Source organism: Halorubrum sp. Ea1 (genome assembly GCF_002252965.1).
GTDB lineage: Archaea > Halobacteriota > Halobacteria > Halobacteriales > Haloferacaceae > Halorubrum.
The window spans coordinates 162,594-203,301 of sequence record NZ_NHPG01000022.1 but is presented as its reverse complement, the minus strand read 5'-3'; the positions used below and the strand labels follow the sequence as shown (position 1 = coordinate 203,301).

At 69.9% G+C, this 40,708-nt stretch carries 44 protein-coding genes and 1 pseudogene (1 of these 45 running past the window's edge); 31 read left to right on the top strand and 14 right to left on the bottom strand.

Going from position 1 to position 40,708, the window contains the following annotated elements; genetic code table 11:
* The first annotated feature begins 17 nt into the window (after positions 1-17).
* The 4 genes and pseudogenes from DJ73_RS03640 to DJ73_RS03625 all read left to right on the top strand — a co-directional run bounded on the left by DJ73_RS03640 (position 18) and on the right by DJ73_RS03625 (position 4,032).
* Positions 18-742 (top strand): annotated as a pseudogene (locus DJ73_RS03640) (hypothetical protein).
* A complete protein-coding gene (nosD, locus tag DJ73_RS03635) occupies positions 742-2,283 on the top strand; it encodes a nitrous oxide reductase family maturation protein NosD (protein WP_094557311.1) in 1,542 nt (513 codons plus the stop codon). Before DJ73_RS03640 ends, nosD begins: the two are co-directional and overlap by 1 nt.
* A 2-nt stretch (positions 2,284-2,285) precedes the next feature.
* The gene (locus DJ73_RS03630; RefSeq protein WP_094524028.1) at positions 2,286-3,023 is read left to right on the top strand and encodes an ABC transporter ATP-binding protein; all 738 of its coding nucleotides are present in this window, start codon (positions 2,286-2,288) and stop codon (positions 3,021-3,023) included.
* Positions 3,016-4,032 (top strand): ABC transporter permease subunit, encoded by a 1,017-nt coding sequence (locus tag DJ73_RS03625; protein WP_094557310.1) that lies wholly within the window; start codon positions 3,016-3,018, stop codon positions 4,030-4,032. The genes DJ73_RS03630 and DJ73_RS03625 overlap by 8 nt, the downstream gene beginning before the upstream one ends.
* 127 nt (positions 4,033-4,159) lie before the next feature.
* Here DJ73_RS03625 and DJ73_RS03620 read toward each other — a convergent pair whose 3' ends face one another.
* Both DJ73_RS03620 and DJ73_RS03615 read right to left on the bottom strand, forming a co-directional pair.
* Positions 4,160-4,969, bottom strand: a complete 810-nt coding sequence (locus DJ73_RS03620; RefSeq protein ID WP_094557309.1) for a hypothetical protein — start codon at positions 4,967-4,969, stop codon at positions 4,160-4,162.
* A gap of 106 nt (positions 4,970-5,075) precedes the next feature.
* On the bottom strand, positions 5,076-6,503 hold the full coding sequence (locus tag DJ73_RS03615) for a cbb3-type cytochrome c oxidase subunit I (protein WP_217900418.1): 1,428 nt from the start codon (positions 6,501-6,503) through the stop codon (positions 5,076-5,078).
* Between the two features lie 101 nt (positions 6,504-6,604).
* On the opposite strand from DJ73_RS03615, the gene DJ73_RS03610 reads away from it, so the two are divergent.
* From DJ73_RS03610 to DJ73_RS03580, 7 genes are all read left to right on the top strand, one after another.
* Positions 6,605-6,988, top strand: coding sequence for a DUF2249 domain-containing protein (locus DJ73_RS03610; RefSeq protein ID WP_094557308.1), 384 nt, complete (start codon positions 6,605-6,607; stop codon positions 6,986-6,988).
* Complete coding sequence (locus DJ73_RS03605; RefSeq protein ID WP_176451069.1) at positions 6,985-7,560, top strand: hypothetical protein; 576 nt, start codon at positions 6,985-6,987, stop codon at positions 7,558-7,560. Before DJ73_RS03610 ends, DJ73_RS03605 begins: the two co-directional genes overlap by 4 nt.
* 111 nt (positions 7,561-7,671) lie before the next feature.
* Entirely contained in the window at positions 7,672-7,893 is a 222-nt protein-coding gene (locus DJ73_RS03600) for a DUF2249 domain-containing protein (RefSeq protein ID WP_094557307.1), read from the top strand.
* Positions 7,894-8,019: 126 nt separating this feature from the next.
* The gene (locus tag DJ73_RS03595) at positions 8,020-8,571 is read left to right on the top strand and encodes a halocyanin domain-containing protein (protein ID WP_094557306.1); all 552 of its coding nucleotides are present in this window, start codon (positions 8,020-8,022) and stop codon (positions 8,569-8,571) included.
* A gap of 213 nt (positions 8,572-8,784) precedes the next feature.
* Positions 8,785-9,459, top strand: a complete 675-nt coding sequence (locus DJ73_RS03590) for a helix-turn-helix domain-containing protein (protein ID WP_094524035.1) — start codon at positions 8,785-8,787, stop codon at positions 9,457-9,459.
* Between the two features lie 138 nt (positions 9,460-9,597).
* Entirely contained in the window at positions 9,598-9,915 is a 318-nt protein-coding gene (locus DJ73_RS03585; RefSeq protein WP_094557305.1) for a CGCGG family rSAM-modified RiPP protein, read from the top strand.
* 118 nt (positions 9,916-10,033) lie between these two features.
* Positions 10,034-11,026, top strand: a complete 993-nt coding sequence (locus DJ73_RS03580) for a DUF5821 family protein (protein WP_094557304.1) — start codon at positions 10,034-10,036, stop codon at positions 11,024-11,026.
* A 44-nt stretch (positions 11,027-11,070) separates the two neighbouring features.
* Here the strand turns inward: DJ73_RS03580 and DJ73_RS03575 are convergent, their stop codons facing one another.
* Positions 11,071-12,591 (bottom strand): aldehyde dehydrogenase family protein, encoded by a 1,521-nt coding sequence (locus DJ73_RS03575; protein WP_094527754.1) that lies wholly within the window; start codon positions 12,589-12,591, stop codon positions 11,071-11,073.
* An 89-nt stretch (positions 12,592-12,680) separates the two neighbouring features.
* Between DJ73_RS03575 and DJ73_RS03570 the strand changes: the two genes are divergently transcribed.
* Entirely contained in the window at positions 12,681-13,418 is a 738-nt protein-coding gene (locus DJ73_RS03570) for a helix-turn-helix domain-containing protein (protein WP_094524039.1), read from the top strand.
* Positions 13,419-13,489: 71 nt separating this feature from the next.
* Here DJ73_RS03570 and DJ73_RS03565 read toward each other — a convergent pair whose 3' ends face one another.
* A complete protein-coding gene (locus DJ73_RS03565) occupies positions 13,490-14,380 on the bottom strand; it encodes a proline dehydrogenase family protein (RefSeq protein WP_094557303.1) in 891 nt (296 codons plus the stop codon).
* A 182-nt stretch (positions 14,381-14,562) separates the two neighbouring features.
* Between DJ73_RS03565 and DJ73_RS03560 the strand changes: the two genes are divergently transcribed.
* Genes DJ73_RS03560 through DJ73_RS03540 form a run of 5 tightly spaced genes read left to right on the top strand, consistent with a single transcriptional unit; the run spans position 14,563 to position 19,604 of the window.
* On the top strand, positions 14,563-15,897 hold the full coding sequence (locus DJ73_RS03560) for an ABC transporter substrate-binding protein (RefSeq protein WP_094557302.1): 1,335 nt from the start codon (positions 14,563-14,565) through the stop codon (positions 15,895-15,897).
* A gap of 9 nt (positions 15,898-15,906) precedes the next feature.
* On the top strand, positions 15,907-16,866 hold the full coding sequence (locus DJ73_RS03555) for a branched-chain amino acid ABC transporter permease (RefSeq protein ID WP_094524042.1): 960 nt from the start codon (positions 15,907-15,909) through the stop codon (positions 16,864-16,866).
* Entirely contained in the window at positions 16,863-18,044 is a 1,182-nt protein-coding gene (locus tag DJ73_RS03550) for a branched-chain amino acid ABC transporter permease (protein ID WP_094524043.1), read from the top strand. Before DJ73_RS03555 ends, DJ73_RS03550 begins: the two co-directional genes overlap by 4 nt.
* The gene (locus tag DJ73_RS03545) at positions 18,037-18,825 is read left to right on the top strand and encodes an ABC transporter ATP-binding protein (protein ID WP_094524044.1); all 789 of its coding nucleotides are present in this window, start codon (positions 18,037-18,039) and stop codon (positions 18,823-18,825) included. The genes DJ73_RS03550 and DJ73_RS03545 overlap by 8 nt, the downstream gene beginning before the upstream one ends.
* Positions 18,822-19,604, top strand: a complete 783-nt coding sequence (locus DJ73_RS03540; RefSeq protein ID WP_217900338.1) for an ABC transporter ATP-binding protein — start codon at positions 18,822-18,824, stop codon at positions 19,602-19,604. The genes DJ73_RS03545 and DJ73_RS03540 overlap by 4 nt, the downstream gene beginning before the upstream one ends.
* A 19-nt stretch (positions 19,605-19,623) precedes the next feature.
* Here the strand turns inward: DJ73_RS03540 and DJ73_RS03535 are convergent, their stop codons facing one another.
* On the bottom strand, positions 19,624-20,421 hold the full coding sequence (locus tag DJ73_RS03535) for an RIO1 family regulatory kinase/ATPase (protein ID WP_094527750.1): 798 nt from the start codon (positions 20,419-20,421) through the stop codon (positions 19,624-19,626).
* Positions 20,422-20,702: 281 nt separating this feature from the next.
* On the opposite strand from DJ73_RS03535, the gene DJ73_RS03525 reads away from it, so the two are divergent.
* The gene (locus DJ73_RS03525) at positions 20,703-21,851 is read left to right on the top strand and encodes an acyl-CoA dehydrogenase family protein (RefSeq protein WP_094527749.1); all 1,149 of its coding nucleotides are present in this window, start codon (positions 20,703-20,705) and stop codon (positions 21,849-21,851) included.
* 62 nt (positions 21,852-21,913) lie between these two features.
* Here the strand turns inward: DJ73_RS03525 and DJ73_RS03520 are convergent, their stop codons facing one another.
* Positions 21,914-23,023 carry a GTP-binding protein gene (locus tag DJ73_RS03520; protein ID WP_094524048.1) on the bottom strand — a complete coding sequence of 370 codons (1,110 nt, stop codon included), beginning with the start codon at positions 23,021-23,023 and terminating at the stop codon, positions 21,914-21,916.
* 162 nt (positions 23,024-23,185) lie between these two features.
* Here DJ73_RS03520 and DJ73_RS03515 point away from each other — a divergent pair, with 162 nt between their 5' ends.
* Positions 23,186-23,386, top strand: coding sequence for a hypothetical protein (locus DJ73_RS03515; protein ID WP_094524049.1), 201 nt, complete (start codon positions 23,186-23,188; stop codon positions 23,384-23,386).
* Between the two features lie 103 nt (positions 23,387-23,489).
* Here the strand turns inward: DJ73_RS03515 and DJ73_RS03510 are convergent, their stop codons facing one another.
* A complete protein-coding gene (locus DJ73_RS03510; protein WP_094524050.1) occupies positions 23,490-23,945 on the bottom strand; it encodes a hypothetical protein in 456 nt (151 codons plus the stop codon).
* A 231-nt stretch (positions 23,946-24,176) separates the two neighbouring features.
* On the opposite strand from DJ73_RS03510, the gene coxB reads away from it, so the two are divergent.
* Both coxB and DJ73_RS03500 read left to right on the top strand, forming a co-directional pair.
* Positions 24,177-25,025 carry a cytochrome c oxidase subunit II gene (coxB, locus tag DJ73_RS03505; protein WP_094557301.1) on the top strand — a complete coding sequence of 283 codons (849 nt, stop codon included), beginning with the start codon at positions 24,177-24,179 and terminating at the stop codon, positions 25,023-25,025.
* Entirely contained in the window at positions 25,022-27,520 is a 2,499-nt protein-coding gene (locus DJ73_RS03500; protein WP_094557300.1) for a cbb3-type cytochrome c oxidase subunit I, read from the top strand. The genes coxB and DJ73_RS03500 overlap by 4 nt, the downstream gene beginning before the upstream one ends.
* A 90-nt stretch (positions 27,521-27,610) precedes the next feature.
* On the opposite strand, the gene DJ73_RS03495 is transcribed toward DJ73_RS03500, so the two are convergent.
* A complete protein-coding gene (locus DJ73_RS03495) occupies positions 27,611-28,096 on the bottom strand; it encodes a zinc ribbon domain-containing protein (protein ID WP_094527746.1) in 486 nt (161 codons plus the stop codon).
* A 79-nt stretch (positions 28,097-28,175) separates the two neighbouring features.
* Between DJ73_RS03495 and DJ73_RS20120 the strand changes: the two genes are divergently transcribed.
* The gene (locus DJ73_RS20120; protein ID WP_170938263.1) at positions 28,176-28,322 is read left to right on the top strand and encodes a hypothetical protein; all 147 of its coding nucleotides are present in this window, start codon (positions 28,176-28,178) and stop codon (positions 28,320-28,322) included.
* Between the two features lie 73 nt (positions 28,323-28,395).
* The gene (locus tag DJ73_RS03490) at positions 28,396-29,388 is read left to right on the top strand and encodes an NAD-dependent epimerase/dehydratase family protein (RefSeq protein ID WP_094557299.1); all 993 of its coding nucleotides are present in this window, start codon (positions 28,396-28,398) and stop codon (positions 29,386-29,388) included.
* Between the two features lie 46 nt (positions 29,389-29,434).
* On the opposite strand, the gene DJ73_RS03485 is transcribed toward DJ73_RS03490, so the two are convergent.
* Together DJ73_RS03485 and DJ73_RS03480 are read right to left on the bottom strand one after the other, a co-directional pair.
* Complete coding sequence (locus tag DJ73_RS03485) at positions 29,435-30,184, bottom strand: GNAT family N-acetyltransferase (RefSeq protein WP_094557298.1); 750 nt, start codon at positions 30,182-30,184, stop codon at positions 29,435-29,437.
* A 159-nt stretch (positions 30,185-30,343) separates the two neighbouring features.
* Positions 30,344-30,619, bottom strand: a complete 276-nt coding sequence (locus DJ73_RS03480; RefSeq protein WP_094524056.1) for a cytochrome C oxidase subunit IV family protein — start codon at positions 30,617-30,619, stop codon at positions 30,344-30,346.
* Between the two features lie 140 nt (positions 30,620-30,759).
* Here DJ73_RS03480 and DJ73_RS03475 point away from each other — a divergent pair, with 140 nt between their 5' ends.
* A complete protein-coding gene (locus tag DJ73_RS03475) occupies positions 30,760-31,278 on the top strand; it encodes a hypothetical protein (RefSeq protein WP_094557297.1) in 519 nt (172 codons plus the stop codon).
* Positions 31,279-31,388: 110 nt separating this feature from the next.
* On the opposite strand, the gene DJ73_RS03470 is transcribed toward DJ73_RS03475, so the two are convergent.
* Positions 31,389-31,931, bottom strand: coding sequence for a halocyanin domain-containing protein (locus DJ73_RS03470; RefSeq protein ID WP_094557296.1), 543 nt, complete (start codon positions 31,929-31,931; stop codon positions 31,389-31,391).
* A 148-nt stretch (positions 31,932-32,079) separates the two neighbouring features.
* Between DJ73_RS03470 and DJ73_RS03465 the strand changes: the two genes are divergently transcribed.
* Entirely contained in the window at positions 32,080-32,670 is a 591-nt protein-coding gene (locus DJ73_RS03465; RefSeq protein ID WP_094557295.1) for a hypothetical protein, read from the top strand.
* An 86-nt stretch (positions 32,671-32,756) separates the two neighbouring features.
* Positions 32,757-33,938 carry a redox-regulated ATPase YchF gene (locus tag DJ73_RS03460; protein ID WP_094524060.1) on the top strand — a complete coding sequence of 394 codons (1,182 nt, stop codon included), beginning with the start codon at positions 32,757-32,759 and terminating at the stop codon, positions 33,936-33,938.
* Between the two features lie 42 nt (positions 33,939-33,980).
* On the opposite strand, the gene DJ73_RS03455 is transcribed toward DJ73_RS03460, so the two are convergent.
* Positions 33,981-34,430: an N-acetyltransferase gene (locus DJ73_RS03455; RefSeq protein ID WP_094557294.1), complete on the bottom strand. Its 450-nt coding sequence runs from the start codon at positions 34,428-34,430 to the stop codon at positions 33,981-33,983.
* 150 nt (positions 34,431-34,580) lie between these two features.
* Between DJ73_RS03455 and DJ73_RS03450 the strand changes: the two genes are divergently transcribed.
* Both DJ73_RS03450 and DJ73_RS03445 read left to right on the top strand, forming a co-directional pair.
* Entirely contained in the window at positions 34,581-35,411 is an 831-nt protein-coding gene (locus tag DJ73_RS03450; protein ID WP_094524062.1) for an amidohydrolase family protein, read from the top strand.
* A gap of 40 nt (positions 35,412-35,451) precedes the next feature.
* The gene (locus tag DJ73_RS03445) at positions 35,452-35,967 is read left to right on the top strand and encodes a DUF371 domain-containing protein (protein ID WP_094524063.1); all 516 of its coding nucleotides are present in this window, start codon (positions 35,452-35,454) and stop codon (positions 35,965-35,967) included.
* 102 nt (positions 35,968-36,069) lie between these two features.
* Here the strand turns inward: DJ73_RS03445 and DJ73_RS03440 are convergent, their stop codons facing one another.
* Together DJ73_RS03440 and DJ73_RS03435 are read right to left on the bottom strand one after the other, a co-directional pair.
* Entirely contained in the window at positions 36,070-36,417 is a 348-nt protein-coding gene (locus DJ73_RS03440) for a hypothetical protein (RefSeq protein WP_094557293.1), read from the bottom strand.
* Positions 36,418-36,467: 50 nt separating this feature from the next.
* Positions 36,468-37,070 (bottom strand): CoA pyrophosphatase, encoded by a 603-nt coding sequence (locus DJ73_RS03435; protein WP_094557292.1) that lies wholly within the window; start codon positions 37,068-37,070, stop codon positions 36,468-36,470.
* A gap of 173 nt (positions 37,071-37,243) precedes the next feature.
* Between DJ73_RS03435 and proS the strand changes: the two genes are divergently transcribed.
* From proS to DJ73_RS03420, 3 genes are all read left to right on the top strand, one after another.
* A complete protein-coding gene (gene proS / locus DJ73_RS03430) occupies positions 37,244-38,719 on the top strand; it encodes a proline--tRNA ligase (RefSeq protein WP_094524066.1) in 1,476 nt (491 codons plus the stop codon).
* Between the two features lie 157 nt (positions 38,720-38,876).
* Positions 38,877-39,974 carry a hypothetical protein gene (locus DJ73_RS03425; protein WP_094557291.1) on the top strand — a complete coding sequence of 366 codons (1,098 nt, stop codon included), beginning with the start codon at positions 38,877-38,879 and terminating at the stop codon, positions 39,972-39,974.
* 143 nt (positions 39,975-40,117) lie between these two features.
* Positions 40,118-40,708, top strand: partial view of a hypothetical protein gene (locus DJ73_RS03420; RefSeq protein ID WP_094522976.1) — the 5' end (the start) only. It continues 606 nt past the right edge of the window; 591 of the gene's 1,197 nt are visible here — the first part of the coding sequence; the start codon lies at positions 40,118-40,120; the stop codon falls past the right edge of the window.

Sequence of the window (40,708 nt, the reverse complement as noted above, 5' to 3'; positions counted from 1 at the left end):
CCACCACCCCCCACCCTATGACACCCGCACTCGACCGACTGACCGAACTCAGACGGGCGCTGCCGCTGACGGCGGCGGTCCTGTTCGTCGCCGCGCTCGCGGTGCCCGTCTGGGAGATCGCCTTCGAGGCGCCCCAGTACCCGGACGGGCTCCTCGTGGAGCTGTACGCCTACCCGCGGCTCGGCGGCGACTTCGCCGANNGGACCCGGTGTTCGTCGACCCGAACTACGCGGTCCACCCGGACGCGATCGCCGCGCCGGAGTGGATCCTCGGGCCGGTCCTGTTCCTCGCGGTGGCGGCCGCGGGGGTCTTCGTGGCGGTCGCGCCGACCGAGCGCAAGCTCCGCTACGGCCTCCTCGGCCAGCTCGTCGGGGCGACCGTGGCGTTCGTCGGCACGTTCGCGATCGTCCAGTACCGCCTGTACCAGGCGGGCCACGCGCTCGGGGAGGACGCGCCGGTCGTCGGCGTCGCGGAGTTCACCCCGCCGCTGTTGGGCGGCTACGAGATCGCCAACATCAGCGGGGTGGCGTGGTTCGGTCCCGGGGGGTACATGACGGGACTGGGGTTCCTCCTGCTGGTCGCGGCGTACCTGCTCCGCGACTCGCAGGTCACCGTCGGCGAGGCCGCGGAGCGGCTCCGCGACCGCCTCGGGGGCGGGAGCGACGGCGACGGCCCCGACCGAGACCGGTCGAGCGACGAGCCGCCTGCGACCACCGACGAGCCCGGCGCGGAGGTGAACTGATGACCCGACGCCCGTCGGTCGCCGGCCTCGTCTCGGCGCGCGCGGTCTTCGTGGCCGCCGCCGTCGTGCTCGCGGCCGTCCTCGGCGGCGTCGCCGCGGCGGCGGGGGGTGGCGCCGTGTCCGGCGACGCGAGCGGGACCGAGGCGGCCAACGGCACCGACGGGCTCGTCGTCGACCCGCCGACGTACGACCCGGCGCGGCCGACGGCGGCGGGGACCGCGACGGTCGTGAGCGACGGCGGAGGGAACGCGACCGACGGCGAGAACGCGACCGCCGGGACGTACGGGAGCCTGACCGCCGCGGTCGACGCCGCGGAGCCCGGAGACGCGGTCGAGCTCTCCGGCGTCTTCGAGCCGACGGAGCCGGTCGTCGTCGACGAGCCGAACGTGACGGTCCGGGCGAGCGAGACTCACGGAGCCCTGGTCGACGGGGGCGGCGAGGACAGCGTCGTCGTGTTGGAGGCGCCGAACGCCGCGATCGAGGGCGTCTGGATCCACGACACCGGCGAGGACCTCGAGTCGCAGGACGCCGGGGTGTACGTCGCCGGGAACGCCTCCGGGGCGACGCTCTCGGAGCTCTACCTCACCGACGCCGCCTTCGGCGTCTGGGTGAACGGCGCGGACGAGGTGACGGTCGCCGACTCGCGGATCGAGGGCACCGAGGCGCCGCGGTTCGCGAACCGCGGCAACGGGATCAACCTCTGGGAGACCGAGGGGAGCGAGATCCGCGACACCGAGATCACCGACGTGCGCGACGGGATCTACTACTCGTGGGCCTCCGACGTCGAGGCGACCGGGAACACGCTGTGGGACCTGCGCTACGGCGTCCACTACATGTACTCAGACGACAACCGGATCGCGGACAACGTCGCCTTCGAGAACGACGTGGGGTACGCGCTGATGGTCAGCGACTCCATCGAGGTCGTGAACAACACCGCGGTTGCGAACCGCGGGCAGAGCGGCCACGGGATCCTGCTCAAGGAGATCGACCGCAGCGTCGTCCGCGACAACCGCCTCGTCGCCAACGACGACGGGATCTTCCTCTACAACGCCCAGCACAACGAGGTCCGGGGGAACCTCCTGTACGCCAACGGGGTCGGGGTCCACCACTCCGCCGGGACCTCGGAGACGACCGTCGCCGGCAACGGGTTCGTCGAGAACGAGGAGCCGGTGTTGACGACGACCCGCGACCTCGTCGCCTGGAACGGCTCCGACCGGGGCAACTACTGGTCGGACGCCCGCGTCGCCGACGCCGACGGCGACGGCATAAGCGACACGCGGCATCGGCCGGCCGGCGCGGCCCAGCGGCTCGTGCAGGAGCACCCCGCCGCAGCGGTCTTCGCGGACGGCCCGGCGTTCGACGCGATCCGGCTGGTCGAGAGCCGGTTCCCAGCGGTCGAGACCGCCGGGGTCGTCGACCACCGCCCGCTCGCCGACCCCGTCCACGACGTCGAGCCGTATCGCCCGTACGCGGCGGCCGTCGACGCGACCGTCGAGTACGACTCGGACCCGGGAGACGACCACCACCAGCGGCACCAGTAACCATGCGCATCGATATTAAGCACGTTCACAAGCGGTACGGCGACGTCGAGGCCCTCGCCGGGCTCGACCTCACGGTCGAATCGGGCGACGCGTACGGCCTCGTGGGAACCAACGGCGCCGGCAAGTCCACGCTGTTCGGGCTGATCGCCGGCCGCGAGCGCCCCGACGCGGGGACCGTCTCGGTCGGCGGCCGCGAGGTCGGCGAGATCGGGTGGCGGATCCGCGAGGCGATCGGAATCTTACCCGAGGAGCCCGGTTTCCCGCCGGGCGAGACGGGGCGCGAGACCCTGCGCTTCCACGCCGACGTCCGCGGAGTCGGGTCGGGCCCGGAGGACGCCGCCGAGCGCATCGCCGGCGCGGCCGCGACGGTCGGGCTCGCCGAGGCGATCGACCGCCCCATCGACGGCTACTCGAAGGGGATGCGCCGCCGGCTCGGGCTGGCGGCCGCGCTCCTCGCGAATCCGGCGGTGCTCCTGCTCGACGAGCCGACCGCGGGGCTCGACCCGAACGGCGTCGCCGCGCTCCGCGAGGTCCTGACCCGCGTGCGCGACGAGACGGGTGTGACACTGCTCATGGCGACCCACGCGCTGCGGGAGGCCGAGCGCGTCTGCGACCGCGTCGGCGTCCTCGACGACGGGCGGCTGGTCGCGGAGGGGACGCCCGACGGGCTCGCCGCCGACCACGAGGCCGGTCTCGAAGGCGCCTTCGTCTCGCTCACCGGGGGTGGTCGAGATGCCTGAGCGCGGGCGCGGAGCCGCGCCCGAGGACGGCGAGGCGCCCGACGCCGACACGGCGTCTGACTCGGACCCGGCCCCGGACGGCGGCGTCGTCGTCGACGGCTCGACCGCCGCCTCGCGGACGGACGCTTCCGCGGAGGCGACGGAGAGGGAGACGGAGACCGCGGACGAGACCGCGACCGACGCCGAGGGGATCTCCGTTCCCCTCCCGCGTCCCGGGATCGTCCTCCGGATCGCTCGCCGCGAGACCCGGCTGACCGCCCGCCGGGGGTGGGCCGTCGCGCTGACGGTCGTGTTCGCCGCGTTCGGGCTCCTGCTGGCGACGTTCAGCGGGTCGAGCGTGGCGCCGACCGGCTACGAGCCGGTCGTCGCGAGCTACGTCGAACTGGCGACGTACCTCGTCCCGCTGGCCGCGCTGGCGTTCGGTCACGGCGCGATCGTCGGCGCGGCGGAGCGCGGGCGCCTCGGGGTCGTGTTGACGCTGCCCGTTTCGCGGGTCGAAACCGCGATCGGCGTGTACGCCGGGCGGGCCGCGGTGCTCTCGGCGTCGGTCGTCGTCGGCTTCGGCGTCCCCGGGATGCTCCTCTTGCGGGGGTTCGGGCTCGCCGGCTGGCCGACGTTCGCGTGGTTCCTGTTCGCGACGGTCGCCGTCGCCGTCGCGCTCCTCGGGCTGGGGGTGGCGATCTCCGCGGTCGCGCCGACCTCGACGGTCGCGCTCGCGGGCGCCCTGCTCGTCTGGGCGTGGTTCGCCCTGGTCCACGACCTGCTCGCGCTCGGCGTGCTGGCCGCGCTCGACGGCGCGGGGCGGTTCGTCGCCGTCGCGGTGGCCGCGAACCCGGTCTCGACGTACCGGCTCCTCGCGCTCGCCCCGACCGACGCCGGCGGCGCGGGGCTCGCGGCCGCGCTCGACGGCAGCGGTCTCTCGGTCGGCGTGCTCGTGGCCGTCCTGCTCGGGTGGGTCGCGGTCGCGACGGGCGTCGCCGCGGTGGCGCTCCGCTCGAAGCGGAAATAAAACGCCCCGCGTGTCTTTTGAACCCATCCGTCTCGTCGAGCCGCCGCTACGTGACTAAGTTCCAGGCCGCGTCGGTCACGCGCTGTCGTTAGCGCCGTCGGTCACGCGCTGTCGTTGGCGCCGTCGGTCACGCGCTGTCGTTGGCGCCGTCGGCCGAAACGCTGATCCTCCGGGCCGTCTCGACCCACTCGTGGTCCGGGAACGGCTCCGGACGGACGGCGTAGGTGTACCGGGGTTCGCCCTCGGCGTCGAGCGCGAGGTCGAACGCGTAGATGATCCCGTCCTCGACGCCGAGCTCGAGGGAGCCCTCGACGGCCGGGGTGGCCCGCGAGTCCTCGGGCTCCGCGTCCGAGAGCCGGTACGCGACGACGGGGACGCCGTGGTGCGTCGCCGTGCCGACCGCCTCCCAGCCGTACGGCTCGACCATCTCCGTGTGTCGGCCGATGTTCGTGGGAGCGATCTGACCGTACTGCGGGTCGTACCGGTAGTACGCGTCGGTCGCGTCGTGATACGTGAACTGCGGGTCCGACTCCCACTCGTCGCGCGGCTGGTGGTCCGGCAGTCCGTCGGCGGGCTGGACGTACGCGTACGCGTCGCCGTTTCGGTAGTCCTTCGCGCCGTACCACAGCTCGGAGATCACCTCTCCGGTGGACGAGTTCACGTAGTAGTCGCCTTCGACGCGGCGACGGTCGGGCGGCTCGTCGAAGACGATCGCGTACGAGTCCCAGTGGTCCCTCGGCGCGTGCAACGGCGTCTCGTCGTCCGACTCGAGCGTCGTGAAGTCGATACCGTCCGGTCCCGCACCGTCGGGGTACTCCTCCGGGAGCTCCGACTGCCCGTTCGATCCCGACTCGTCGGCTCCCCGTAACGCGTCGGTACAGCCGGCGAGGCACGGGACTCCGACTCCGAGTGCTGAGAGGAGGGCACGGCGTTCCATGCCGGAGATATTGTCGTATCAATGAAGTATCTTCCGGACCGCGGCCGCCGGCTGGCGGGCGAACCGGCCGGCCCCCGGCGCGGTCATCGATCCACTCCCGGCCCGATCATCGGTCGTCGGCGTCTGTCGCCTCCGAGGGCGTCGTCGCCGCCGATCCGACTCCGCCGAATATCGCGGTCCCGCCGTGCCGGACGACGGTCGCGACCATGTTGCCGGCGAACAGCAGCGCGCCGGCGACGACGAGCGCGCCGCCGAGGGGTCGGACGAGGCCCTCGGCGGACCCGCCGACCGCTCCGAGCGACGCGACGGCGGGCGAGACCGCGGCCGCGAGCAGGAGGCCGGCGCCGAGGACGGTCGCGGCGAGGTCGACCGCGGCGACGCGGGCGTGGTAGAGGTCGTCGATGGCGGGGACCCGTTCCAGCCCGACGCGGTCGGCGTATCGGTCGAGCCAGACGATGAAGGGGACGACGTGGTAGAGGCTCCCGACGACGACGAAGCCGACGAGCGCGCCGAGCAGGACGGGACCGAGTGCGGGGTGCCCGAACCGGACGGCGGGCCCGAGGGGGTCGACGGTCCACGTCGCGGCCGCGGTCGCGCTCCACGCGAGCGTCGCGACGGCGACGACGGCGTATCGCGAGAGCATCGGCGTCGCCGTCGCCGTCGCGTCGCGGAGCCGCCGGAGGAGTATCCCCCCGGCGACCGCCGCGCCGCCCGCGGCGAGCAACCCGCCGGCGGTCGCGAGGGTCGCGAACGAGAGCAGCCGCCCGGCGGCGAGCAGGGTCACGCCGGCCGGGTACGCCGCGGTCTCGACGCGCGCGAGCCGGTCCTCGACCGGGAGCGCGTCGGTTTGAGTGAACATCGGGCCGAGCTGGTACAGGGCGCCGAAGACGGTCGTGACGACGACGCCGAGGACGGCGAGCGTGACGTGCGCGTCGACGACCGCGGTCCGCGAGAGGCCGAGCGGGGCGAGCACGCCCCAGCGGTAGTCGGCCGCGAGGCTCCCCCCGAGGACCGCCGCGAGCGCGAGGAAGCCGAGCGCGAGCGCGAAGTGCCCCTCCGTGACGTCGAGGGGACGGGCGCGCCAAAGGGTCCTCGCGAGGTTATAAACGAACGCGGCGAATCCGAGGAGGATGAGCCCGGCGAACAGCGCCGCGTCGGCCGGCCGGCCGATCCACAGCCCGCCGGCGAACCCGCTCACGCCGACCGCGACGGCGACGAGCTGGAGCGTCGCCAGCCGGTCCGAGTGGAGCTCGACCCCCGACCAGACCGGGACGAACTGGGTCATCGCGCCGAGGACCGTGAGACACACCCACCCGACGAGCAGCAGGTGGGCCGCGGCGATTCGGCCGAGGCCCGCTCCGGCTCCTTCGATCCCGACGACTCGCGTGAGCGCGAGCGCTCCCCCGGCGGCGAGGAACGCCAGCGCGACGAGGAAGTGTCGGAGGGGAATCGTGGTCGGCGGGCGCGTCGAGGTCGTGAGATCGCCGGGGACGCCTCGCATGTCCCCGCGTACGGTCCGCGCGTCCGTGGTCACGTCCCCGAACGCGTTCGGGGGTCCGGCCGCCCATCGACGAACGACGGCCCCCGAACAGGTTCGGGGTAAACGACGGGCGCGCGGAGAACGAACTCAGGTCCATGTCACGGGAGACAGCGGCCCTCGAGGAGACCGACGCGCCGACGGACCGGCCGGTCGAGACGCTCGACGTCGCCGACCTCGGCCCGCCGGAGCCGCTTCGGCGGACGCTCGAACTGCTCGCCGACCTGCCGGCCGAGACCGTTCTCGTCCAGCGCAACGACCGAGTTCCGCAGTTCCTGTTCCCGAAGCTCGACGACCGCGGCTACGCGCACGACGCGGTCGAGACGGACGACGGCGTCGTCACGGCGATTTGGGTCGCGAACGGCGAGGCGGCGACAGACGGCGAGGCGGCGACAGACGGCGGAGCGACGACGGACGGCGGAGCGACGACGGACGGGGAGACGACGACGGACACTCAGAGCGCCGCGGGGGCCGGCCGATGAGCTTCCTCGGCGGCTCCGAGCCCGAGTTCGACGACGAGAACGAGTTCGTGTCGGAGCACGTCCCGAAGCCGGGCGCCTTCCTCGCGGACCGCGACGTCCTCGCGGGCGAGGACCACGTCGCCGTGCACCGTCACGCCGCGGACGCCTTCGAGGAACACGGCGTGTACGACGCCACGTTCGGCTACAACCTCGCTCGGCTCAACCTCGACCCGCGGCATCCGGACGCCGGATTCCGCTACGCCGAGGAGGCCGACGACCCGACGACGCTCCGCGCCGAGTTCACGCCGACGACGGCGTTCTGTCCGCAGGCGGAGCCGCTGGCGGTGGGCGCCTTCCGCGCGTTCGACGCCGTCGCGGACCACGGCTACGACCTGGTCCGGGTGCGCGTCGACCCCTCGCTCAACGGGAGCGAGGCGGTCAACGACCGGCTCGAACGGCTCGAGTCCGGCGACGGCGAGGTGGGTGACGGCGGGGCGAGTGACGACGACCGGGCCGACGCCGACCCGGCAGGCGTCGATCGAACGGGCGCTCAGGACGACGACGGCGCGGGCGGTCCGACGATTCCCTTCTGAACGCCGCTGGCGGTTTCCGTCGCGGAGTCGAGCGAGACGCGCCGCCGCGCGCCGCGTCGGTCGAACATGTTCCCGCGAACGTGCATGTCGGACCGCCGCGTGCGATCGGATATGAACGACGCCGAATCGGTGCTCGACGTCCGCGAGCGCGACGATCCGCCGTTTCCGGTCATCAGCGACGCGCTCGACGAGCTCGGGCCGGACGAGCGGTTGCGGCTCGTGAACGACTTCGAACCGGCCCCGCTGTACGACGTGCTGGCGGACCGCGGCTTCGAACACGAGACCGAGCGGGTCGCCGCCGACGAGTGGCACGTCACGATAGAGCCCGCCTGAACGGAGGGAGACGCTCGCACCTCCCTCGATCCCTTTTATACTCCGCCCCGAATAGTTCGCCTCCCGACGCCGCGGCACGGGAATTCCCGCCGAAGGTATTCCCCCTACTACCCTACGCCGAAGCGCATGACCCGACGCACACTCGACCGGCGAACGTTCGTTCGAACGACTGCGGCGCTCGGTGTGACCACCGCGCTCGCCGGCTGCGGCGGTAGCGGCGACGGCGGCAGCGGCGGCAGCGGCGGTAGCGGCGGCAGCGACGGAAGTGACGGCAGCGACGGTAGCGACGGAAGTGACGGCAGCGACGGCGGCAGCGGCGACCAGCAGTACCTCTCCGAGGAGCCGGACTACGGCGGCTTCCTCGACGACGCCACCAACTACGAGCGGACGGCCGACATGACGGACGCCGACTCAGTGACCGTCGACGTCGGCGCCGGCGACGGACTGGCGTTCGGCCCGGCGGCGGTCGCGGTATCGTCCGGGACGACCGTCACCTGGGAGTGGACTGGGGAGGGCGGACAGCATAACGTCGCCGGCTCCGACGGTAACTTCGAGAGCGAGACCGTCGGCGAGGCGGGCCACACGTTCGAGCACACCTTCGAGGAGTCCGGCGTGCACGCCTACGTCTGTACCCCCCACGAGGCGGTCGGAATGAAGGGCGCGGTGTACGTGGAGTAACGCCGCGGCGACCGAGCGACGATTCCGACCGACGACTGCGACCGAGCGGCGACCCCGGCCGACGGCCGCGACTGACCGACGACCCGGCCGACGACCGCAACTGACCGACGACCCGGCCGACGATTCCGACCGACGACCGCGACTGACAGCTGGCCGCGACTGACCGACGACCCGGCCGACGACCGCGACCGACCGACGACCGACCACCCACCCATGCCCCAAGCACGCCTCCTCGTCGACCTGCCCGACGGACCGTGGATAGCCGACGTCTCGCGCGAGTTCCCCGACGCGGGGTTCCGCGTGCTCACCGCGGTCCCCGGCGAGAGCGCCGGCTTCGCCTTGGTCAGAGTCAGCGCCCGCGACGTCGACGCGGTCCTGTCGGCGATGGAGTCCCACGACGCGCTGGCCTCGGTGTCGGTGATGGCCCGCGAGGACGGCGTCGCGACCGTCCGGATCGAGACCGACGCCCCGCTGCTGTTGCTGGCCGCGAAGCGCTCCGGGCTCCCGATCGAGATGCCGCTGGACATCGAGGACGGCGTGGCGGAGGTCGAGGTCACCGGCGAACACGAGCGCGTCGCAGAGATGGGCCGGCGGCTGAGCGACCTCGGTCTGGAGTTCGAGGTCGAGCGCGTGCGGCAACGCGTCAACCCCGCTCGCCTGTTGACGGACCGACAGCGGGAACTACTGCTCGCGGCCGTCGACCTCGGCTACTACGACGTGCCGCGCCGAGCCACCCTGACGGAGGTCGCGGAGCACGTCGGCATCGCGAAGTCGACCTGTAGCGAGACGCTCCAGCGCGTCGAGCGGACGGTGGTCCGGGAGTTCGTCGACGACCTGCCCAGTCACCCCGTCGACGAGGAGACGGAGGTCGCGGCCGTCGATCCGTAGACCGGCTCGGCCGGGATCGCGGCCGCACCGTCCGTCGCCCCGGACAATCGCCGACGGCCCCAGACAGCTACTCTCGATCCCTGACGACCACCGACCCCTGACGACTACCGACCCCTGACGACCACCGACGACACACCCATGACCGCATCCACCGACGACCACGACCACGACGAGACCGCCGAACCGATCACCGACCGAGTCCACGACAACTCCTGGTCGGCGAACCTGGAGACGCCGAAGTACGCCGGGGACCCGGAGCTCGCGGTCCGCGACGCGCTCGCGGCGATCGACCACACGACCGCCGGAAACCGCGTCAACCTGGTCACTCACGGCGACCTCGGCCACCCCGAGGAGTTCCTCTACGACGCGCTCCGCGAGGAGCGCGGCGATGTCGACCCAGAGTACGTCGAACAGTGCGGCTGCGGCGGTCACGTCACCCGCGTTGACGTTCTCTGAGACGCGGACGATCGGACGGGGGCGAACGCGGGCCGAACGGACCGATACCTCCCGGCCGGCGGTGCCGAGAGCGGGCATCCGCCGCCATTCTTAATTCGTCCGCGGCGTAGGTGCGGGTGTGTCCACCGAGCCGATCCTGCCGTTCGCTGACGGACCCGAACCGATCGGCGGGTTCGTCGATCCGGTGCTCGTGGACCCGACTCCGTCGCTGTTGACGGCGGTCGTCGAGGCGTACCGCGCGGCGGCGCCGGGGGTCGTCGAGCCGTCCGTCCAGACGCTGCGAGTCGAGGCGTCGGGTGGGGATTCACCGGCCGCGACGGAGGCTCCCGCCGCAACGGGAGACCGCCCCGACCGGTCGGACGCGCTCTCCTCGTCGCTCCCGGCGCTCGCCGTTCTCGCGAGCGACCGCGCGGTCGACGCCGTCACCGACGGATTCCGACCCGCGAGCAGGCTCGCGGCGCTCGCGGAGACGGGCGCGGTGGAGCTCCTGACGCTGACGGAGCCGCAGCCGAACGCGGCGCTCGTCGGTCGGGAAACGGGGTCCGTGCTCGTCGCCGGCGGATACCGAGACGGCGTCGATGCGAGCGCCGACTCGCCGGCGAGGTGGTGTCGCGTGGGCGACGATCCGGCGCTCCGGGAACGCTACGTTCCGCTCGTCGAATCGGCCGAGGAGCGCCGCCTGCGAACGCCGAGCCGCCGGCGGATGCACGAGTCGGTCCGGGAGCGCTGCGGCGTCGCCGTCGCGGACGACGTGGTCCGGGCGATCGACCCCGGAGCCGTCGAGGGCGACGGTGTCGCGGGCGCCGCGGACGCCGCGATCGAACCCGACGGGCCGGACCTGGCCGACGCGCGGCGTCGCGCGTACGTCGTCGGCGTCCGCCACGGCGCGCTCGACCGCGACCTGCGTCGCGCCTGCGAGGAGGCCGGCCTCGGGAGCTCGGCGACGTTCACGCGGATCAAACGGGAACTCCGGGAGGCGGGACTGCTCGCGACGGAGTCGGTCCCGCAGCCGGTCGGCCGACCCCGTGAGCGGCTGGTCGCTCGCGGCGCGCTCGCCGACGCCGACGGTCCGAGCGAGGCCGTCGCCGCGGCGCTGGACGCGGTCGAATAACTGATGAAATGAATAAAACGGATGCGGCGCGGCGGTGACCGGTCTCAGTCGTCCTTCGTCTTGATGTCGGCCGAGAGCCCCTGCGCCATCTCGATCTCCTTCGAGTTGTTCAGGGTCCACGCGGTGCGGTCGGTGACCGCCTCGATGGCCTCTCGGGCGGAGGGGTAGCCGTTGCCGGACTTCTTGACGCCGCCGAAGGGGAGCTGGACCTCGGCGCCGATACAGGGGAGGTTCCCGTACGCCAGCCCGATCTCGGCGCGGTCGCGGTAGTAGTTGATCTGCCGGTAGTCCTCGGAGACGATCGCGCCGGCGAGCCCGTACTCGGTGTCGTTTTGGATCTCGACCGCGCGCTCTATGTCGCCGTCGTACTCGAGGAGGGCGACGTGCGGTCCGAACACCTCCTCGTGGGTACACCGGAGGTCTTCGTCGGGGTCGGCCTCGTAGACGAACGGCCCGATCCAGTGGCCCTCCTCGTGGCCGTCGGGGATCTCGTCGGCGTCGAGGTCGGTGCGGTCGACGAGGACGTTCACGCCCTCATCGCGGGCGAGCTGGTTGTACTCGGCGACCTTCTCGTGGTGCTCCGCCTCGATGAGCGGCCCCATGAACGTGTCCTCCTGGAGCGGGTCGCCGACGGCGACGCTCTCGGCGACCTCGACGAACCGCTCTTTGAACTCATCGTACACGTCGGTATGGACGATCAGGCGCTCGGAGGAGACGCAGCGCTGGCCGGTGGTCTTGAACGAGGACATCACCGCGGAGTGGACCGCGACGTCGAGATCCGCCTCCTCCGTGACCACGATCGCGTTCTTGCCGCCCATCTCGCAGGCGGCGCGCTTGCCGGCGACGCCGCCGAGCTTGTCCTGGATCAGGTGGCCGACCTCGGCGGAGCCGGTGAAGATGACCGTCTCGACGTCGTCGTTCTCGACGATCGCGTTGCCGGCGTCGCCGAACCCCTGTACCATGTTGAACACGCCGTCGGGGATCCCGGCGTCGTCGAACATCTCCGCGATGATCTGCGCGCACCACGGGGTCTGCTCGGCCGGCTTGAAGACGACGGTATTCCCCTCCACCAGCGCGATGGCCATGTGCCAGTAGGGGATGGCGACGGGGAAGTTCCACGGGGTGATACAGCCGGTGACGCCGCGGGGTTTCCGCCGCATGTACGCGTCCTTCGACGGGATCTCCGAGGGGACGATGTCGCCCGACGGGTGGCGGGCGTCGCCCGCGGCCCACTCGACCATGTGCGCGGCCTCGACCACGTCGGCTTTCCCCTCGCTGATCTCCTTCCCGCACTCCTTGGTGACGACCTCGCCCAGTTCGTCGGTTCGCTCGCGCAGCTCGTGGTACACGTCCCAGAGGTACTCTGCGCGCTGGATCCGGGACAGCTCGCGCCACTCGTCGAACGCCTCGTCCGCCGCGTCGACCGCGCGGTCGACGTCCTCGGGGGCGCCGCGCCGGAACTCGCCGAGGGACTCCCCGGTCGCCGGGTTCTCGCTCTCGAACGTCTCCGAGCCCTCGCCCGAGACCCACTCTCCGTCGATGTAGTGTTGATACGGTTGCGCCATGGGCGGTCGTTTCCGCCGCCACGTTCAAATATCCCACCCGACCATGGTCGGCAGAGCCTTTGTGATGCGGTACCATTGAAACGGTACTAATGGCAACGACCGACGCGAACGGGGCGGAGGAGTGGGCCGGGACTCGACTGACGCTCGACCTGTGGCATCCGAACTGCTGGGCGATCGACGCGACGAGCAGCACCGACGGCGGCGTCCTCGCGCACGCCATCTACAACTCGCCGCGGACCGACGCCGACGCGCCGAACTCGGTGAACGGCCTGTTCACCGCGTTCGCCGACACGAACGAGGAGGTCGAGGAACTGCTCGACGCGATCCGCGACTCCGACCGCGCGGGCAACCTCCTCGAACTGAAGGAGCGATTCGGACGCGCGCGGGACGCGCCGGGCAACGTCGTCCGCGAGTTCTTCCTGGAGTACGACCCGGCCGACATGGTGTGTCCGACGCTGCTCGAACACGGCTTCGTTCACAGCGCGCCGGTCCGGATCGAGGACGGCCGCGAGGAGTGGCAGGTGTGTTTCGTCGGCGAGCGCACCGACATCCGGGAGTCGCTCGACGGCGTTCAGGCGGACTCCGGCGCCGAAGTGACCGTGGAGTCGATGTCGTCGTCGGGGTACGCGGGGCGCACGCCCCGCGAGCAGCGGCTCGACACGCTGACGACGACCCAGCGCGAGGTGTACGAACACGCCCGCGAGGCCGGGTACTACGAGTGGCCCCGCGAGGCGTCGACCCGCGAGCTCGCCGAGGAGCTGAGCGTCTCGAAGACGACGCTGCTGGAACACCTCCGGAAGGCGGAGTCGAAGCTGTTGGACCCGTAGCTCGGGCAGACGCTCGCCCGATTCCCGAAGCCCGCTCGGTTCCCGAGGGCCGCTCAGTTTTTGAGGGCCGCTCAGTTCCCGACGATCGCCCGCAGCGCGAACAGCGCGTTCGACTTGCGTTCCCGGATCCGCCGGTAGAAGTAGGAGAACCACTTGGAGCCGTACGGGATGTACTGGTACACCTCCGCGTCGGTGTCGGGGTCGGCCGCGAGCTCGAACTGCGCCGACTCCCGGACGCCGGTCAGCATCTGCACCTCGTAGGGGGTCCCGTGGTCGGCGTACAGCTCCGTCGCGTACTCGATTATCGCCGGGTCGTGGCTCCCGACGGCGACGCCGCCGTCGAACGCCCCGAACATGTACGCGAGGCAGTCGCGGTACGACTCGTCGACGCGGGCCTTCTTTTTATATGACAGCTCGGCGGGTTCGTCGTACGCGCCCTTGACCAGCCGGACCTTCCCGGGGAGGTCGGCGAGCCGTTCGAGGTCGTCCCGAGTCCGCTTCAGGTTCGCCTGCACGCAGACGCCGACGTTGCCGTCCGTCTCGACCGCGTGTCGCTCGAAGGCGTCGAGCGTCACGTCCGTGGTCTCGTGGTCCTCCATATCGATCCAGACGAACGTGCCGCTCTCGTCGCCGTCGGAGCCGTCGTCGCCGTCGGTCGCCGTCGGGGCGTTGGCCGCCTCGACGATGCGCGCGAGGTTCTCCTCGAAGACGCGGTCGCCGACGTCGAGCCCGATCTGGCTCGATTTCACCGAGACGCAGGCGTCGACGTCGCGTTCCGCGATCGCCTCGACGAGGTCGACGTACGCGTCGGCGTCGGCGTCGGCGGGGGGTCGCTCCTCGTAGTGTTCCCCGAGCAGGTTCAGGATGCCGGCCACGCCGCGGTCGTTGAGCCCCTCGACGTGGGCGAGCGCCGCCTCGGGAGTCTCCCCGGCGACAAAGTTACTCGCGATGGGCGGAATCATGTGCAGACAGCGGATCTCCACCCGTATATATGGGCACCCGACCAATTGTTGTGAGGTCCTTGAAAACGAATAAAACGCCGTGACGGACCGCGCGGCGGCCGAGGGGAACATCTGCGGCCGGCCCGACCATGGACGGGCCGGGGTTAAGATACCCGGATGGCAACTGAAATATCAGGTCACATATGTCACGAGATACCACGGACGTGGCGGACCGGCGTACGCTGCTGAAACTGACCGGCGGTGCGGGGCTCCTCGCCCTGTCGGGCTGTCTGAGCACGACCGACGACGGCGGGGACGGGAGCGACGGCTCCGACGGAGGCGACGGCGATGACGGGAGCGACGGCGACGACGGCTCCGACGGCTCCGACGGCTCCGACGGCGACGACGGCGGGGAGTCGATGGATCCGTACGAGATCGGGATGGTCGACTCGCTGACGGGGTCGCTGTCGGCGTTCGGCGAGCGGAACCAGCGCGGCGCCGAGATGGCCTTGAGCCGCGTCAACGACGTCGGCATCGACGGGCGAGAGCTCTCGCTGGCCGTCGAGGACTCCGAGAGCGAGAACCAGGGCGGGATCGCCGCCGCACAGAAGCTCGTCAACCAGGACGGCGTCCCGTTCCTCATCGGCGCGGTCGGCTCGGGCGTCTCGCTCGCCATCTACGAGAGCGTCGTCGAGGGGGCCGACGTCGTCCAATTGAGCCAGAACTCCACCGGCCTCAGCCTCACCGACTTCCCGGGACTGCTCCGGATGTCGCCGTCCGGTCGCAGCCAGTCGCTGGCGCTGTCGAACATCATCGCCGACGACGGGTACGACGAGGTCGCGGTCACCTACGTCAACAACGATTACGGGCAGAGCCTCACCGACGCGTTCGTGAACGCGTACGACGGCGACGTCGTCTACAACAACCCCCACGACCAGGAACAGCAGTCGTACTCCAGCGTCATCTCGGAGATGAACGGCTCCGGCGCGGACGCGTGGCTGTTCATCACGTATCAGGCCGAGTTCGCGACGATGGTCAACGAGGTGTTCTCCTCCGGGTACGAGGCGCAGTTCTACGGCGCCGACTCCGTCTCCGGCGACAGCGTCCTCGAGAACACGCCCGAGGGGAGCATGAACGGCATGAAGATCGTCGTTCCCTCCGCGCCGATCGAGGAGGAGAACTACCAGGAGTTCGCGTCCGCCTTCGAGTCGGAATACGGCCAACAGCCGACGTCGTGGGCGTCGTACGCCTTCGACTGCGTCATCAACGCCGCGCTCGCGATCCAGGCGGCCGACGAGTTCACCGGCGCGGCGCTCCAGGAGACCGTCCGGCGCGTCTCCGGCCCCGAGGGCGAGACGGTGACGTCGTTCGCGGCCGCGAGCGAGATCCTCGCGAACGGCGGCGGGCCGGACGACGTCGACTATCAGGGGGTCAGCGGCCCCATCGACTTCAACGAGGACGGGGACCCGGTCGGTTTCCTGCAGGTCCTCGAGGTCCAAGACCACGCGTACGAAGGCATCGACTTCGTCGAAGGCTAATCCCGACCCATGACCGTCCTCGGATACCTGGCCAACGGGCTGGTGTTCAGCAGCATCATCGTCCTCGGGAGCATCGGGCTGTCGCTCGTGTACAGCATCGCCGACTTCGCGAACTTCGCGCACGGCGACACGATGACCATCGGCGCGTACGCGGCGCTCGTGACGTTCGGCGCCGTCGGCGGGCTCGGCGGCGCGGTGCTCGGGCTCCCGTTCGGCTTCTTCTTCGCGCTCGTCGTCGGGATCGCCGCGGCCGCGGTCGTGGCGGTCGCCACCGAGAAGCTGATCTACGAGCCGCTCGACATCGACTCGATCGGCCTGCTGATCACGTCGATCGGGATCGCGTTCATCTACCGCGCGCTGATCCAGATCCGGTTCGGGTCTGACTTCACGCGGTTCGACATCCGGGCGCAGCGACCGATCGAGTCGCTGGTGCCGTACGGCGTCCGGGTGACGCTCCACGACGTCGCGATCGTCGGCTCGGCGGTGGTGCTCGTCGTCGGGCTCCACGTGCTGCTCCAGTACACCGACCTCGGCCGGAAGATGCGCGCGATGGCCGATAATCCCGACCTCGCGCGGGTCAGCGGGATCCGAACGAAGCGAGTCAAGCTCTGGACGTGGGTCATCGGCGCCGGCCTCGCCGGCGCGGGCGGCGTGTTCCTCGGGCTGTTCAACCAACTCGCGCCGCGGATGGGGTTCAACCTCCTCCTAGTCATCTTCGCCGCGGTGATCCTCGGCGGGATCGGCTCCGTCTACGGCGCGATGGCGGGCGGCTTCCTCATCGGCATGATAAACCAGCTAACGCCGTTCTTCTCCACCGTCGTCGAAGCGCTCCCGATCTGGCCGGGGTGGCTCGCGGCGGCGCTGGAGAGCCTGATAAGCATCGAGTACGCGAACGCCATCGCGTTCGTGATCATGGTCGCGGTGCTGCTCGTCCGGCCGAACGGTATCGCCGGGGAGGCGGCCACATGAGCGCCCTCACCGATCCGAAGGGGGCGATCGCGGAGCTGACCCGCCCGGAGGGGTGGGTGCTCGGCGTCAGCGTCGCGTTCCTGCTGTTCCTGCTCGCCGCGCTGCTCACGGGCGCGCTCGGGCCGACCTACTTCCTGTTCCTCGTCGGACTGGCGGGAATGTACGCGCTGCTGTCGTTCGGGCTGAACGCCCAGTGGGGGTTCACCGGCCTGATCAACTTCAGCGTCGCCGCGTTCTTCGGGATCGGCGCGTACGGCTCCGCGCTGATGACCGCGAGCGGCTCGCCGATCGCGGGCGGGTTCAACCCGCTCGTCGGACTCGCGGTCGCGCTCGTCGTCGCGCTCGCGCTCGCACTGCTGATCGGGATCCCGACGCTCCGGCTCCGGGCCGACTACCTCGCCATCGCGTCGCTCGGGCTCGCGGAGGTCATGCGGCTGATCGTGCTCAACGAGCGGTGGCTGACGAACGGCAGTGCGGGAGTCCGCGGGATCCCGGGGTTCTTCAAGGGCTGGCCCGTGCTGTCGACGTTCCCGGAGGCGATGCCTGGGCTCCGCCTCGAGATCGTTCCGGGATCGCCCATCTTCCTCGAGGCCTCGTTCTGGCAGGCCCTGCTGAACGTCCTGTTGGTGCTCGCGTTCGCGGGGGCGGTGTACGTAATCCTCCGGCGCGCGCACCGGTCCCCGTGGGGTCGCGTGCTCCGCACGATCCGATCCGACGAGGACCTCGCGCGGGCGCTCGGGAAGAACACGTACTCGTTCAAGATGCAGTCGTTCGTCCTCGGCAGCCTGATCATGGCGCTGGCCGGCGTGTTCTACACGCACCTGAACCTGTACGTCGGGCCGGGCGACCTGGACCCGATCACGACGTTCTACGCGTGGGTCGCCGTGATCTTAGGCGGCAGCGGCTCCAACCGCGGGGCGCTGTTCGGCGGGGTCGTGATCGTCACCATCCGCGAGGGGACGCGCTTCCTGAACGACGTGGCGCTCCCGATCGACCCCGCGCCGCTGCGGCTGCTGCTGATCGGGGTCGTGATCGTCGCCGTCATGCGCTACCGGCCGCAGGGAATCCTGCCGCCGCAGCGCGAGCTGATCTGGCCGAGCGCGGTCGACGGAGGCGGGGCGCCCGAGACGCCGGACAGCGGCGTCCGGGAGCGCAAGGGAGGTGGGGGCGATGAGTGAGGGCGCCCTCCCCAAGGACGACGCCGTCCTCCGGGTCGACGACCTTCAGAAGTCGTTCGGCGGGCTCGCGGCGACCGACCACGCGACGTTCGCCGTCGAGCGCGGCACGATCACCGGGCTCATCGGCCCGAACGGCGCCGGAAAGTCGACGCTGTTCAACCTCATCTCCGGCTTCTACGAGCCGGACGGCGGGACCGTGGAAGTGAACGGGACCGACGTGACCGGCATGGAGCCGTACCAGGTCGCCGAACACGGGCTCATCCGGACGTTCCAGACCCCGCGCAAGCTGGAGGGGATGACGGTCCGCGAGGCGATGCTGGTCGGCCCGCGGAACCAGCCCGGCGAGTCGTTTCTCAGGCTGTTCGCCTCGCCCGGCTCGGTCGGCGAGAGCGAGTCGGCGAACCTCGCCGACGCGGAGCGGATCCTCGAGGAGTTCGAGATCGACCACCTCGCGGCGCAGCCCGCGACCGACATCTCCGGCGGCCAGATGAAGCTCGTCGAGCTCGCACGCGCGATGCTCGCCGAGCCGGAGGTCCTCCTGCTCGACGAGCCTGTGGCGGGGGTGAACCCGACGCTCGCGAAGAAGCTGAAGTCGCAGATCCGTAGGCTCAACGAGCAGGGGACGACGTTCCTGCTCATCGAACACGACATGGAGTTCGTGATGGACCTGGCGGACCCGATCGTCGTCCTCGATCAGGGGCACGTCCTCACCGAGGGGACGCCGGACGGGGTCCGCGGCGACGACCGCGTCATCGACGCGTACCTCGGAGGCGGCGCATGAGCGACGACACCATCGGCCCCGCGGAGGGGGCTCACGGCGGAACCGGGCCCGCGGAAGCGGCCGGCGACGGAACCGATCCCGTGCTCTCGCTGTCGAACGTCGACAGCGGGTACGGCGAAGTGCAGGTGCTCGACGACTGCTCGATCCGGCTCGATCCGGGCGAGATCGTCTGTCTCGTCGGTCCGAACGGGGCCGGGAAGTCGACCGTCCTCAAGACGGCCTTCGGCATGCTGACCCCGTGGGTCGGAAGCGTCGAGTACCACGGCCGCGACATCGGCGGGATGGCGCCCGAGGAGATCGTCCGCGAGGGGATCGGCTACGTCCCGCAGACCGACAACGTGTTCGGCTCGCTGACGATCGACGAGAACCTCCGCATGGGCGGCGTCGCCCGCGACGGCGGGCTCGACGAGGTGATCGCGACGCTTTACGACCGCTTCCCGATCATCGACGAGAAGCGGAACGCGAAGGCGCGGACCCTCTCGGGCGGCCAGCGGCAGGTGCTCGCGTTCGCCCGGGCCTTGGTGATGGAGCCCGACGTGCTCCTCATCGACGAGCCGTCCGCGGGGCTCGCGCCGAACACCGCAGACGACGTGTTCGAGGACGTCCAGGAGGTCAACGACATGGACACGGCGATCCTCATGGTCGAGCAGAACGTGACGAAGGGGCTCGGCATCTCGGACCGCGGCTACGTCCTCGACCAGGGGACCGTCCGGTTCGAGGGCACCCCGGAGGAGCTGTTGAGCGACGACGAGGTCTCGCAGCTGTACCTGGGCGGGTAAACTCCGTCCGGCCTCGTCCCTACGTCGTCCGCTTCTCCAGCTCCCCTTTCAGCTCCGCGGCGTCGAAGTCGTGGTCCGGACGGATCGCGACGAAGTCGAGGAACTGACGGGCGGCGAGCAGCTCGTCGGTCGAGTAGCTCTCGAGCGCGGCGTCTATCGCGTCCGGCGCGCCGATCAGGGGTTCCAGCGCGGCGAGCGCGCTCGCGAGGTCGTACGACCGCGCCGACTCGCGACCCTCCTCGCTCACGCTCGTCGCGTCGATGACGTACAGGTCGCAGTCCCGCACGAGGACGTTCTCCGCCCGGAGGTCGCCGTGGGCGAGCCCGGCGTCGTGGATCGTCCGGAGCGTCGCGAACAGCTCGGGCGCCAGCCCGGCGACGGCCTCGCGATCGAGCTCGTCGAGCGTCCGGAACTCGGGGAGGTACTCCAGGACGAGGACGCCGAGGTCGCCGACCTCCAGCGCCTCGATCGGCTCCGGGGCGTTGACTCCGAGCTCCCTGACCTCTCGGGTCGCCTCCAGCTCGTGGCGAGCCATCTCGTAGGGGGTCTCGTAGCGCTCGAAGAACCCCTCGGTGCCGGCGGAGACGGCGCCGAGGTTCCGCCCGGTGGTGAACAGCGTGTGGACGAGCGTGTTCTGCTTCGTGATCACCTTCACGAACAGGTCGTCGTCGAGGACCATCGGCGTCGATAGCCAGTTGTCGGCGTCGAGGAACCGGACCCGCATCTCCTCGCGGTCGTACCGGTCCGCCAGCTCTCGGGCGACCCGCTCGATGTCGGGCCAGTCCACGCGACCGCGTACGAGCCGGCGGAGCTCCATGTCAGGACCGAACGCGACGGCGACGCTTAAATCACGTCCTCGGGCGGGATCGCCGCGCGAGCGTCTCGGAGCCGCGGCGGTTCAGGGAGGGGTCCCCGACGCTGACCGCGTCGGGACCGAGGCGGGCCGCTCGGTCGTGGAACAAGTCGTACGGCCGGCACGGGCGCTCGGGAGTCGGCCCGCCGAAGGAGACCGATGGCGGAGAACGGGGACGGTCGAAGCGCCCGCGATCGATCACGGTCGTTCGCATCGTTTATGCCGACGGGTCGCAATTCTTGCCTATGGACTTCGAGCTGCCCGCGGAACACCGGATGATACGCGACACGGTGCGGGAGTTCTGCGAGGAGGAGATCCGGCCGATCGCCCAGGAGATCGAAGACGAGCACCGGTTCCCCGACGAGGTGTTCGCCGACCTGAACGACCTCGACATGATGGGCGTGCCCGTGAGCGAGGAGTACGGCGGGCTCGGCGGCGACCAGCTCATGTACGCCCTCGTCACCGAGGAGATCGGCCGCGTCTCCGGCGGGATCGGCCTCTCGTACGCCGCGCACACCTCTCTCGGCGCGAAGCCGATCGAACTGTTCGGGACGCCGGAACAGAAGGAGGAGTGGCTCCGCCCGCTCGCCGAGGGCGGCGAGATCGGCGCCTGGGCGCTCACGGAGCCCGGGAGCGGCTCCGACGCCTCCGACATGGACACGACCGCCGAGTTCGACGCGGACGCGGGGGAGTACGTGTTGAACGGGACGAAGCAGTTCATCACGAACGCCAACGTGGCCAACAGCGTGCTGGTGAAGGCCGTCACCGACCCGGGCGCCGGCTACGACGGCATCTCGACGTTCATCGTCGACCCGGAGAACGACGACGGCTTCGAGATCACGACGGTCTGGGACAAGATGGGACTTAATTCCTCGCCGACCTGCGAGATACAACTGGACGACGTGCGGATCCCCGAGGACCGCCTGCTCGGGGAGGAGGGAGACGGCTGGACGCAGACGATGAAGACGCTCGACGGCGGCCGGATCTCCATCGCGGCGCTGTCGGTCGGGCTCGCGCAGGGCGCCTACGAGGCCGCGAAGGAGTACGCCGGCGAGCGCGAGCAGTTCGGGAAACCGATCGCGAAGTTCGACGCCATCCGGGACAAGGTCGTCCACATGCACCGCCAGACGGAACGCGCCCGGCTGCTCACGCACAAGGCCGCCGCGAGGTACGACGCCGGCGAGTCCGTCACCCGGGAGTCGGCGCTGGCGAAGCTCGACGCCAGCGAGGCCGCCCGCGAGGTCGCCGAGGAGGCGGTCCAGACGCTCGGCGGGTACGGTTACACCACCGACTTCGCGCCCCAGCGCTTCTACCGCGACGCGAAGCTGATGGAGATCGGCGAGGGGACCAGCGAGATACAGCACGTCGTGCTCGGGCGCGAACTCGGCCTGTAGGTCGCGGTCTCGTGGTCCGCGGGCGTCGGGCGCGACCGGTTCGCGCGTTCACTTCGGCCCGTTCACTTCCGCGCGACGATCCGAAGCACGTCCTCGTCCGCCAGCTCGTGGCTCTTCCCGACCTGTTGGTCGTCGTGTTTCGCGCTCTCGCCGGAGACGCGAGCGAACTTGAACCGCTCCTCGAACTCCCCGCCGATCTTCTGGCAGGCGTCGCCGACCGTGTCGCCCTCGAACAGGATCAGGGGCTCCTCGTAGTCGACGCCGCGACCGGGCTTGTCCATGTAGATCCGGATGAGCCCGAGCTCCTTCCAGAGCCGGTCTTTGAGCCCGTCGAGCCCGAGCTCCTTCTCGGCGGAAATAAAGAGCACGTCGTCGGGGTCGAGGTCGCGCTCGCGGAGCTCCGATTTGACGGTCGGGAGGTAGCTCTTGTCGATGAGGTCGGCCTTGTTCACCGTCACCATCGACGGGAGGTACTCTCGGTTGTCCATCACCGCGTCGATGAGCTCGTCGATGGTCAGGTCGTGGGGGATCGTCACCTTGGCGTTGACGTAGCCGTACTCGCGGAGCACCTGCTTGACGGTCCCCTCGTCGAGGCTCACGTCGTCGCTCATCGTCACTCCGATCCCGTCCTTGTGGGTCTTCCGGATGTTGATGTTCGGCGGCTCCGTGTCGAGGCGGATGTTGGTGGCGTACAGCTCCTCGCGGAGGCGGTCGTACTGCTCGATCTCGAACACCGAGAGCATGAACACCACGAGGTCGGCGGTCCGGACGACCGAGAGGACCTCCTTCCCGCCCCCGCGGCCGCCCGCCGCGCCCTCGATCAGCCCCGGGACGTCGAGGATCTGGATGTTCGCGCCGCGGTACTGTAGCATGCCGGGGTTGACGTCGAGCGTCGTGAACTCGTAGGATCCGACCTCGCTGTCGGCGTTGGTGAGGGCGTTGATGAGGGTGGACTTCCCCACGCTCGGGAACCCGACGAGCGCGACCGTGGCGTCGCCGTGCTTCTCGACCGCGTACCCGTGGCCACCGCCGGCGGAGGACTGGTTCTCCAGCTTCTCCTTCTTCTCCGCGAGCTTCGCCTTCAGGCGCCCGATGTGGGCCTCCGTGGCCTTGTTGTAGGGCGTGTTGGCGATCTCCTCGCGGAGGTCCTCAATCTCCTCTTCCAGTCCCATTGGCGTACAGTCGGCCGTTCGGCTCGTTAAAGGTGTTCCTTCGGCCCGCCTGGGGATCCGACCGCGAACCCGACGCCACCCCGGACCGTGCGAACCCGCCACGATCGTGTCGACGCTTCGACACGGTTATATCCGCGACGTGCGACGAGTCTCGCACGTCGAATGCCCGACCCGTCGAGCCTCCGTGACAGCACCCAGATCGTCCTCCCGTGTCACGCCCTCGAGGGCCTCGGAGAGCGGCTCCGGGAGCGGTTCACCGTGACCGTCGTCGAGGCCGACGGCTACTACCGGATCATCGGTAGCCCCGTCGAAATCAAGGCCGCGAGCGACTTCCTCGCCCGGAACGGCGTCGCGGTCGCGTAGCGCGTCTCCCCGCTGCGGGGCGTGCCCGTGGTCGACGCGAGACGATCGGACGGCCGTGGTCGAAACGAGACGATCGAACGGAAAACGAGGAGCGGAACCGTACTCAGCCGACGACGCCGACGAGGAGCTGGACCGCGATGAGGACGAGGAAGACGAGTCCGGCGGCGAACGAGCCCGCCGCGACGCCGTGTGCGTTGCCGAGCCCGCGCCCCCGGGCACTGAAATAGGCGCCCAGGAAGACGAACCCGGTCACCAGCAGTCCGACCGCGGCGTACGTGACGCCGAGGAGGCTCCCCGAGAGCCCCTCCGGGAGTCCGAAGTCGCCGACCGCCAGCAGGGCGAGTCCGCCCACGCCGACCGCGATGGCGACGAACGCGACGGCCCAGACGACCGGTTTCTGCGAGACGTCCCGGAGCGCCCCGACGACCGCGGCGTATCTGTCGGGCGACGCGTCGGTTCCGGGCGCCGTTCGCTGCGCGCCGACCTTCGCGACGGCGAGGAATGTGGCCGCGACGAGCAGCCCCATTAGTGCCGTGCTCAAGAGCGTGAGTGAGACCATGGTGGGTTTCGTTATTAGGCGGTCCGTTCGCGTGTACAAATAGCCTTCGTATACACGCCCGGGACGACGTGCCGGAACCGCTCGGTCAGGCGCGGATCGACCCGCCGTCACCCTGCGATGTCGACGTCGTCAGGGCGGCTCGGTCGGGCGCGCGAGCTGGCTCTTCCGGTCACGCTACACAAGAGCTAAGTGTGCCATCGCCAAGGGAGAAACAAGAGCAGACAGACGAACATGATAGATCCAATTATCCTGCAACAGGGGAGCGACTGGCGCGCGCAGGCGGAGGTCTTCGACGAGATCTTCTTCGTCTTCCTCGCGCTCGGTACGCTCGTCGGTACGATCGTCGTCGCGTACACGCTGTGGAACGTGTACAAGTACCGCGACGACGGGGGCGAACCGAAAGAGGGCTTCGACGCGCCGACGGTCGGCGAGCTCCCGACGGGACAGGGCGGTCCGAAGGCGAAGAAGCTCTTCCTCTCGTTCGGACTGAGCGCGATCGTCGTCATCAGTCTCGTCGTGTACGCGTACGGGATCCTCCTCTACGTCGAGGAGGGCCCCGACACCGGCGAGGAGGGCGACATCGAGATCCTCGTCGAGGGGTACCAGTTCGGCTGGGAGTACGAGTATCCGAACGGCCACACCACGACCGGCGAGATGATCGTGCCGGCCGACCAGCGGATCGACATCGAGGTGACCTCGCGGGACGTGTGGCACAACTTCGGCTCGTCGGAATTACGGATAAAGTCCGACGCTATCCCCGGAGAGACCAACTCCAACTGGTTCTCCGTGAGCTCCGAAGAGGTTGAGGCGCAGGGCGGCGAAGCGACGTTCAGAGTCGAATGCTTCGAGCTGTGCGGCTCCGGACACTCGGCGATGAAGGGCCAGATCACGGTCCTCCCGCAGGACGAGTGGGAGGAGTGGTACGAGGGCACCGAGGGTGACGACTCCGGGAGCGGCAACGAATCCGCCACCGGCAACGAATCCGCCACCGGCAACGAATCCGCCACCGGCAACGAATCCGCCAGCATCGACGACGCCGTCAGCGTGAGCGGCGCCGTCGCCGGAGGTGTTCCCGTATGAGCGAGCTCCCGCCGACGACTTCGGTCAAGCGCTGGCTCGTGACGACGAACCACAAGGACATCGGCATCCTCTACACGATCACCGCGCTGTTCTTCCTGCTGTTCGGGGGCGTGCTGGCGCTTCTGATCCGCGTTCAGCTCTGGGACCCGGCGAACCAGGTCCTCTCCGGACTCGCGTACAACGAGGCGGTAACGGCCCACGGGCTGATAATGGTGTTCTGGTTCCTCTCGCCGTTCGCCTTCGGCTTCGCGAACTACTTCGTCCCGCTACAGATCGGCGCCGACGACTTGGCGTTCCCGCGGCTGAACGCGCTCTCGTACTGGATGTACGTCTTCTCCGGCGTACTGCTGGGGATCAGCTTCTTCCAAGGCGGCACGCTGAGCGCCGGTTGGACGATGTACGCCCCGCTCAATATCCCGATGTACACGCCGAGCATCGGGTCGACGGGGGCGGTCCTCGCGCTCGCGGTGTTCATCATCGGAGTCACGGCCTCGTCAGTGAACTTCCTCGTGTCGATCCACCACTCGCGTGCCGAGGGGATGGGAATCATGGATATGCCGATGTTCACGTGGAGCATCCTCGCGACCGTCTGGATGATGCTGTTCGCGTTCGCCGCGATGCTCGCCGCAGGGCTTATTCTCGCCTCCGACCGCGTGCTCGGCTCTGTGTACTTCTCGGCGACCGAGGGCGGCTCCCTCCTGTGGGGGCACCTGTTCTGGTTCTTCGGTCACCCGGAGGTGTACATCGTCTTCTTCCCGGCGCTCGGCGTCATGCTGGAGCTGTTCCAGACGTTCTCCGGTCGCCGGCTCGTCGGGCGGAAGTGGGTCATCATCTCCATCTGTCTCATCTCCGTCCAGTCGTTCCTCGTGTGGATGCACCACATGTTCCTCACGACGATCAACCTGGAGATCAAGACGCTGATGATGGCGACCACCATCGGCATCTCGCTCCCCTTCGACCTCGTCGTGTTCTCGCTGATCTACACGCTGATCAAGGGGCGGATCCAGTTCACGACGCCGTTCCTCTTCGCGTTCGGCGCGCTCCTACTCTTCATCCTCGGTGGCATAACGGGGGTGTTCCTCGGCGCCATCGTGCTCGACTACGAGTTCCGCGGCACCTACTGGGTGGTCGCGCACTTCCACTACGTGATGTTCGGTGGGGCGACGGCGCTGTTCGGCGGGGCCTACTACTGGTTCCCGAAGATCACCGGGAAGATGTACGACGAGCTGCTCGGGAAGCTCCACTTCGTGATCTTCTTCGTCAGTTTCAATATGGTGTACTTCTCGATGTTCCTCGGTTGGGAGACCCCGCGCCGCGTCTTCGAGTACAACCCCGAGTTCCAGACGTTCCACCAGATCGGGACGATCGGGGCGTTCATCCTCGGGTTCTCCTTCTTCATCATGTTCTATAACTTCGCGAAGTCCTACGTCGCGGGCGAGCCCGCCGGCGACAACCCGTGGGACTACTCGCGGACCGCCGAGTGGGCGGTCTCCTCGCCGCCGCCGCTTGAGAACTGGCCGAACCGGCCGTCGTACGCGTCCGGTAAGCTCGAGTTCGTGAAGGACTTCGTCCCCGACGGCGGGCCCGCGGTGAAGACCGACGGCGACGGCAACGCCGCGACCGACGGCGGCGACACGCACTCCGACCACATCAAGGAGTACCCGTACTGGGACAAACACCCGAGCCACGCGAGCATCTGGCCGTTCGCCCTCTCGCTGATGACCGCATTCTTCATGTTCGGGCTCTCCGGGTTCGCCGACGCGGTCACGTTCGTCGTCGGCGAGTCGCTCGCGTCGACGAGCGTCGAGATATCGAACGTCGTGTACCCGGTGTTCATCGTCGTCGGCCTCGTCGGGATGATCGCCAGCGGCGTGAAGTGGGGGTTAGAGGACTTCTACGCGCCGCCGAGCGAGTTCGCCGAGCGGTGGCCCTTCAACGGCGTCGAGAAGGTGAAGCTGGGGATGTGGTTCTTCCTGGCATCCGACGTGATCGTCTTCGGCGCGTTCCTCTCGGCGGCCATCTTCGTCCGGTACAACGCCGGGTGGATGACGTGGGAGCCGCTGACGGAGTCGCTCCCCGGCCTGATAAACACGTTCGTGCTGATCACCTCATCGTTCACGGTGATCCTGGCGCTCGTCGCGGCCCACCGGAAGAGCCGGAAGGGCCTGCTGGCCTCGCTCGGCGCGACGATCCTGCTCGGGTTCACCTTCCTGGCAATCAAGCTTTGGGAATGGCACCACGAGGTGTTCGACCGCGGCGTGATGATCGGCTCGAACGCCCACGGCGACCCGATCCAAGCGTCGATCTACTACGTCACCACCGGGCTCCACGGCATCCACGTCGTCGGAGGGCTCCTGATCGCCTGCTTCCTGTTCTACAGGGCCTACCAGGGACACTACATGGAGGACGAGCGGACGATCGAGTACTTCGGCCTCTACTGGCACTTCGTCGACATCGTCTGGGTGTTCATCTTCCCGCTGTTCTACCTCTTCTGAGGCGGCGTTCGCCGCCGCGTTCCGTTTCCGTCGCTCTCGCTTTTCTCGTTCGACCGCGCCCGATAGCCCGCGCCGTACGCCGCGCGGCTCTCACTCGGGGACCGGCTCGGCACACCACTGACAGAAGTCGAACGACGGGTCGGTCTCGCGGCCGCAGTGCGGACACGACATCGCGTCGGGCTCTCCGTCGCGGTCGGCCGTCGGCTGACCGGAGCTGTCGGGCGGTGCCGCGGCTTCCGTTCGCCCGGAGGAGGCTTCCGGCCGGGCCCGCTCCGCGGCCGCCGCGCGTCGCTCGCGTTCGTGATCGCGGTTGTTCCGAAGCGCGAGGACGTACGCGTCGATCACGCTGGCGGCGACGACGAGCAGTGCCGGCGCGACGTCGGCGACCGGCGGCGCGTCGCCGGCGATGAGTCCCTCCACCGCCGCGTCGGGCACGATAACGACGAGCGTCGCGGTCACCGCGACGTACCACCCGAGCGCGCGCCCCCACCGGCGGAGGTACGCGTGTCCGAGGCCGGAGACGACGAGCGCGAGCACGGCCGCGAGCCACGGTCGGCGTCGACTGCGGTCTGTCATGGGGCGACGTTCGCGCGCCGGGACCGTGTAACTGCCCCTCGCTCGGAGCGTTTATGTGGCCGAGACGCCGAGTCGTGATATGTTCGGACTCCCGGCCGGAGAGTTCCTGATCGGGATCGGGTTCGCGCTGTTCGGGGTCGGCACGTGGTTCCTCGGGCTCGGGATCGCGTACCTGCTCTACCGGCGCTGGCGCGGCGACGGGCCGCGCGCGAACCGCGACGACTGAACTCCGGTCGTCGCCTCCGCACGCCGGGTTCCGGTTCGGTCACGCTTTTGAACTCGCTGGACCGAGAGAGGATATGACCGACACGGCGCTCGTCATCGGCGGCACGCGGTTCATCGGGCGACACACCGTCTCCGATCTGCTCGCGAACGGCTACGAGGTGGCGATGCTGAACCGCGGGAACCACGAGAACCCGTTCTCGGACGACGACCGCGTCACGCACGTCGAGGGCGATCGGACGAACGAGCGCGACCTCCGGACGGCGAAGCTCTCCGCGGAGCCCGAAATCGTGATCGACTGCGTCGCCTACCACCCCGGCGACGTGGAGACCGCGGTCGACGTGTTCGCCGACGTCGACGGCTACGTGTACGTCTCGTCGGGCTCGAGCTACGCCGCCGAGGAGATCCCGAAGCGAGAGGGGGAGACGCCGCTGCACCCGTGCTCCCCCGAACAGGCGGCCGACGAGAGCATGGAGACGTACGGCAACCGGAAGGCCGAAGGCGATCGGACCGTGTTCGACGCCGCCGAGGCGGGAGTCAACGCGACCGCGGTCCGCCCTTGTATCGTCTACGGCCCGTACGACTACACGGAGCGGCTCGACTACTGGATCGACCGCGTCCTCTCGCACGACCGCGTGGTCGTCCCGGGCGACGGCCAGAACCTCTGGCACCGCGCGTACGTCGAAGACGTCGCGAGCGCGCTCCGGATCGCCGCCGAGCGCGGCGAGCCGGGCTCGGCCTACAACGTCGGCGACCGGCGAGCGCTCACCCTCGAAGAGACGCTGGAGGCGATCGCCGAGGCCGCCGGGACCGACTGCGAGGTCGTACCCGCGAGCGGGGACGCGCTCGCGGCCGGCGGGCTCGAACCGGACGACTTCACGCTCTACAGGGAGTACCCGCACCTGCTCGACACGTGCGCGCTCGCCGGTCTCGGCTGGGAGTCGACGCCCGTCGACGAGGCGATGGCGCGGACCGTCGCCGAACACCGGGAGACCGACCGAGACGGAAGCGAGTGGGACCCCGGTCGCGAGGCTGAAGAGCGCGTGTTAGGCGTGAAAGAGACGCTGTAGGTCGGCCGGCTCGTCGCGTACCGATCGGTCGATCGCCGCGCGCGGCTCAGTAGGCGGCGTCCCAGCGCGACGGCTTCCGCCGGTTCCCGCAGTCGCCGCACTCCATGCGGTCCATCGTGTCGATGGCGACGTCCGTTCCCTCGCAGTTCCCGCAGAAGTAGCCGTAGCGCCGCTCCCGCTCGGGGTCGGAGTACGCGACGTAGAAGGGGCCCTCGGAGCCGCGCTCGCTCTCGTCGAAGGCGACGTAAACGGTGTCGCCGGTGCCCGTCTCCACGACGCCCTCGGAGATGCCGGTCAGGCGACTGACCTGTTTGCGGTACTCGCGCTCGTCGAACGTCTCCTCGCCGATCTCCACCCGGCGCTCCCCGACGAGCTCGTACCCCTCGGCCTCGTAGAACGCGGTGCCGGCCTCGTTGGCGACGAGCACGCGCGCCTCGATGCGGTCGACGTCCGCCTCCTGGAGCTCCGCCTCGACGCGTTCGAGGAGCGCGGAGCCGAAGCCGGAGCCGCGGTGGTCGGGGTGGACGTGGAGCCAGTCGATCTCCCCGACCCGCTCGCGGCGGCCGACGACGTAGCTCTCGGCGAACCCGACCACGTCCTCGTCAACGACGGCGACGGGACACACGGTCCCCTCGTCGCCGATGTCCGCGACGAGGTCGTCGGGGTCGTACCACTCGTCGACCGCCTCGGCGAGCAGCGCCTCGTCGACCGCGTGCCCGTAGGAGGCGAGCAGTGATTCGCGGGCGACTTCCCGGATCGCGTCGACGTCGGCTGCGGTGGCGTCGCGGAGTTCCATACTGTACCGTTCGCATACGACTACAAAAAACACGGCCGAACGTGTCAGAACTGCCGGGTCGGTACGGTCGTGACTCGGAGCGGAGAGAACGAGCGCGGCGGCTCGACGGGACGGAGCGGAGCAGAAGCGAGCGTGCCGGGGACCGAAGAGACGGCGGGGTTAAGAGATGGAGTAGGTCGCCGCGGCCATCAGCAGCATCGTGAGCGCGAGCGCGAGCGCCATCACGTAGCTGAGCGAGCGGTTCTCCCACCGGAGGTGCTGGAAGTAGGCGACGATGAGGAGCGTCTTGACGGTCGCGATCACCAGCGTCCCGCCGAGCGCCTGGGCGTACGTGAAGTTGAGGAACTCGGCCTCGAAGAGAACGAAGTTCAGCGTCGCCGCGACCAGGAGCGCGACGTAGATCGCTGTGTACAGTTTGAGCGAGTCGTCCGACATTGCTTGAATGAGCGTTCGGCCGCGTGCTTAAAGAATTAACCATCCGACCGGGCGGCGGCGCGTTCGAGGCCCGCACGACCCCGAAACGCCTTTGGCCTCGACGCGCCGACCTCACGGCGATCACTCCCCGAGGCATCACCGTGGACCCGCTCGAACCGACGGACGACCTGCTCGAATCGCTGTACGTGGTCAACAAGGTCGCGAAACAGTTCGCCGACGAGGCGACGGCCGCCTACGACCGCGGCGACGTCACCGAGAGCAACGTCCGCTCCGCCCGGAAAGACGCCCTCTACCGGACGAAGACGGCGGTCCTCTCACGTTTCGTCGCCCACGAGGACGCGCACGTCACCGGCGAGTACCACGCGATCAACGGCGACGTCTGGCTGTTCCTCGCGGTCGGCGACTGGCGCTTCCACCAGCCGCCGCGCGCCATCGGCGGCGACCTCGCCGACGAGGTCGACGTCGCGAACGCGCCCGACGAACCGATCGACGCCCCCTACGAGCGCGACTCCGCGGTCGAGCGCTCGGACCGATCCCTGGAGGCGGCGCTCTCTGGACTCGCCGACGTCGGGGTCAATGCGAACGACCACCTCGCCCGCCCGACCGTGACCAGTGAGCACGACCGCATCGTCGACGTGCGCTGGTCGTTCCTCCCGTGAGTCCGACGCCGATGCCGGCGATTCGACCTGACCGGTGCTTCCGCTACGGGTGTCGTCGCCGTCGCGCCTCGGAAAAATCGAACGCCTACTGAGGAGCGCGCAGTGCGGCGTTAGCTCTCGACGACTTCGATGCCGCCGAGCATCCCGACCCCCTCGTGGGGCGTACACTTGTACAGCTGGATGCCGGTGTTGTCGAACGACTGCTCGAAGGTCGTCCCCTCCTCGCTGACCGCGCTCCCGCTGTCGAAGTCGGACTCGGACCCCTCTACGGAGGCGACGTTGTGGGCGCCGCCCTCGCCGGTCCACTCCCAGACGACGGTCGTGCTGGAGGTGATCCGGATCGCCGCCGGGTCGAACGCCAGCCCCTCGCCGGCGCCGACGGAGACGGTGACCTGGTCCTGTCCGGTGTAGTCCGCGATGGTGCCGTCGTACATCCGGGCGTCCGCGAGGTAGTCGTCGATCTCGCTCGGGACGTCGTCGCGCGGCTCCCCGGAACCGCCCGAGTCGCCGCCGTCGGAGCCGTCCCCGCCGTCAGAGCCGTCAGAGCCGTCAGAGCCGTCCCCTCCACCGCCGGAACAGCCGGCGATCGTTCCGAGGGCGAGCGCGGCTCCGGTTCCGGCGACGTACCGCCGTCTACTCAGCTTATCAGACATCAGCTTAGATACGCCGTCGAGCCTTACAAACCTCTTGATACACACCGGATCGCCGGAACGGCCGCAGGGGTTAAGTAGCCCCTCTGCCGGTCGGCCGGGACCGCGCCGTCGGCGGATTTATTCCCCGCCGGCGCCCTGAACGGGACGTATGCGGGAAGACGAGCTGGCGACCGCCGTGGTCGACCACTACGCGGCCGCCCACGACGACCTCGAGGTCCGGCTGGAGGAGCCGTACGACGCCGAGGGGCGACGCGGCGTGGTCGACGCGTACGTCCGGCTGCGGACGCCCGAGCGCGTCGACCACGTGATCGAACTCAAGGGCGACGCCGCCGTGCGCCGAGCGACCGGCGCGAACGAGGTCCTGCGGCAGTACCGGCGCATGGAGCGGTACTTCCACGCCGACGAACGGCACGCGATCCGACCGAAGCTGGGCCGCACCGAGCCGGGCTCGCGCTATCTCCTCTGTTTCGCGCCCACGCCGACCTGCGTTCACCACGTCGCCACGCACCGGTCGCTGTACGGGTCGGTCGACGTCGCGGCCCGCGTCGACGACGTCCCGGCGGTCCGCACGGTCGCGTTCCTCACCGGACTCGACGGCGATCCCGCCGACCTCGGGATGGTGTCGGTCAACGGCGACGTCCCGTTCGGCTCCGCGGCGTTCCTCGACGCCGTGCCGCGGGACTCGCGGCTCGCGGAGAGCCTCCGGGGCGTCGACGACGACCTCGTCGAGTTCCCGTGACCCCCGCGCGGTGGTGACGGCGGAGGAACGCCGACCGCGGCGCGTGCGACCGAAAGGCGCTTTTCGCCGCGCCGCGACCCTCGACCATGATCACGGTCGCGTTGGCGGGGAAGCCGAACGCCGGGAAGTCCACGTTCTACACGGCCGCGACGATGGCCGACGTCGACGTCGCGAACTACCCGTTCACGACGATCGACGCGAACCGCGGGGTCACGCACGTCCGGACAGAGTGCCCGTGTCTCGACCGCGAGGAGCGGTGCGGCAACGAGAACTGCCGCGACGGGAAGCGGTACGTCCCCGTCGAGCTCCTCGACGTGGCCGGGCTCGTCCCCGGCGCCCACGAGGGGAAGGGGCTCGGAAATCAGTTCCTCGACGAACTGACGAACGCGGACGTCGTGTTGAACGTCGTCGACGCCTCGGGCGCGACGAACGCGGAGGGCGAACCGGTGGCGGTCGGCTCGCACGACCCCCTCGACGACGTGGACTTCGTCGAAGAGGAGATGGACCTGTGGCTCGCGGGCATCGTCGACCGCAACTGGGAGGGCGTCGAGCGCAAGTCGCGCTCGCCCGACTTCGACCTGGAAGCGTCGATCACGGACCTGTTGACCGGGTTCGGCGCGACCGAACACGACGTGACGGCGGTCCTCCGCGGGCTGGAGTACCCGGACGACCCGAAGGCGTGGACCGGCGAGGACCGCGAGGCGCTCGCGCGGGCGACCCGCCGGCGAACCAAGCCGATCGTCGTCGTCGCGAATAAGATCGACGCCGCGCCCGACGGCGCCCTCGACCGGATCCGCGAGGGAACGGACAAGCCCGTCGTTCCGGCGACGGCGGACGGCGAGCTCGGCCTCCGACGCGCGGCCGAGGCGGGCGTCGTCGACTACGACCCGGGCGACGAGGAGTTCGAGATCCTCGACGAGCTCTCAGACGGGCAGCGGGAGGGACTCGACGCGATCCGCGGCGTGATGGACGAACACGGCGGCACCGGGGTCCAGACCGCGCTGAACGCCGCCGTCTACGACCTGCTCGATCGCATCACCGTCTACCCGGTGCAGGACGCCTCGAAGTGGACGGACGGGACGGGGAACGTCCTCCCCGACGCGTTCCTCCTCCCGTCGGGGGCGACGCCGCCGGACTTGGCGTACGCGGTCCACACCGATATCGGTGAGGGGTACCTCCACGCGGTCGACGCGCGCTCCTCGCGGCGGATCGGCGAGAGCCACGAGCTGAGCGAGGGCGACGTGATACGGATCGTCAGCACGAACTGAGACCGCCGGGGGCCGCCGTCGGTCTCACTCCACCCGCTGCGCTTACGTCACCTGCTTCGGCTCGAACCCCGCGTCGCGATAGAACCGTCGCGCGCCGTCGTTGTCCCACTCGCAGGAGACGGTGAGGTAGTCGCAGTCGCGGTCGCCAACCATCGCCCGCACGCGCTCCACGACCGCCGCGCCGTAGCCCCGGTTTCGGTGCTCCTCGTCGACGGCGAGGTTCACGATCTTCAGGTACCGGGACCGCGCTCGGGAGGGACGGTGACCCGTTTCGAGCGTCACGAACCCGACGGTGTCGCCGTCGACGGAGACGAGGTAATCGGTCGTCGACGGGTCCTCGAGGTGCTCGCGAAACCCCTCGTCCGGGACCTCGCTCGCGTCGGCGTAGGCGAGTTGGTTCAGCTCCGAGTACGATACCGTCGACGTCGCGAGGTCGTACCACCGCTCGACGAGCGCGTCGAGGTCGCCCTCGGTGGCTTCGACGAGTTCCATGCCGGCCCACCGCGGCGACGGCCCTTCAGTATTGGTCCGGCGCGCGTCGCCGTCGCGTCCGGCGCCCGCGCCGCGGTCCGGTCCGGATTCGCGGATCGATCCGGCGTGAGACCGACAGGCACATGCGGATCCCCCGAGACGGGCCGATAGATGCTCGGGCTGGAACACGACTTCCGGATCGTCGACACCCGCGCGACGCTGGACCCCGACGAGTCCTCGGTCGCCACGCACGGCCGGGACATCTCCCCCGAGCGGTTGGAGCGCGAGATGCTCCAAGCGGGCGTCGTGCGCGCGGTCGCGAGCCCCGGTCGCCGTTCGCCCGGCCGGAGCTACCTCCGCGCGAACAACGCGGTCGCGCGGCTCTCGATCGACCGGCCGTTCGTCGCGTTCGCCCGGCTCAACGGCCCGCGCGATCCGGGGACCGGCCCCCTTCCGGCGATCCGGAACCTCTACGCCGAGCGCGACGACCACCACGCCCGCCCGGACGACGTCGAGCAGTACTCCTACGACGACCGGTTCCACGGGTTCACGCTCGTCCCCCACGTCGACGGGCTCCCGAACGAGGACGTGTTGCGGCGGCTTGAGGCGGCCGACCTCCCGCTCATCGTCCACGCCGGCAGGGAGTTCCCGCCCGAGGCGGTCGAGCGCGAGCTGCTCGACTACGACCTCCCGGTCGTCCTCGCGAGCTTCGGCGGCTACCCGCTCGACGCCGACCTGATGAACGAGACCCTCGACCTGCTCGACGATCACGACCGGCTCTACGTCGACACGAGCGCCGTGCGCTACCGAGAGGTGCTCGAACGCGGCGTCTTGGAGCACCCGGACCGCGTCCTCTTCGGCTCCGGCGCGCCGGACGTCCACCCGAACGTCGGCGTGATGGAGGTGCTCACGCTCGACGTCTCCGAGGACCTGATGCGCCGCGTGTTCGCGAAGAACCCGGCTCGGCTGATCCCCGCGCTCGCCGAGGGCGCGGACGTCTGAACCGACGGTCACTTGTCGCGGCACCGCCGACCCGACGAGCATGAGCGACGCCGAGAGCGAAATCGACGACGGCGACGACGCCGACGACGACCCCCTCGTCGAGGTCGTTCGCGCGGCCGGCCACGAGCACGTCACCGCCGAGCACGCGAGCACGTTCGAGTTCACGACGGACGACTGGCTCACGCCCGCCGGCGACTGCATCGTCGGCGTCGCGGCCGACCGCGCGCCCCGCGACTTCTCGGCGTCGTTCCGAGAGGCGTGTCGAGACGCGGACGCGACCGTCTCTGCGACGATCGCCGTCGGGGAGCCGGGCGACGAGGCGGTCGACCTCGCGGCCCCGGCGCACGTCGACCGGATCGCCGGACGCGGCGACCCCGACCTGACGCTCCTCGACGACCGCTCGATGGTCGGACGGACGAGCGACTACACCGACGACGAGCGCACGATCCTGGTCGACGGCGACGGGGCGGCCGCCGACCTCGACCGCGACCTCGTCGCCGCGCTCGCCGAGGGCGCGCCGGTCGCGCTGCGGCTGGCCGTCGAACCGGCGGAGTGAGGCGGTGCGAGGCGAGGCGATGCGGACTGAGACGAAGCGATACGGACTGAGACGAAACGAGGCCGAGTTGAGCAGTGAACGCGGGTCCCTCGTCCGGTCCGGTCAGAGCCGGCCGGCGGCGTCGATCAGGTCGGTGGTCGGGAACGGGTCCTCGCGATCGAACGACGCGAAGACGGCCTCGTAGCGCGCCGCGGGCAACACGAGCACGACGACGTTCTCGAAGAACAGCGTCTGGGCCTCGAACTCCTCGTCGATGAGCTCCCTGAACTCGTCGCCGGTGACCTGACTCGCCATGATCAGCCGATACGCAGATTCGAGGTCCCGGTCGGAGTAGCGCGACTCCAAGTCAGCTCGGATGTACTCGACCGTGAAATCGAGGGAGTCGAGAGAGGCTATCACGCGAGCCTCGGCGCCGTCGACGCCGCGGAGGGTCTCCACCAGTTCGGACACACCGGCGGATTTTGCTGGTACGTACTAAAATCGCACGTTCGGGACCGGCCTCAGATCGGGAGCTCCGCGTCCGCTCCGACGACTCGGTCGACCTCCTCGGGGGCGCGCCAGTCGGTCGTGCGCTCCAGCAGCTGCACGACCATCCGACCCGTCACGCCCCAGACGGTGTAGCCGTCGACGTGGAAGAAGTGGACTCGGTGGTCGCCGTACTCCGGGTGGCCGATGCGACGCTCCGACTCGTAGTTCACGGCGTCGGTCAGCCCGCTTACGGGGAGGACCGCGACCTCGGCCACCTCCGACTCGTCGGGGACGTACTCCCGGTCGGGCGCGACGCCGACGAACGGCCGGATCCGGTAGGCCGAGGAGGTCCGCGTGTCGTCGAGCCGCCCGACGACGTCGACCTCGTCGGGCCGCATCCCGACCTCCTCGTTCGCCTCGCGGAGGGCGGTGTCGGTCAGGGTCCGGTCGATCGGCTCGCGGCCGCCCCCGGGGAAGCTCATCTGCCCCGGGTGTTCCCCGAGGTGTGCGGCGCGCTTCGTGAACAGCAGGTGGGCCTCGCCGCCGCGCTCGACGACGGGCGCCAGCACCGCCGCCTCGCGGCGCGCCCGAGTCACTTTCTCGGGCGTGTACCGACGCAGCCCCGACAGGTCCATACCGGCCGTAGGCGCCGGGAAGGGGTTAACGTTTCTCCGCGTTCCTGCGGTCTGAAACGATCGGCGGCGGCGAGGGAGACGCCGCATTCGGCCCGCCGCGTCCGGCCCATCGCGTCCCAACGGCCCGCACGGCTTCGGACGTTTTAAGCCCGCGACCGACCCTTCACACGACAATGAGCGACGACGACCAAGAACTCGGTATCACCGAGTCCAAGTCACACAACACCGGCGAGTGGTACGCCGAAGTCGTACAGAAGGCCGGGCTGGCCGACTACGGCCCCGACGGGATGAGCGGGTTCATCGTCACCCGGCCGCGCGCGTACGCCGTCTGGGAGCGCCTGCAGGGGTTCCTCGACGCGAAGTTCAAGGAGACCGGCGTCCAGAACGCCTACTTCCCCCTCTTCATTCCCGAGTCGTACCTCGAACGGGAGAAGGACATCGTCGAGGGGTTCGACCCCGAGGTCGCGTGGGTGACCCAGGCGGGCACGAAGGAGCTCGAAGAGCGGCTCGCCGTCCGCCCCACCTCCGAGTCGATCATCACGCCGTACATCAGCCAGTGGGTGCGGAGCCACCGCGACCTCCCGCTGCGCGTGAACCAGTGGTGCTCGGTCGTGCGCTGGGAGGCGACGGAGACGAAGCCGTTCTTCCGCACGAAGGAGTTCCTCTGGCAGGAGGGCCACACCGCGCACGCGACGAGCGAGGACGCGTGGGACGAGACCATGACGCGGCTCGACCAGTACGAGTCCGTCTACGAGGACCTGCTGGCGATGCCCGTCCTGAAGGGACAGAAGCCCGACCACGACAAGTTCCCCGGCGCGGACACGACGACGACCGTCGAGGCGCTGATGCCCGACGGGAAGTCGGTGCAGGGGGCGACCTCCCACCACCTCGGACAGTCGTTCGCGGAGGCGTTCGACATCACCTTCTCCGACGAGGACGAGGAGGAGCGGCTCGCGCACACCACCTCGTGGGGGCTCTCGTGGCGCGCGCTCGGCGCGCTGATCATGACCCACTCCGACGAGCAGGGGCTCGTGCTCCCGCCCGGCGTCGCCCCCGAGCAGGTCGTCGTCGTCCCGATCTGGCAGGAGGACACGAAAGACGACGTACTGGAGTACGCCGAGGGCGTCGCCGACGACCTCGACGCGGCGGGCGTCCGCGTCGAGCTCGACGACCGCGACGAGCGCAACCCCGGCTTCAAGTTCAACGAACACGAGCTCAACGGGATCCCGATCCGGATTGAGATCGGCCCCCACGAGGTCGAGGACGGCGAGCTCACGCTCGTTCACCGCCCCGACGGGGAGAGCGTCGTCGAGGACCGCGAGGGCGTCGTCGACACGGTCCGCGACCACCTCGACGAGGTGTACGCGAAGCTGTACGCGGCCGCGGAGGAGACGCTCGACGGCGAGGTCCGCGAGGCCGAGGACCGCGCCGAGATCCTCGGGACGCTCGGCCAGCATGGCGGCTACGTGAAGACGCCGTGGTGCGGCGACGAGGCCTGCGAGGAGCCGATCAAGGAGCCGATGGCCGCCGAGATCGTGATGGTCCCGTTCGAGGACGACGACCCGCTCGTCGACGGCGAGGGCGACGAGACGTGTGCGATCTGCGGCGAGGACGCCGAACGGACCGCCTACTTCGCGAAGTCGTACTGAGGCGTAGAGCCGACGACGCTCCCCGGCGTCGTCGCCGGTACTCGCACGGTCCGCGAGCCCGCTCGCGAACACCCCGCCGCCGTCCCGCGTTTAATCCGCGTTGATCCGACTTAACGGAGATCGGTTTATATACGGATACGTCGCCTACCGTCAGGTGATGAACCGAGGTATCGCGCTCCTCGTCGTCGCGTTCGCGGTAGTCGGCGTCGTCGGGATCGCCGCGGCCGGCCCGGTCGGGACGGCCGTCGCGCAGGGGGACCCGGGGGCGACGAACGAGACGGCCGAGGGCAACGAGACGGCGAACGTGACCGACATCAGCCCCGGTGAGCGCCTTTCAGGCGTGATAGGGGTCCAGCGGGCCGAGATAGCCGGCGAAGTCGATTCGCGGGCGTTCGAGGTAGCACTCAACCGGACGGAGAACGCTGAGGACCGGGCCGACCTAGTCGAGGAGCGGTTGAACCGGACCGAGGGGCGACTGACCGATATCGAGCGGCGGCAGCGAGAACTCCGCGAGCGCCGCGACGCCGGTGAACTGACTCAAGGCGAGTTCGCCGCGCGGATGGCGGAGCTCGGCGCCCGGGCGGAGACGGTCAAGCGTGAGGCGAACCGAAGCGCCGACGTCGCCCGCGATCTCCCCGAGTCGGTTCGGGCGGACCGCGGCCTCGATGAGGAGCGACTCGGCGAGCTTCGCGAGCGCGCCAACGAGGCGAGCGGCCCGGAGGTCGCGGCGATCGCCCGCGGCGTCGCCGGAAACGACGTCGGTGGGCCGTTGGCGGCCGAGCGACGCGGCCCGCCTGAGAACGCGGGTCCAGAGAGCGATCCGGGTCCCGGTGAGGGGGGCGACGGCGGCGACGGCGTTCCCGGGACCGGTGACGGGACGGCCGGCGAGGGTCCGCCCGACCGCGGCGACGGGAGTGACGCCGACGGCAACGCGACGAACGCGACCGGCGACTCGACGAACGCGGTCGGGACGCCGACGGACGGTTCGGGGAACGCGAACGAGGGGGCCGGTCGCGGTGACGGCGGCGACCGCAGTGACGGTGCGGACGGAGGGAACGCGACCGCTCAGGGCGACGGGGGGTCCGCGCCCGCCGGCGACGACCGCGGCGCCGGCGACGACCGCGGCGCCGGTAACGACTCAGTCCCCGGTGCCAGCGCCGCGAGCGCCGTCGACGCCGTCGCTGACCGTCTCGCCGGATCGCTGACGGACGGCACCGACTTCTTTCGAGGGGTCGTCGGCGGTGTCGATGGCTGAGTCGCGGCGGCTCCGGCCGCGGTCCGAGGCGACCGAGACGGAGCCGAGCGGCTCCGTCGCGCGCCCGCCGAGCCGCCCGAATCGCGGGCGGTCTCGTTTTGAAGATAGGAAGCGATTTATCCGAGCCTCGTAACTGTCCGCCCGTGCAGCGAACGGTACTCCTTCTCGTCGTCGCGCTCGTCGCCAGCGCCGGCCTCGCGTCGGTCGGGGCCGCACAGACCGGGGCGGGGCTCCCGTCCGGCGGCTTCGATCAGATGGACGTCAGCCCGGACGACGTCCTGATAGCGGTCACAGTCGAACCCGACGGCGACGCGGTCTGGGAGACCCAGTACCGGATCCGCCTCGCGGACGACGACGAGGAGCAGGCCTTCGAGGAGCTCCGCGCCGACGTGGAGTCGGACCCGGACGCGTACACGAGCCGGTTCGGCGAGCGGATGCGCACGACTGCGGGGGCCGCCGAGAACGCGACGGGCCGCGAGATGAACGTCACGAACGTCAGCGTGAGCGCCGAGCGACGCGAACTCCCGCAGTCGTACGGCGTCCTGACGTACCGGTTCGAGTGGAGCAACTTCGCGGCCGTCGACGGCGACCGACTCCTCGTGGGGGACGCCGTCGACGCGCTGTTCCTCGACGAGAGCACGTCGCTCATCGTCTCGTGGGAAGACGGGTACCGACTCGGCGAGGCGTCCCCGACCCCGACGGAGACCCGTGACGACGCTGTCGTCTGGCAGGGG

Bases quoted from the DNA above. Each gene is read 5' to 3' on its own strand.
- nosD (WP_094557311.1), top strand. From the start codon at position 742: ATGACCCGACGCCCGTCGGTCGCCGGCCTCGTCTCGGCGCGCGCGGTC.
- DJ73_RS03630 (WP_094524028.1), top strand. From the start codon at position 2,286: ATGCGCATCGATATTAAGCACGTTCACAAGCGGTACGGCGACGTCGAG.
- DJ73_RS03625 (WP_094557310.1), top strand. From the start codon at position 3,016: ATGCCTGAGCGCGGGCGCGGAGCCGCGCCCGAGGACGGCGAGGCGCCC.
- DJ73_RS03620 (WP_094557309.1), bottom strand. From the start codon at position 4,969: ATGGAACGCCGTGCCCTCCTCTCAGCACTCGGAGTCGGAGTCCCGTGC.
- DJ73_RS03610 (WP_094557308.1), top strand. From the start codon at position 6,605: ATGTCACGGGAGACAGCGGCCCTCGAGGAGACCGACGCGCCGACGGAC.
- DJ73_RS03605 (WP_176451069.1), top strand. From the start codon at position 6,985: ATGAGCTTCCTCGGCGGCTCCGAGCCCGAGTTCGACGACGAGAACGAG.
- DJ73_RS03600 (WP_094557307.1), top strand. From the start codon at position 7,672: ATGAACGACGCCGAATCGGTGCTCGACGTCCGCGAGCGCGACGATCCG.
- DJ73_RS03595 (WP_094557306.1), top strand. From the start codon at position 8,020: ATGACCCGACGCACACTCGACCGGCGAACGTTCGTTCGAACGACTGCG.
- DJ73_RS03590 (WP_094524035.1), top strand. From the start codon at position 8,785: ATGCCCCAAGCACGCCTCCTCGTCGACCTGCCCGACGGACCGTGGATA.
- DJ73_RS03585 (WP_094557305.1), top strand. From the start codon at position 9,598: ATGACCGCATCCACCGACGACCACGACCACGACGAGACCGCCGAACCG.
- DJ73_RS03575 (WP_094527754.1), bottom strand. From the start codon at position 12,591: ATGGCGCAACCGTATCAACACTACATCGACGGAGAGTGGGTCTCGGGC.
- DJ73_RS03570 (WP_094524039.1), top strand. From the start codon at position 12,681: ATGGCAACGACCGACGCGAACGGGGCGGAGGAGTGGGCCGGGACTCGA.
- DJ73_RS03565 (WP_094557303.1), bottom strand. From the start codon at position 14,380: ATGATTCCGCCCATCGCGAGTAACTTTGTCGCCGGGGAGACTCCCGAG.
- DJ73_RS03560 (WP_094557302.1), top strand. From the start codon at position 14,563: ATGTCACGAGATACCACGGACGTGGCGGACCGGCGTACGCTGCTGAAA.
- DJ73_RS03555 (WP_094524042.1), top strand. From the start codon at position 15,907: ATGACCGTCCTCGGATACCTGGCCAACGGGCTGGTGTTCAGCAGCATC.
- DJ73_RS03550 (WP_094524043.1), top strand. From the start codon at position 16,863: ATGAGCGCCCTCACCGATCCGAAGGGGGCGATCGCGGAGCTGACCCGC.
- DJ73_RS03545 (WP_094524044.1), top strand. From the start codon at position 18,037: ATGAGTGAGGGCGCCCTCCCCAAGGACGACGCCGTCCTCCGGGTCGAC.
- DJ73_RS03540 (WP_217900338.1), top strand. From the start codon at position 18,822: ATGAGCGACGACACCATCGGCCCCGCGGAGGGGGCTCACGGCGGAACC.
- DJ73_RS03535 (WP_094527750.1), bottom strand. From the start codon at position 20,421: ATGGAGCTCCGCCGGCTCGTACGCGGTCGCGTGGACTGGCCCGACATC.
- DJ73_RS03525 (WP_094527749.1), top strand. From the start codon at position 20,703: ATGGACTTCGAGCTGCCCGCGGAACACCGGATGATACGCGACACGGTG.
- DJ73_RS03520 (WP_094524048.1), bottom strand. From the start codon at position 23,023: ATGGGACTGGAAGAGGAGATTGAGGACCTCCGCGAGGAGATCGCCAAC.
- DJ73_RS03515 (WP_094524049.1), top strand. From the start codon at position 23,186: ATGCCCGACCCGTCGAGCCTCCGTGACAGCACCCAGATCGTCCTCCCG.
- DJ73_RS03510 (WP_094524050.1), bottom strand. From the start codon at position 23,945: ATGGTCTCACTCACGCTCTTGAGCACGGCACTAATGGGGCTGCTCGTC.
- coxB (WP_094557301.1), top strand. From the start codon at position 24,177: ATGATAGATCCAATTATCCTGCAACAGGGGAGCGACTGGCGCGCGCAG.
- DJ73_RS03500 (WP_094557300.1), top strand. From the start codon at position 25,022: ATGAGCGAGCTCCCGCCGACGACTTCGGTCAAGCGCTGGCTCGTGACG.
- DJ73_RS03495 (WP_094527746.1), bottom strand. From the start codon at position 28,096: ATGACAGACCGCAGTCGACGCCGACCGTGGCTCGCGGCCGTGCTCGCG.
- DJ73_RS20120 (WP_170938263.1), top strand. From the start codon at position 28,176: ATGTTCGGACTCCCGGCCGGAGAGTTCCTGATCGGGATCGGGTTCGCG.
- DJ73_RS03490 (WP_094557299.1), top strand. From the start codon at position 28,396: ATGACCGACACGGCGCTCGTCATCGGCGGCACGCGGTTCATCGGGCGA.
- DJ73_RS03485 (WP_094557298.1), bottom strand. From the start codon at position 30,184: ATGGAACTCCGCGACGCCACCGCAGCCGACGTCGACGCGATCCGGGAA.
- DJ73_RS03480 (WP_094524056.1), bottom strand. From the start codon at position 30,619: ATGTCGGACGACTCGCTCAAACTGTACACAGCGATCTACGTCGCGCTC.
- DJ73_RS03470 (WP_094557296.1), bottom strand. From the start codon at position 31,931: ATGTCTGATAAGCTGAGTAGACGGCGGTACGTCGCCGGAACCGGAGCC.
- DJ73_RS03465 (WP_094557295.1), top strand. From the start codon at position 32,080: ATGCGGGAAGACGAGCTGGCGACCGCCGTGGTCGACCACTACGCGGCC.
- DJ73_RS03460 (WP_094524060.1), top strand. From the start codon at position 32,757: ATGATCACGGTCGCGTTGGCGGGGAAGCCGAACGCCGGGAAGTCCACG.
- DJ73_RS03455 (WP_094557294.1), bottom strand. From the start codon at position 34,430: ATGGAACTCGTCGAAGCCACCGAGGGCGACCTCGACGCGCTCGTCGAG.
- DJ73_RS03450 (WP_094524062.1), top strand. From the start codon at position 34,581: ATGCTCGGGCTGGAACACGACTTCCGGATCGTCGACACCCGCGCGACG.
- DJ73_RS03445 (WP_094524063.1), top strand. From the start codon at position 35,452: ATGAGCGACGCCGAGAGCGAAATCGACGACGGCGACGACGCCGACGAC.
- DJ73_RS03435 (WP_094557292.1), bottom strand. From the start codon at position 37,070: ATGGACCTGTCGGGGCTGCGTCGGTACACGCCCGAGAAAGTGACTCGG.
- proS (WP_094524066.1), top strand. From the start codon at position 37,244: ATGAGCGACGACGACCAAGAACTCGGTATCACCGAGTCCAAGTCACAC.
- DJ73_RS03425 (WP_094557291.1), top strand. From the start codon at position 38,877: ATGAACCGAGGTATCGCGCTCCTCGTCGTCGCGTTCGCGGTAGTCGGC.